43 protein-coding genes, 1 tRNA gene and 2 pseudogenes (1 of these 46 only partly in view) are annotated in these 52071 nt (G+C 71.1%); 32 read left to right on the top strand and 14 right to left on the bottom strand.

What is annotated here, in order from left to right; all coding sequences use genetic code 11:
- From ACZ4N5_RS29840 to ACZ4N5_RS29810, 7 genes and pseudogenes are all read left to right on the top strand, one after another.
- A pseudogene (locus tag ACZ4N5_RS29840) lies at positions 1 to 99 on the top strand (UTP--glucose-1-phosphate uridylyltransferase); the annotation flags it as partial.
- 5 nt (positions 100 to 104) lie between these two features.
- Positions 105 to 1427: a molybdotransferase-like divisome protein Glp gene (gene glp / locus ACZ4N5_RS29835; protein ID WP_467760133.1), complete on the top strand. Its 1323-nt coding sequence runs from the start codon at positions 105 to 107 to the stop codon at positions 1425 to 1427.
- Positions 1428 to 1591: 164 nt separating this feature from the next.
- Positions 1592 to 2104 carry a cyclic pyranopterin monophosphate synthase MoaC gene (moaC, locus tag ACZ4N5_RS29830; RefSeq protein WP_261703887.1) on the top strand — a complete coding sequence of 171 codons (513 nt, stop codon included), beginning with the start codon at positions 1592 to 1594 and terminating at the stop codon, positions 2102 to 2104.
- A complete protein-coding gene (locus tag ACZ4N5_RS29825; RefSeq protein ID WP_467760132.1) occupies positions 2101 to 2640 on the top strand; it encodes a MogA/MoaB family molybdenum cofactor biosynthesis protein in 540 nt (179 codons plus the stop codon). Before moaC ends, ACZ4N5_RS29825 begins: the two co-directional genes overlap by 4 nt.
- A gap of 23 nt (positions 2641 to 2663) precedes the next feature.
- Positions 2664 to 3326, top strand: coding sequence for a GNAT family N-acetyltransferase (locus ACZ4N5_RS29820; protein ID WP_467760150.1), 663 nt, complete (start codon positions 2664 to 2666; stop codon positions 3324 to 3326).
- Between the two features lie 173 nt (positions 3327 to 3499).
- Positions 3500 to 4789, top strand: coding sequence for a divisome protein SepX/GlpR (gene sepX, locus ACZ4N5_RS29815; RefSeq protein ID WP_467760131.1), 1290 nt, complete (start codon positions 3500 to 3502; stop codon positions 4787 to 4789).
- Positions 4790 to 4886: 97 nt separating this feature from the next.
- Positions 4887 to 4960: transfer RNA gene (locus ACZ4N5_RS29810), tRNA-Ala, on the top strand.
- A gap of 108 nt (positions 4961 to 5068) precedes the next feature.
- On the opposite strand, the gene ACZ4N5_RS29805 is transcribed toward ACZ4N5_RS29810, so the two are convergent.
- Together ACZ4N5_RS29805 and ACZ4N5_RS29800 are read right to left on the bottom strand one after the other, a co-directional pair.
- Positions 5069 to 5599 (bottom strand): hypothetical protein, encoded by a 531-nt coding sequence (locus ACZ4N5_RS29805; protein ID WP_467760130.1) that lies wholly within the window; start codon positions 5597 to 5599, stop codon positions 5069 to 5071.
- A 63-nt stretch (positions 5600 to 5662) separates the two neighbouring features.
- Positions 5663 to 6139, bottom strand: coding sequence for a GNAT family N-acetyltransferase (locus ACZ4N5_RS29800; RefSeq protein ID WP_467760129.1), 477 nt, complete (start codon positions 6137 to 6139; stop codon positions 5663 to 5665).
- Between the two features lie 102 nt (positions 6140 to 6241).
- Here ACZ4N5_RS29800 and ACZ4N5_RS29795 point away from each other — a divergent pair, with 102 nt between their 5' ends.
- On the top strand, positions 6242 to 7045 hold the full coding sequence (locus ACZ4N5_RS29795) for an exodeoxyribonuclease III (RefSeq protein ID WP_467760128.1): 804 nt from the start codon (positions 6242 to 6244) through the stop codon (positions 7043 to 7045).
- A 51-nt stretch (positions 7046 to 7096) separates the two neighbouring features.
- Here the strand turns inward: ACZ4N5_RS29795 and ACZ4N5_RS29790 are convergent, their stop codons facing one another.
- Entirely contained in the window at positions 7097 to 7723 is a 627-nt protein-coding gene (locus tag ACZ4N5_RS29790; protein ID WP_467760127.1) for a MerR family transcriptional regulator, read from the bottom strand.
- 305 nt (positions 7724 to 8028) lie between these two features.
- On the opposite strand from ACZ4N5_RS29790, the gene ACZ4N5_RS29785 reads away from it, so the two are divergent.
- From ACZ4N5_RS29785 to ACZ4N5_RS29770, 4 genes are all read left to right on the top strand, one after another.
- The gene (locus ACZ4N5_RS29785; protein ID WP_467760126.1) at positions 8029 to 9597 is read left to right on the top strand and encodes a flavin-containing monooxygenase; all 1569 of its coding nucleotides are present in this window, start codon (positions 8029 to 8031) and stop codon (positions 9595 to 9597) included.
- Positions 9594 to 10625, top strand: a complete 1032-nt coding sequence (locus ACZ4N5_RS29780) for an alpha/beta fold hydrolase (protein WP_467760125.1) — start codon at positions 9594 to 9596, stop codon at positions 10623 to 10625. Before ACZ4N5_RS29785 ends, ACZ4N5_RS29780 begins: the two co-directional genes overlap by 4 nt.
- A complete protein-coding gene (locus ACZ4N5_RS29775) occupies positions 10622 to 11506 on the top strand; it encodes an SDR family oxidoreductase (protein WP_467760124.1) in 885 nt (294 codons plus the stop codon). Before ACZ4N5_RS29780 ends, ACZ4N5_RS29775 begins: the two co-directional genes overlap by 4 nt.
- 186 nt (positions 11507 to 11692) lie before the next feature.
- Entirely contained in the window at positions 11693 to 11884 is a 192-nt protein-coding gene (locus ACZ4N5_RS29770; protein WP_467760123.1) for a hypothetical protein, read from the top strand.
- Positions 11885 to 12206: 322 nt separating this feature from the next.
- Here the strand turns inward: ACZ4N5_RS29770 and ACZ4N5_RS29765 are convergent, their stop codons facing one another.
- A complete protein-coding gene (locus ACZ4N5_RS29765; protein ID WP_467760149.1) occupies positions 12207 to 15647 on the bottom strand; it encodes a S41 family peptidase in 3441 nt (1146 codons plus the stop codon).
- A 284-nt stretch (positions 15648 to 15931) separates the two neighbouring features.
- On the opposite strand from ACZ4N5_RS29765, the gene ACZ4N5_RS29760 reads away from it, so the two are divergent.
- Both ACZ4N5_RS29760 and ACZ4N5_RS29755 read left to right on the top strand, forming a co-directional pair.
- Entirely contained in the window at positions 15932 to 16522 is a 591-nt protein-coding gene (locus ACZ4N5_RS29760) for a TetR/AcrR family transcriptional regulator (RefSeq protein ID WP_467760122.1), read from the top strand.
- 159 nt (positions 16523 to 16681) lie between these two features.
- Entirely contained in the window at positions 16682 to 18898 is a 2217-nt protein-coding gene (locus ACZ4N5_RS29755; protein ID WP_467760121.1) for an MMPL family transporter, read from the top strand.
- A 147-nt stretch (positions 18899 to 19045) separates the two neighbouring features.
- On the opposite strand, the gene ACZ4N5_RS29750 is transcribed toward ACZ4N5_RS29755, so the two are convergent.
- Positions 19046 to 19402 carry an SsgA family sporulation/cell division regulator gene (locus ACZ4N5_RS29750; RefSeq protein ID WP_467760120.1) on the bottom strand — a complete coding sequence of 119 codons (357 nt, stop codon included), beginning with the start codon at positions 19400 to 19402 and terminating at the stop codon, positions 19046 to 19048.
- Positions 19403 to 19750: 348 nt separating this feature from the next.
- On the opposite strand from ACZ4N5_RS29750, the gene ACZ4N5_RS29745 reads away from it, so the two are divergent.
- From ACZ4N5_RS29745 to ACZ4N5_RS29720, 6 genes are all read left to right on the top strand, one after another.
- On the top strand, positions 19751 to 20800 hold the full coding sequence (locus ACZ4N5_RS29745) for an energy-coupling factor ABC transporter permease (protein WP_467760119.1): 1050 nt from the start codon (positions 19751 to 19753) through the stop codon (positions 20798 to 20800).
- 1 nt (position 20801) lies between these two features.
- Positions 20802 to 21563: a cobalt ECF transporter T component CbiQ gene (cbiQ, locus tag ACZ4N5_RS29740; RefSeq protein WP_467760118.1), complete on the top strand. Its 762-nt coding sequence runs from the start codon at positions 20802 to 20804 to the stop codon at positions 21561 to 21563.
- 140 nt (positions 21564 to 21703) lie between these two features.
- The gene (locus tag ACZ4N5_RS29735; protein ID WP_467760117.1) at positions 21704 to 22453 is read left to right on the top strand and encodes an energy-coupling factor ABC transporter ATP-binding protein; all 750 of its coding nucleotides are present in this window, start codon (positions 21704 to 21706) and stop codon (positions 22451 to 22453) included.
- On the top strand, positions 22450 to 22923 hold the full coding sequence (locus ACZ4N5_RS29730) for a MarR family winged helix-turn-helix transcriptional regulator (RefSeq protein WP_467760116.1): 474 nt from the start codon (positions 22450 to 22452) through the stop codon (positions 22921 to 22923). Before ACZ4N5_RS29735 ends, ACZ4N5_RS29730 begins: the two co-directional genes overlap by 4 nt.
- A 348-nt stretch (positions 22924 to 23271) precedes the next feature.
- Entirely contained in the window at positions 23272 to 23676 is a 405-nt protein-coding gene (locus tag ACZ4N5_RS29725; RefSeq protein ID WP_467760148.1) for an organic hydroperoxide resistance protein, read from the top strand.
- An 84-nt stretch (positions 23677 to 23760) separates the two neighbouring features.
- Positions 23761 to 24921 (top strand): serine hydrolase domain-containing protein, encoded by a 1161-nt coding sequence (locus ACZ4N5_RS29720; protein ID WP_467760115.1) that lies wholly within the window; start codon positions 23761 to 23763, stop codon positions 24919 to 24921.
- A gap of 84 nt (positions 24922 to 25005) precedes the next feature.
- Here the strand turns inward: ACZ4N5_RS29720 and ACZ4N5_RS29715 are convergent, their stop codons facing one another.
- The 7 genes from ACZ4N5_RS29715 to ACZ4N5_RS29685 form a co-directional block, all read right to left on the bottom strand.
- Positions 25006 to 25851, bottom strand: a complete 846-nt coding sequence (locus tag ACZ4N5_RS29715; RefSeq protein ID WP_467760114.1) for an EamA family transporter — start codon at positions 25849 to 25851, stop codon at positions 25006 to 25008.
- Complete coding sequence (locus ACZ4N5_RS29710; protein WP_467760113.1) at positions 25848 to 26378, bottom strand: YbaK/EbsC family protein; 531 nt, start codon at positions 26376 to 26378, stop codon at positions 25848 to 25850. Before ACZ4N5_RS29710 ends, ACZ4N5_RS29715 begins: the two co-directional genes overlap by 4 nt.
- Positions 26379 to 26641: 263 nt before the next feature.
- Positions 26642 to 28312 carry a penicillin-binding transpeptidase domain-containing protein gene (locus ACZ4N5_RS29705; protein WP_467760112.1) on the bottom strand — a complete coding sequence of 557 codons (1671 nt, stop codon included), beginning with the start codon at positions 28310 to 28312 and terminating at the stop codon, positions 26642 to 26644.
- Positions 28313 to 28416: 104 nt separating this feature from the next.
- Positions 28417 to 30048 (bottom strand): penicillin-binding transpeptidase domain-containing protein, encoded by a 1632-nt coding sequence (locus ACZ4N5_RS29700; RefSeq protein WP_467760111.1) that lies wholly within the window; start codon positions 30046 to 30048, stop codon positions 28417 to 28419.
- A gap of 176 nt (positions 30049 to 30224) precedes the next feature.
- Positions 30225 to 30839 (bottom strand): hypothetical protein, encoded by a 615-nt coding sequence (locus ACZ4N5_RS29695; RefSeq protein WP_467760110.1) that lies wholly within the window; start codon positions 30837 to 30839, stop codon positions 30225 to 30227.
- Positions 30840 to 31130: 291 nt separating this feature from the next.
- Positions 31131 to 32747 (bottom strand): hypothetical protein, encoded by a 1617-nt coding sequence (locus tag ACZ4N5_RS29690; protein WP_467760109.1) that lies wholly within the window; start codon positions 32745 to 32747, stop codon positions 31131 to 31133.
- A 227-nt stretch (positions 32748 to 32974) separates the two neighbouring features.
- Complete coding sequence (locus ACZ4N5_RS29685) at positions 32975 to 34711, bottom strand: dolichyl-phosphate-mannose--protein mannosyltransferase (protein WP_467760108.1); 1737 nt, start codon at positions 34709 to 34711, stop codon at positions 32975 to 32977.
- 95 nt (positions 34712 to 34806) lie between these two features.
- On the opposite strand from ACZ4N5_RS29685, the gene rsmI reads away from it, so the two are divergent.
- From rsmI to ACZ4N5_RS29635, 10 genes are all read left to right on the top strand, one after another.
- Complete coding sequence (gene rsmI / locus ACZ4N5_RS29680; RefSeq protein ID WP_467760107.1) at positions 34807 to 35664, top strand: 16S rRNA (cytidine(1402)-2'-O)-methyltransferase; 858 nt, start codon at positions 34807 to 34809, stop codon at positions 35662 to 35664.
- 228 nt (positions 35665 to 35892) lie between these two features.
- Complete coding sequence (locus ACZ4N5_RS29675) at positions 35893 to 36372, top strand: hypothetical protein (RefSeq protein ID WP_467760106.1); 480 nt, start codon at positions 35893 to 35895, stop codon at positions 36370 to 36372.
- Between the two features lie 82 nt (positions 36373 to 36454).
- Positions 36455 to 37345, top strand: a complete 891-nt coding sequence (locus tag ACZ4N5_RS29670; protein WP_467760105.1) for a TatD family hydrolase — start codon at positions 36455 to 36457, stop codon at positions 37343 to 37345.
- Positions 37346 to 37492: 147 nt separating this feature from the next.
- Positions 37493 to 39211, top strand: a complete 1719-nt coding sequence (locus ACZ4N5_RS29665; RefSeq protein ID WP_467760104.1) for a ubiquitin-like domain-containing protein — start codon at positions 37493 to 37495, stop codon at positions 39209 to 39211.
- Positions 39212 to 39237: 26 nt separating this feature from the next.
- Positions 39238 to 40191, top strand: a complete 954-nt coding sequence (gene rsmA, locus ACZ4N5_RS29660; protein ID WP_467760103.1) for a 16S rRNA (adenine(1518)-N(6)/adenine(1519)-N(6))-dimethyltransferase RsmA — start codon at positions 39238 to 39240, stop codon at positions 40189 to 40191.
- Complete coding sequence (locus tag ACZ4N5_RS29655; RefSeq protein ID WP_467760102.1) at positions 40188 to 41090, top strand: 4-(cytidine 5'-diphospho)-2-C-methyl-D-erythritol kinase; 903 nt, start codon at positions 40188 to 40190, stop codon at positions 41088 to 41090. The genes rsmA and ACZ4N5_RS29655 overlap by 4 nt, the downstream gene beginning before the upstream one ends.
- Positions 41091 to 41248: 158 nt before the next feature.
- Positions 41249 to 43054, top strand: coding sequence for an ABC-F family ATP-binding cassette domain-containing protein (locus tag ACZ4N5_RS29650; RefSeq protein WP_467760101.1), 1806 nt, complete (start codon positions 41249 to 41251; stop codon positions 43052 to 43054).
- Between the two features lie 413 nt (positions 43055 to 43467).
- Positions 43468 to 45384 carry an outer membrane protein assembly factor BamB family protein gene (locus ACZ4N5_RS29645; protein ID WP_467760100.1) on the top strand — a complete coding sequence of 639 codons (1917 nt, stop codon included), beginning with the start codon at positions 43468 to 43470 and terminating at the stop codon, positions 45382 to 45384.
- A 79-nt stretch (positions 45385 to 45463) separates the two neighbouring features.
- Positions 45464 to 47413, top strand: coding sequence for an outer membrane protein assembly factor BamB family protein (locus ACZ4N5_RS29640; RefSeq protein ID WP_467760099.1), 1950 nt, complete (start codon positions 45464 to 45466; stop codon positions 47411 to 47413).
- A 276-nt stretch (positions 47414 to 47689) separates the two neighbouring features.
- Positions 47690 to 48397, top strand: a complete 708-nt coding sequence (locus tag ACZ4N5_RS29635; RefSeq protein WP_467760098.1) for a helix-turn-helix transcriptional regulator — start codon at positions 47690 to 47692, stop codon at positions 48395 to 48397.
- 46 nt (positions 48398 to 48443) lie between these two features.
- Here ACZ4N5_RS29635 and ACZ4N5_RS29630 read toward each other — a convergent pair whose 3' ends face one another.
- Both ACZ4N5_RS29630 and ACZ4N5_RS29625 read right to left on the bottom strand, forming a co-directional pair.
- Positions 48444 to 49337 (bottom strand): NAD(P)-dependent oxidoreductase, encoded by an 894-nt coding sequence (locus tag ACZ4N5_RS29630; protein WP_467760097.1) that lies wholly within the window; start codon positions 49335 to 49337, stop codon positions 48444 to 48446.
- Between the two features lie 57 nt (positions 49338 to 49394).
- The gene (locus ACZ4N5_RS29625) at positions 49395 to 50672 is read right to left on the bottom strand and encodes an ATP-binding protein (RefSeq protein WP_467760096.1); all 1278 of its coding nucleotides are present in this window, start codon (positions 50670 to 50672) and stop codon (positions 49395 to 49397) included.
- Positions 50673 to 50876: 204 nt separating this feature from the next.
- Between ACZ4N5_RS29625 and ACZ4N5_RS29620 the strand changes: the two are divergent.
- Together ACZ4N5_RS29620 and ACZ4N5_RS29615 are read left to right on the top strand one after the other, a co-directional pair.
- Positions 50877 to 51277 (top strand): annotated as a pseudogene (locus tag ACZ4N5_RS29620) (ATP-binding protein).
- A 33-nt stretch (positions 51278 to 51310) separates the two neighbouring features.
- On the top strand, positions 51311 to 52071 hold the 5' portion of the coding sequence (locus ACZ4N5_RS29615) for a hypothetical protein (protein WP_467760095.1). It continues 121 nt past the right edge of the window; 761 of the gene's 882 nt are visible here — the first part of the coding sequence; it begins with the start codon at positions 51311 to 51313; its stop codon lies beyond the right edge, outside the window.

The raw sequence follows: 52071 nt of genomic DNA, 5'->3' as shown, positions 1-52071 counted from the left end.
GACTACCTGCGTGCCATTGTCAGACTCGCATGCGAACGTGAGGACCTGGGCCCGGACTTCCGGACCTGGCTCCGCAGTTACGTAGCCGAGGAGATGTAGGGACTTTGAGCAGCGCCGCGACCCGCACCACCGGCCAGGATCACCTCTGGTCTGTGGACGACCACCTGGAGGACATCCTCACGACCGTCCGCCCCCTCGAACCCATCGAGCTGCAACTCCTCGACGCCCAGGGCTGCGTCCTGGTCGAGGACGTCACGGTGCCGGTCTCCCTGCCGCCGTTCGACAACAGCTCGATGGACGGGTACGCGGTCCGGGTCGCGGATGTGGCGGGCGCGAGCGAGGAATACCCGGCGGTCCTGACGGTCGTCGGCGATGTCGCGGCCGGCCAGGCCGAGCAGCCCTACGTGGGCCCCGGCCAGGCCGCCCGCATCATGACCGGCGCCCCGCTGCCGCCCGGCGCCGAAGCCGTCGTCCCCGTCGAGTGGACGGACGGAGGCCTCGGCGAGGGCCCGGTCTCCGGGATGCGTGCGCACAGCGCGTCCCCCGAGGGCTCCTACGGACAGGTGCACGTGCACCGCCAGGCCGAGGCACGCGCACACGTACGCGCGAAGGGCAGCGATGTGAAGGCGGGCGACCGCGCTCTCGAAGCGGGCACCGTCCTCGGCCCGCCACAGATCGGCCTGCTCGCCGCGATCGGCCGCGGCACCGTGCGGGTACACCCCCGCCCGCGCGTGGTCGTCCTGTCCACCGGCAGCGAACTCGTCCAGCCCGACGAGGAGTTGAGCACCGGCCAGATCTACGACTCGAACAGCTTCGCCCTCTGCGCGGCCGCCCGCGACGCGGGAGCCATCGCCTACCGGGTCGGCGCGGTCGCGGACGACGCCGAGACACTGCGCTCGACCATCGAGGACCAGCTCGTCCGCGCGGACCTGCTGGTCACGACCGGCGGAGTGAGCGTCGGCGCCTACGACGTCGTCAAGGAGGCTCTGTCGTCGGTCGGCGACGAGGACGAGGCGGGCAGCGGCATCGACTTCCGCACCCTCGCCATGCAGCCCGGCAAGCCCCAGGGCTTCGGCTCCATCGGCCCCGACCACACACCGCTGCTCGCCCTCCCGGGCAACCCCGTGTCGTCGTACGTATCCTTCGAACTCTTCGTGCGCCCCGCGATCCGCACCCTGATGGGACTGCAGGACGTCCACCGGCCCACGACCAGGGCGACCCTTTCCGCGGACAAGCCGCTGACCTCGCCGAAGGGCCGTCGGCAGTTCCTGCGCGGGACGTACGCGGACGGGGCCGTGACGCCCGTCGGCGGAGCCGGATCCCACCTGGTCGCCGCCCTCGCGCACGCCGACGCCCTGATCGTCGTCCCCGAGGGCGACACCTCGGTCGAGCCCGGCGCCGAGGTCGAGGTCGTGCTGCTCGGCTGAGCGGCCGGACGGGGGAGGACGGCCACCGCCGGGCGCCCGGATCACGCATGGGGCGCACTGCTCCTTACGCAGGCGTAGTGGTGGACTGGCGGGCGGTAACGTGTCGCGCACACCAGGCCCACGCGCCGCACCGCGACGGGCCCTGACCGGGAGCGCCGACGCACATGACTGTTCCGTCCCGGGGGGAGACCTCCGGACCCCCTGTGCAGGACCGACTGACGCACATCGACGAGGTCGGCGCCGCCCGCATGGTCGACGTGTCCGGGAAGGACGTGACCGCCCGCACCGCGCGCGCGAGCGGCCGTGTCCTGGTCTCCCCGCGTGTCGTGGAGCTGCTGCGCGGCGAGGGAGTCCCGAAGGGCGACGCCCTCGCCACCGCGCGTATCGCGGGGATCATGGGAGCCAAGCGCACGCCGGATCTGATCCCGCTGTGCCACCCGTTGTCGGTGTCCGGTGTCAAGATTGATCTGTCGGTCGCGGACGACGCCGTCGAGATCCTCGCCACCGTGAAGACGACCGACCGCACGGGCGTCGAGATGGAAGCCCTCACCGCGGTCAGCGTGGCGGCCCTCACCGTGATCGACATGGTCAAGGCTGTCGACAAGGGGGCGGTCATCACGGACGTACGGGTGGAAGAGAAGACAGGCGGGAAGTCGGGCCACTGGAGCCGGACATGAGCGGCGACACCGTCATCGGCGGGGCCCTCCCGGCGCCTTACAGCGCCCTGGTCGTCACGGCCTCCAACCGGGCCGCCGCCGGTGTCTACGAGGACAGGGGCGGGCCCCTGATCGCCGCGGGCCTCGCGGAGTTCGGCTTCGCGGTCGACGGGCCGTGGGTCGTCCCCGACGGGGACCCCGTGGAGGCGGCGCTGCGCACCGGAGTCGAGGCGGGCTATGACGTCGTCCTGACCACCGGCGGTACGGGGATCTCGCCCACCGACCGCACCCCCGAAGCGACCCTGCGGGTGCTCGACCGCGAGATCCCGGGCATTCCGGAGGCCATCAGAGCGTTCGGAAGGGACAAGGTGCCGACGGCTGCGCTCTCCCGGGGGCTCGCCGGAGTCGCCGCAGGGACGCTGATCGTCAACCTGCCGGGCTCCACCGGCGGGGTGAAGGACGGACTGGCCGTTCTGGAACCCCTCCTGATCCACGCCGTCGACCAGATCCGCGGCGGCGACCACCAGAGACCCAGCGGCAGTGGGGGTGCGAGCTGAACAGCCCATCCTGGCCGGTCGAGCTGGTGGACGGCGATGTCGTCCTCCGGCCGATAAGGCTGCGCGACCAGCGGGCCTGGCGTGAGGTGAACCGGCGCAACCGTGACTGGCTGCGCCCCTGGGAGGCGACCATCCCGCCGCCCACCCCGAGCGGCCCGATCGCGCACCGGCCGACGTACCGGCAGATGGTCCGCCACCTGCGCGCCGAGGCCAACGCGGGTCGGATGCTGCCCTTCGTGATCGAGTACCAGGGGCGGCTGGTCGGTCAGTTGACCGTGGCCGGGATCACCTGGGGCTCGATGTGCTCCGGGCACGTCGGCTACTGGGTGGACCAGTCGGTGGCGGGGCGCGGAGTGATGCCGACGGCCGTGGCGCTGGTGAGCGACCACTGTTTCCGTACCGTCGGACTGCACCGCATCGAAGTCTGTATTCGCCCCGAGAACGGGCCCAGCCGCAGGGTCGTGGAAAAACTCGGATTCCGCGAGGAAGGGCTGCGCCCGCGCTATCTCCACATCGACGGTGCCTGGCGGGACCATCTCGTCTTCGCGCTCACCGCGGAGGAAGTGCCCGAGGGTCTGCTCGCGCGCTGGCGCCGGACGCGTTCGGCGCCCAACCGGTCGGGTCAGGTGGGATCGGAGCAGGCCGGCTCGCAGAACTCGAGCAAGCCCGGCAACGCCGGGAAATGAAATAGGTGTTCGAAAATGATCGGCGGACGATCGCCTCAGAGCATTAAATTCGCGCTCGCGGCGGCCCGTTGATCGCATCGATCACAAAAAAAGCTCGAAATATCAGCCGGATCGTGCGACACACCGGCTCAATTGGCAGATGGCCTCACACAAACCCCTCTACCGTGTGAGGCGTGAGCAGCAGCGGCCTCATCTACGCAGTCATCGTCGGGGCCTGGGCCGCCTACTTGGTGCCGATGTGGCTCCGTAGGCAGGACGAGCTGAACGAAGCCCGTCCGACGGAACGCTTCAGCACCGCCATCCGGCTGCTGTCCGGACGGGCGGGCATGGAGCGTCGATACGCCAAGGACCTGCGCGCGCGCTCCGCCGAGGAGGAGGAGCCCAGCGCCGACCCGGACGGCGTCACCGACTCGGTGGACGTCCGGGCCTTCGCCGTGCCTCCGGCCCGGCCCCAGCCGGCGGCCCAGCACCGTCCGCACGCAGAGGAACGGGTTCAGGTGCCGGAGCCGGTCCAGACGGAGCCGAAGCCGGGCGTGCGCGCGGCCGGCAGGGAGAGCGGCACGTACGAGACCTCGGGCGCCGCCCGGTCCGTACCGCACCAGTCGGGCGCATCCGCGTCCGCGCCCAGACCCTCGGCCAAGTCCGCGCCCCAGCAGGCCGTGCCGTCCGCGGCGGACCGCACGCCGGGCGCACGCCGGGCAGTCTCGGCCGAGGCTGCAGCGCGGGCCCGGCGTACGAAGGTCCTCGCGCGCCGTCGGCGTACGACGGTCATGCTCTTCCTCGCCTTCACGCTCGGCGCCATCGTGGCGGCCGTCGGAGGGCTCGCGTTCCTGTGGGCGCCCGGCGTGCCGGCCGTGATGCTGAGCTCGTACATCGTGCACCTGCGCGCCCAGGAGCGACGGCGCTTCACCTACACCATGGACCGCCGCCGGGCCGAGGCCGCGGCGCAGAGGCTCCGGGAGCGACAGCCTCGCCGACGGACGTCCGTCGAACCCGGGGCGGACGAACCGGCGGAGGGCCCCGGGTCCGACACCGATCCCGGCCTCTCCGCACTCGCCGCCGACCGTCGCGCCCTTGTCGAGCAGACCGACCACGCCGAGTGGGTCGACCAGCAGCGCGAGCGTCAGTGCGGTCCCGCCCAGGGGGACAGCTGGGACCCGGTGCCGGTTCCCCTGCCGACCTATGTGACCGCACCGGTCGCGCCCCGGGCGACGTCCAGCGTCGATCTGGGGGCGCCGGACGCGTGGAGTTCGGCGCGGTCCAGCACGGTCGAGCCGAGCGCGCCCGAGGCGGAGCCGGCCGACGAGGACCTCTCCGACGGTTCGGGCGGCGCCGAGGCCGCGGACGACACGCGCAGTGACGCCCGCCGCGCGGCGTCCGCGCGGCGAGCCCGCGAACGCGGTCGTACGCCGTTGTTCGACCAGTACGAGGACGGGGAACGGCCGCGTGCGGCCAACGAGTGACGGGTGCGTCGCGGGGTGCTCGCGAGGGCCTGGCTGACCAGCCCGGAACGGATTTCCAAGCACCTCGATCGGGATGCTAGAGTTTCACTCGTTGCAAGGGCCTGTGGCGCAGTCTGGTAGCGCACCTCGTTCGCATCGAGGGGGTCTGGGGTTCAAATCCCCACAGGTCCACCGCAGCCAAGAGGCCCGTTCCCAGCAGTGGGAGCGGGCCTCTTGCCTTGCCCTGGAGCCGACGGCGGCAACTCCCGTCGGTGGTCCCCGGGTCGGCGGTTCCTTCGGTCAGTGTCCGACGGAGAGGGCCCAGCGAATGCCGGACGGGGCCGTCACGGTCACCGTCGCGTGGCCGTGGTCGTGGTCGTGCGGGAGATCCAGTCGGTTCAGGATGCCGCTGACCTTTCCGGCGGCGCACGTGACCGGGAAGCTCAACCCGGTCGGTTCCACCGAGACGTTCAACGTTCCCCGGCCCCGGCAGTTCACCGCGATCCACAGGGATCCGGGTCCGACCCCGCCGGGCACGTCGATCTCCTCGTTGCCGTGGGCGTTCGTGACCTTCGACAGGAGCGTGCCGTCAGGTATGTCCGGAGCCTTCGTGACGGACTCGCCCGGCAGGTACTGGATGCGGTCGGAGACCGGTGATTCCCTCGGTGAGGAAGCTGGTGAGGAAGCCGGAGCCGACGACCGCTCGGGGTCGGGGTGCGCGGAGCCGCCCGGGCCGCCGGTGCAGCCGGCCAGGGCCAGCGCGGCGGCCAGTCCGCCCGTCGCCGCGCTCGCTCTCAGCCGTACGTTTCGTAAGGGTCGGGTCGTCGACATCGGGTCGGCCTCCAGGCGTGCTCGGTCCGTCGGGGCGCCGCCGGATGAACACCGCCCCGATGGCTAGAGGGCTTTTGCGTAGCAGAGGCTCAGTTCGTGGAAGCGGTAGTAGCCGAATTTGGTGCACGGTTCGTAGCCGCTCGACGCGTAGAGGGCGACCGCCTCGGGCTGCTTGGCGCCGGTCTCCAGGACCATGCGGACGCGGCCGGCCGCGCGGGCGTCGTCCTCCAGGGCGGCCAGGATGCGCCGGGCGAGGCCGAGCCCGCGGGCCTCGGGGATCACGTACATACGCTTGAGCTCGGCGTCTCCGTCCGAGTAGCCCTCGGCGTTCTCGTTCTGGGCGCGCCAGCCGCCCGTGGCCACCGGGCGGTCCCGCTCGTCGTACGCCATCAGATAGAGGCCGAGCGGCGGGGCGAACATCCGCGCGTCCAGATGCGTGGCATCGCCGTCGTCGCCGTATCGCACGGCGTATTCGGCCTGAACCTGATCATTGAGCTTGATGGCGTCGGGGTGGTCGAAGGGGACCGGGCGGAAATTCATGCGTTTTACCGTACATCTATGCGATAGGCGGGGGAGTGGGCGGTCGCGTCGCTCTCGTTGATCGAGTTCTGGCCGACCGTGCCGATTAAGTATCGTGCCCCAGTGCTGACTGTGACCTCTGTGAATGTGAATGGGCTCCGGGCCGCCGCGAAGAAGGGTTTCGTGGAGTGGCTCGCGGAGACCTCCGCGGACGTGTTGTGCCTCCAGGAGGTGCGGGCCGAGCCGGGCCAGCTCACGGCGGAGGTGCGCGCGCCCGAGGGGTGGCATGTCGTGCACGCCCCCGCTGCCGCCAAGGGCCGCGCGGGTGTGTCTCTTTACACACGCCGTGAGCCCGACCGCGTCCGGATCGGCTTCGGGTCCGAGGAGTTCGACTCCTCCGGCCGGTACGTCGAGGCGGACCTGCCCGGTGTCACCGTCGCGAGCCTCTATCTGCCCTCGGGCGAGGTCGGGACCGAGCGGCAGGACGAGAAGGTCCGGTTCATGGGCGAGTTCCTCGCCTACCTGAAGGAGCTGAGGGAGCGGGCCGCCGCCGACGGGCGCGAGGTCGTCGTCTGCGGCGACTGGAACATCGCCCACCGGGAGGCCGACCTCAAGAACTGGCGCGCCAACCGGAAGAACTCCGGCTTCCTGCCCGAGGAGCGGGAGTGGCTGGGGCAGGTCCTCGACGCGGCCGACGGCGGTTACGTCGACGTCGTACGCGCCCTGCATCCGGACGCCGAAGGCCCGTACTCGTGGTGGTCGTACCGTGGGCGGGCTTTCGACAACGATTCGGGATGGAGGATCGACCTCCAGATCAGCACGCCCGGGCTCGCGGGCAAGGCGGTCAAGGGATTCGTGGAGCGCGCGGCGACACACGACGAGCGCTGGTCCGACCATGCGCCGGTCACGGTGGTCTACGACCTCTGAGCGACCTGTCGTCCACCACCTCCGGGCGATCCGGTCGCGGTGACGGGATCCCTATGCCCGGGGGTCCCGGAGCCGTCGGTCCAGGGCCATCGACAGTTCTGCCTCCACCACGCTCTTCGCGAGCGGGCGCAGGCGGTGGAGGTCGTCGGGGGTGCGGTTCTCGGTGAGGACGAGGGTGGTGAAGAGTTCGGCGAGTGCCTCGGTGTGGTCGCGTACGCGGCGGGCCGCGGTCAGGACGTCCGCGAGCGGTATGCCCTCGCGGACCAGGGCGGCCGACACGTCGAGCAGGCGGCGGCTGATGTGCACGATCTCGCCGCCGTCCGTGCCGAGATAGCCGAGGTCGAGCGCCGCGGCGAGGTTCTCCGGGGTCGCCTGGCCGGCGAAGACGTCGGCCAGTTCCTCGGGGGAGAGCCGGACCGGCGTCTCCTCGGTGGGCTCGCCCAGTCCGAGCAGTTCGCCCACGTCACGGCCGTGGTCGAAGGCCTCGGCGAGTTCCGCGATGCCGTTCAGGGTGTGGCCGCGTTCCAGCAGCGCCGAGATGGTGCGCAGGCGGGCCAGGTGGGTGTCGTCGTACCAGGCGATGCGGCCCTCGCGCCGGGGTGGCGGTATGAGCTTGCGCTCCCGGTAGAAGCGCAGGGTGCGTACGGTGATGCCGGCCTCCTCGGCCAGTTCCTCCATGCGGTACTCGCGTCTGCCGGGCTCCGGCGTGGACCGGTGGGCGCTCGTGAGCGGGCCGGAGCCGGGCTCCCTGGCCCCGCGTGTGCGCGCGTCCGGCGGTCGCGTGCCGGTCCTCCGCGACTCGGCGCCTCGTGCTCGCGCCTCCGCGCCTCGCTTTCCTGATCCCTCGGCCACGTCCGCACCCTACGTCGTACCCCCGGTAACTTTCCCGGTCGCGACCCCTACCCATGAGTACGAAGCTGCTCTACCCTCCCGATTGTGCCAGTGTTCACTGGCAGGGTCGTGCGGGCTAGGGAGGCGTCGGGATGACCGAGCACGAGCATGTACGGGTGGCGGTGATCGGGTCCGGGTTCGGCGGGCTGGGGGCCGCCGTGCGGCTGCGCCGCGAAGGGATCACCGACTTCGTGGTCCTGGAGCGGGCCGGCGGCGTGGGCGGCACCTGGCGCGACAACAGCTATCCCGGGTGCGCCTGTGACGTCCCGTCGCACCTGTACTCGTTCTCGTTCGCACCCAATCCCGAATGGCCGCGCACCTTCTCCGGGCAGGAGCACATCCGCGCGTACCTGGAGCGTGTGGCGGACGTCTTCCGGCTGCGGCCGCATCTGCGGTTCGACTCCGAGGTCAAGATGATGACCTGGGACGCGGAGAAGCTGCGCTGGGGGATCGAGACGAGCAGCGGGTTCCTGACGGCGGATGTCGTGGTGTCCGCGACCGGGCCGCTCTCCGACCCCAAGATCCCGCAGATCCCGGGGATCGACACCTTCACGGGAAAGGTGTTCCACTCCGCCCGCTGGGACCACGACTACGACCTGCACGGCAAGCGGGTGGCCATGGTCGGCACCGGAGCCTCCGCCATCCAGATCGTGCCGGCGATCCAGCCGGACGTCGCCCGGCTGACCCTGTTCCAGCGCACCCCGCCGTGGGTGATGCCGCGGGTCGACCGGGCCATCAGCGGCGTGGAGCGGTGGCTGCACCGGCAGCTGCCGTTCACGACGCAGGCCAGGCGCGGGCTCCTGTGGGGCATCCGGGAACTCCAGGTGCAGGCGTTCACCAAGCGGCCCAACGAGCTGGGCATGGTCGAGCGGCTGGCCAAGCGGAACATCACGCGTGCCGTGAAGGATCCGGCGCTGCGGGAGAAGCTGACGCCCGACTACCGGATCGGCTGCAAGCGGATCCTGCTGTCGAACGCCTACTACCCGGCGCTCACCCGGCCGAATGTGGACGTGGTGGCCTCCGGACTCGCCGAGATCGACGGCTCCACGCTGGTCGCCGCCGACGGCACCAGGGCCGAGGCCGACGCGATCGTGTTCGGGACCGGCTTCCACGTCACCGACATGCCGATCGCCGAGCGGGTCGTCGGGGCGGACGGCAGGACGCTCGCGCAGGCGTGGGAGACCGGTATGAAGTCGCTCCGCGGCGCCACCGCGGCCGGCTTCCCCAACTGGATGACGATCATCGGACCGAACACCGGGCTCGGGAACTCCTCGATGATCCTGATGATCGAGTCCCAGCTGAACTACATGGCCGACTTCCTGCGGCAGCTGGACGTCCTAGGGGGCCGTGCGGCGCTCGACGCGCGCCCCGGTGCCGTGGACGCCTGGAACAGCCGGGTCCAGGAGCGCATGAAGCGCACGGTGTGGAACACCGGCGGCTGCACCAGCTGGTACCTCGACGCCAACGGTGTCAACACCACCGTGTGGCCCGGTACGACGAGCGAGTTCCGGGGCGCCACGCGCCGTGTCGACCTGGGGGAGTACGACGTGCTGCGAGCGCCGAAAACCGCACCCGGGGCCGAGCCCGGAGTCGAGCCCGGAGCCGCGCCCGAGCCGGGTACGAAGAGCACCCGCAAGAAGAAGGTGGAGGCAGACGCGTGAGCCGACTGACGCATGAGGCACACAGGGCGTACGCGCCTCCCGTGCCGTCACGGGAACTGATCGCGCACTCCGCCGACGGCGCGCGACTGCACGTCGAGGTGCACGGCCCCGAGGACGCGCCCGCCGTCGTCCTCGCGCACGGCTGGACCTGCTCGACCGCCTTCTGGGCGGCTCAGATCCGGGACCTCGCCGCCGACCACCGGGTCATCGCGTACGACCAGCGCGGGCACGGACGCAGTCCCGCGAGTGACGCCTGCAGCACCAAAGCCCTCGCCGACGACCTGGAGGCGGTGCTCGCGGCCACGCTCGCGCCGGGCGAGAAGGCGGTGCTGGCGGGGCACTCCATGGGCGGTATGACGTTGATGGCGGCGTCGGCGCGGCCGCGGTTCAGGGAGCATGCGGCGGCCGCGCTGTTGTGCAGCACCGGGAGCACGCGGCTGGTCGAGGAGTCGCGCGTGCTGCCGTTGCGCGCGGGGCGGCTCCGGACGCGTCTCACCGGGGCCGTGCTCGGCTCGCGCGCGCCGCTCGGGCCCGTCACACCGGTCGCCAGGCGGATCCTCAAGTACGCGACCATGGGCCCCGGTTCGTCCCCCGTCATGGTGGAGGCGTGCGCGCGGATCGTGCACGCCTGTCCGCGTGCTGTGCGCCACGCCTGGTCGGCCGTGCTCGCCACCCTCGATCTCGAAGAGGGCGTCAGGGAGTTGCGGGTGCCGACGGCGGTGATCGCGGGCACGGTGGACCGGTTGACACCGGTCGTGCACGCGCGTGCTCTGGTGGCGGTGCTGCCGAACTGTGTCGGCAGCACCGAGCTGCCGGGCCTCGGTCACATGACTCCGGTGGAGGCGCCGGAGCTGGTGACCGCCCGGATACGCGAACTCGTCTCCACGTACACGCGGACCGCCGAGACGCAAAAGGCCGTGGAGAGCGCGGAGTTCGTCGTAGAGATCGCCGCAGAGACCGCAGAGACCGCAGAGACCGCAGAGATCGCGGAGATCGCAGAGATCGCAGAGATCAAGGAGGGCGCATGAGCAAGGTGAGCCTGGAAGGGCAGGTCGCCGTCGTCACGGGGGCCGCGCGCGGTGTCGGCGAGCTCCTCGCGCGCAAGCTCTCCGCGCGCGGGGCGAAGGTCGCGCTGGTCGGTCTGGAGGCGGACGAGCTGAAGCGGGTCTCGGAGCGGCTGCGGGGCGAGAGCGACCACTGGTACGCCGATGTCACCGACCACGAGGCGATGGTGCGGGTCGCCCAGGAGGTCAAGCAGCGGTTCGGCAAGGTGGACATCGTCGTCGCGAACGCCGGTGTCGCGAGCGGAGGGCCCTTCGTTGACTCCGACCCCGTCGCCTGGCGGCGGGTGATCGAGGTGAACCTGATCGGATCGGCGGTCACCGCGCGGGCGTTCCTGCCGGCGCTCCTGGAGAGCCGGGGGTACCTGCTGCAGATCGCGTCGCTGGCCGCGATCACTCCCGCTCCCATGATGTCGGCCTACTGCGCCTCCAAGTCCGGCGTGGAGGCGTACGCGCACTGTCTGCGCGCCGAGGTCGGCCACCGGGGCGTACGCGTCGGCGTCGGGTATCTGTCGTGGACCGACACCGACATGGTGCGGGGCGCCGACCAGGACGAGGTGATGCGGGAGTTGCGGCAGAGGCTGCCGTGGCCGTCCAACAAGACGTATCCGCTGGGACCGGCCGTCGACCGGATCGTGGCCGGGATCGAGCGCCGTTCCAGCCATGTGTACGCGCAGTGGTGGCTGCGCGGGATGCAGGGGATGCGGGGGTATCTGCCCGGCGTCATCGGGGCGGTCGGGCAGCGCGAGATGCGGCGGTTCGAACCGCGCCTCGGCGGTGTGCGGACGGGGCTGGTCGGGGCCGGCGGGGCGGCCGACGAGGAGGAGCGGAAGTCGACGGCGTCGTGAGTCACCCGAGTGTCCCCGGGTTGTCCCGGGCGGCTCGCAGGCGGGTCCCACCGGCGGGTCTCACGGTGAGTGACTGATCGAAATGCGTGCTCTGTCCCTGCGTGTAAGTCTGGTCGAGGCCCGAACCCCCTGATCGAACAAGGGGGTCGAGGCCCGAATCCCTCACCCACTACGGGAGTGAATCGCATGAGCATGCAGGACCAGTTCAAGGACAAGGCCGAGCAGCTTAAGCAGCAGGCCAAGAAGCAGAAGAAGACGGGCGAACCGCGGGACAAGGCGAGCGAGCGGTCCCCGATGGGGCGTGACCGCACGATGCCGGACGCGGAGCGTGCTCAGCGGGAGGCTCAGGACCGCTTCGACCAGGACTACGACGCCTGATCGTTGCGCCCGCTCAGCCTGAATGGGGTGTCCTCTTTCGAGAGGGCACCCCATTCGTGTGTCCGCCGCCCGTCCGCCGCCCGCCATCGCCCGTCCGACGCCAGCCAGTCACCGTCCGCTGTCCGTCAGCCGCCCGTCCGACGCCTGCCTCCCCCTGTCAGCCGTCAGCCGTCAGCCGCCCCCGTCCGCCGCCAGCCGCGCGCCCAGCTGGAACCCGGCCGAACCGGGCCCCGGCCGCAGTGAGCCCCCGGCCGAAGCGGCAACGCGGCTGGGACCGGGGGCAGTTCGTTCAGATCAGTTCGTTCAGGTCGGCTCGTTCAGGTCAGTTCGTTCTCGGGGGAAGCTTCGGCCTTGTTCTGTCCGGCACGTTCGAGTGGTCCGGCGGGGAGGCCGCGGGATGGGTGCGGAGCAGGTCCAGGGAGAGCTGGATGGCGTCGTCCAACTGGGCGTGGCGGCCCTCCGCCCAGTCGAGCGGGGTGCGCAGGATCTCCAAGTCGGGGGCGACGCCGTGGTTTTCCACGGACCAGCCGTACGCGTCGAACCACGCGGCGTTCATGGGCACCGTGATGACCGTGCCGTCGCCGAGACGGTGGCGGCCGGTCATGCCGACCACACCGCCCCAGGTGCGCTGCCCCACCACCGGGCCCAGTTTGAGCAGTTTGAAGGCGGCGGTGATCATGTCGCCGTCGGACGACGTCGCCTCGTCGGCCAGGGCCACCACAGGGCCGCGCGGGGCGTTGGAGGCGTACGACACCGGCTGGGCGTCGCGGGTGAGGTCCCAGCCGAGAATCTTGCGGGTCAGCTTCTCGACGACCAGTTCGCTGATGTGCCCGCCCGCGTTGCCCCGTACGTCGACGATGAGGGCCGGGCGCGAGACCTCCATCCGCAGATCGCGGTTGAACTGGGCCCACCCCGAGCCGCCCATGTCGGGGATGTGCAGATAGCCGCAGTGCCCGCCGCTCAACTCCCGTACGACCTGGCGGCGTTTGGCCACCCAGTCCTGGTAGCGCAGCGGGCGTTCGTCGATCAGCGGGACCACGGCCACCCGGCGCGAGCGGCCCTCGCCCTCCGCCGGGGTGAAGGTCAGCTCCACCGTCGTACCGCCCGCGCCCGCGAGCAGCGGATACGGGCCGGCGACCGGGTCCACCGGACGCCCGTCGACATGGGTGAGGACCGCACCCTCGCGGATGCCGGCGCCCGCCAGCGGCGAGCGCGCCTTGGAGTCGGACGACTCGCCGGGCAGAATCCGCTTGAGCATCCAACTGCCGTCGCGGCAGACGAAGTTGGCGCCGAGAAGGCCCTGCCAGCGCTGGTAGTGGGGCGGACCCTCGTTGCGGCGCGCGGCGGTGACGTACGCGTGCGAGGTGCCCAGTTCGCCGAGGACCTCGCGCAGCAGGTCCGCGAACTCGTCCGGGGAGGCGACCCGTTCGACCAGCGGGCGGTACTGCTCCAGGATCGCGTCCCAGTCGAGGCCGCACATGTTCGGGTCCCAGTAGTAGGCGCGGATGATGCGGCCGGCCTCCGCGTACGCCTGGCGCCATTCGGCGGGCGGGTCCACCTCGTGCAGGATGCGGCGCAGGTCGATCCAGACGGTCGAGTCGCTGTCGCCGGACTCGGTGGAGGGCACGGCGCGCAGGTCGCCCTCGTCGACGACGACCAGCCGGGAGCCGTCGCCGCTCACCGCGAACCAGTCGAGATGGTCGACGAGTTCGGACTTCTTCGCCTTGGTGATGTTGAAGAACTCCAGGGTGGGACGGCCGGTCGTGTCGTCCGGGTTGGCGAACGTCTCGCCCAGCGCTCCGGAGATCGGCCAGCGCAGCCAGACCAGGCCGCCGCCCGAGACCGGGCGCAGCGCCGAGTACTTGGAGGCGGTGACCGGGAAGGGCGTCACCCGGCTTTCCAGGCCTTCGAGTTCGACGGTCGTCGCGCTGCCGTCGCCGGGCCCCTCCTCGACCGGGTCGAGGCCCCCGGCGACCGGCCGCCCGTCCGGGTTCAGGGCGAACGGGGAGGGGGTGGCGGAGGACAGCGGAACGAGGTAGGGGCGGCAGCCGAGGGGGAAGGACAGGTCCCCGGTGTGCACGTCGTACACCGGGTCGAAGCCGCGCCAGGACAGGAAGGACAGATAGCGGCCGTCCCGCGTGAACACCGGATTCTCGTCCTCGAAACGGCCGTTGGTGACGTCGACGATCAGGCGGTCCTTTATGCGCGCCATCTTGATCTGCCGCAGGGAGCGTCCGATCCCGGGATGCGACCACGTCAGCCAGGCGCCGTCCGGGGAGAAGGCGAGGTCCGTCACCGGGCCGTTGATGGAACGGATGAGCTCGGTGACCTCAGCTGTCCGGGGCTCCTTTTCGGAGGTGTCCCCGGACTGTGTGCCCGAGGCGCCCCCGGGCTCCGTTTCGGAGGTGTCCTCGGGCTCCGCGCCCGAGGCGTCCCCGGGCTTCGTGCCCGAGGTGTCCCCGGGCTTCGTGCCCGAGGTGTCCCCAGGCTCCGTTTCGGAAGTGTCCTCGGGCTCCGCGCCGGGGATGTCGGCGGACTCCTCCGTCGCGTCGAGCAGAAGCAGCCGTCCGTCGTTCGAGGCGATGGCGAGCCGTTCGCCATGCGGGTCCGACACCAGTTCCTGTACGCGGCCCAGCCAGCCTGAGGCGAGGCGGCGCGGCTCGCGGGCGCCGCTGGCGCGCGGCAGGTAGGCGATCTCGACGGCGTCCTCGCCCTCCGCGTCGGTGACATAGGCGATCTGGCCGCCCGAGCCGAGCATTTCGGGGAGCCGGACCCGTACGCCCGGGGTGTCCGCGATGGTGCGCGCGGGACCGTCGCGGTGGGTGAGCCAGTACAGGCTGCCGCGTACGACGACGGCGCTGGCCCGGCCCGTCTCGTCCACGGAGATGCTGTCCACGTGCTGGGCGGCGGGCACCGGGTACGTACGGCGTCCCGCGCGCGGACCGCCCAGAAGGACGTCGAGACGGCGCGGAACCGACTCGGGGGACAGGTTGTCGACGATCCACAGATCGCCCGCGCACTGGTAGACGACCCGGGTGCCGTCCGACGACGCGTGCCGGGCGTAGAAGGCGTCGTGGTCGGTGTGACGGCGCAGGTCGGAGCCGTCGTACGCGCACGAGTAGAGGTTGCCGACGCCCTCGTGGTCGGAGAGGAACGCGATCCGCCCGCCGACGAACATCGGGCAGGCCAGATGGCCTTCGAGGTCGGCGACCAGTTGTCGGCCGTGCAGCCAGATGCGGCCCGTGGCCCCGCCCCGGTAGCGCTTCCAGGCGGCCGGTTCGTGCGGTGGGGTGCCGGTCAGCAGCAGGGTCCTGCGCTCGCCCTCGATGTCGGCGACGCCGATGTCCGAGACCGGGCCCCAGGGCAGCTTGCGGCCGGGGTCGCCGTCGGTGGCGACGTTGTAGGCCCAGGTGAAGTACGAGAAGGGCTGGCCGTGCGAGGCGACGGCGAGGATGTCGCCGTCGGGGGACCAGCCGCACACCTGGGTGTCGGCGCTGCCCCAGTAGGTGAGCCGGCGGCCGGGTCCGCCGTCCACCGGTGCCAGATGGATCTCCGGGACGAAGCTGCGCCAGCTCGTGTACGCGATGTGCCGGCCGTCGGGGGAGAAACGGGGGTGGCCGACCTTGGTGCGGTCGACGGTGAGCCGCCAGGCGCGCCCGCGCCCGTCGAGCGGGGCCAGCCACAGATCGTCCTCGGTGACGAAGCACAGCCGGTCGCCGCTCAGGTGCGGGAAACGCAGATAGCCGGGGGAGTTCTCGTCCATGGTCGCGTTCTCGTACTCGTCGCTCACCTCCCCATGCTTTTCCGCCGGACGGGCCCCGGCAACTTGTGGAACGGGGGGCGCGTTGTGGGACGTGGGCGCGGGCGGGGACACGGGAGGTGCACGCGGGGCGCGTTCAGGAACGCGGGTGCCCGATCCGTCCCGGCCCTCGACCACCTGCGTGCGTGACCCAACACACGTACGAAACGGTTTCGTTTCGCTGACGTCGGGAGGTATCTTCAGAGGCATACGAATCCGTGTCGTTCGAAGCAGGAGAGGTGAGTGGGATGGCTGACGCCGCAACGGCGCGTCGCAGTCGGATCACGCCCGAGCGTGAGGCCGAGCTGTACACGGCCGTGCTCGACCTGCTTCGGGAAGTCGGCTACGACGCCCTCACGATGGACGCCGTCGCGGCCCGCACCCGTTCCAGCAAGGCCACCCTCTACCGCCAGTGGGGCGGCAAGGCCGAGCTCGTCGTGAAAGCGCTGCGGCACCAGAAGCCGCTGAAGTTCTCCGACCTGGACACCGGGAGCCTGCGGGGCGACTTCCACGCACTCACGCTCCGGCAGGACGACTGCCAGATGGAGCAGGACTCCGCGCTGATGCGGGGCCTGGCCATGGCGGCGCACGGGAATCCGGATCTGCTCAAGGCGTTCCGGGAGTGGCTGATCGAGCCGGAGTTGGAAGAGCTGCGCCGGGTGCTCCAGCGCGGTGTCGACCGAGGTGAGATCCGTGCCGACAACCCGGCGATGCCGTACGTGATGCACATGCTCATCGGCGCCTTCGCGGCCCGCACCATGATCGACGAACTCCCGCCGACGCAGGCCTTCCTGCATTCGTATGTCGACGCCGTGGTCCTCCCCGCTCTCGGCGCCTGACTTTTCATTCCTTCATCCCCCTCACCTCTTTCACCCCCTACAGATCTCTGTAGTCGCACCTGACGCGCCGCTCACGTCGTCGGGCTGATCCCCCCTGCCCCCACTCGGGTGATCACACCAGCCCCTGCCCTTCCACGACCTGACCGGGAGTACGCCCTCGTGGCCACATTCCTCTACAAACTCGGCCGACTCGCCTTCCGGCGACGGCACTTCGCCGCCCTGATCTGGGTGGCGCTGCTGACGCTCGCGGGCGTCGGCGCAGCCTCCGCGCCCGTCGCGGGATCATCCTCGTTCTCGGTCCCCGGCACCGAGGCGCAGAAGGCCTTCGACCTGCTGGAGAACCGCTTCCCCGGTATGAGCGCCGACGGAGCGACCGCACGGGTCGTCTTCAAGGCGCCCGCCGGCGAGAAGATGGCGGACAAGGACAACAAGGCGACGGTCGAGCATGCCGTCAAGGTGCTCGGCACCGGTTCCGAGGTCACCTCCGTCACCGACCCGTTCAAGGCCCACGCCGTGAGCAAGGACGGGTCGATCGCCTACGCCTCGGTGAAGTACAAGGTTTCCGGAATGGAGCTGAAGGACGCCTCGAAGGACGCCCTGAAGGCGGCCGCGCAGGACGCGCGGCACTCCGGACTGACCGTCGAGGTGGGCGGTGACGCGCTCCAGGCGACGCCCGAGACCGGTTCCAGCGAGGTCATCGGCATCGCGATAGCCGCGGTCGTCCTCGTCATCACCTTCGGTTCCCTGATCGCGGCCGGGCTGCCCCTGCTGACCGCGCTGGTCGGCGTGGGCATCGGCGTCTCGACGATCACCGCGCTCGCCAGCGCGTTCGACCTCGGCTCCACCACCTCCACCCTCGCGATGATGATCGGCCTCGCGGTCGGCATCGACTACGCCCTCTTCATCGTCTCCCGCTACCGGGCCGAGCTGGCCGAGGGCCGCGAACGCGAGGAAGCGGCCGGACGGGCCGTCGGCACGGCGGGCTCGGCGGTGGTCTTCGCCGGGCTGACCGTGGTGATCGCGCTGGTCGGACTGTCGGTCGTCAACATCCCGATGCTCACGAAGATGGGTGTCGCTGCGGCGGGCACGGTCGCCATCGCCGTACTCATCGCGCTGACCATGATCCCCGCGCTGCTCGGCTACGCGGGCCGCAGGGTCCAGCCGGCGGGCGAGAAGAGCAGGCTCCTCGGCGGCGGCCGCGCCGCCAAGAAGGCGGGCAAGCCCAACATGGGCACCCGTTGGGCGAGTTTCGTCGTCCGCCGCCCGCTCGCGGTGCTGCTGCTCGGCGTGGTCGGCCTCGGCGCGGCCGCGGTCCCGGCCGCCTCGCTCCAACTGGGCCTGCCCGACGACGGTTCTCAGCCGACGTCCACCACGCAGCGCCGCGCCTACGACCTGCTCTCCGACGGCTTCGGGCCCGGTTTCAACGGACCGCTGATGGTCGTCGTGGACGCGAAGGCGAGCGACGCGCCCAAGGCGGCGTTCAGCAAGGTGCATGACGAGATCAAGGACCTCAAGGGTGTCGTGAGCGTGAGCCCGGCGGCGCCCAACAAGGCCGGTGACACCGCGATGATCACGGTGATCCCCGACTCGAAGCCGTCCTCCGTCACGACCGAGGACCTGGTCCACACCATCCGAGGCGGGGGCGCCGGCATCAAGGCCGAGACGGGCGCGACGGTGCTGGTCACCGGCTCCACGGCCATGAACATCGACTTCTCGCAGAAGCTCAACGACGCGCTGATCCCGTATCTCGCGCTCGTGGTCGGTCTCGCCTTCCTGCTGCTGATCGTGGTGTTCCGCTCGATCCTCGTCCCGCTGAAGGCGGCTCTCGGCTTCCTGCTCAGCGTGATGGCGGCCCTCGGCGCGGTCGTCGCGGTCTTCCAGTGGGGCTGGCTGTCCGGTCTGATGGGCGTCGAGGAGACCGGCCCGATCATGTCGATGATGCCGATCTTCATGGTGGGCGTCGTCTTCGGTCTGGCCATGGACTACGAGGTGTTCCTCGTGACACGTATGCGAGAGGCCTACGTCCACGGGGAGAAGCCCGGCCAGGCGATCGTGACCGGGTTCAAGCACGGCGCACGGGTCGTCACGGCGGCCGCGGTCATCATGATCGCCGTGTTCTCCGGATTCATCGGGTCGAGCGAGTCGATGATCAAGATGATCGGCTTCGGCCTCGCGATCGCCGTCTTCTTCGACGCGTTCGTCGTGCGGATGGCGCTCGTCCCGGCGGTGCTCGCGCTGCTGGGCAAGCGGGCCTGGTGGCTGCCGAAGTGGCTGGACCGCGCGCTGCCGAACGTGGACGTCGAGGGCGAGGGCCTGCGCGCGCTCGACGAGAAGAAGCGCGAAGGGGACCACGACCGGGAACTCGCCGGAGTCTGAGCCCTGACCCGCCCGGAGACCTCCGGGACGTCCACTTCAGGGACCGCTTCGGGGCCTCCGAAACCTCCGAGGCCCCGGAGTCGGAAGGGCCTCTAGGAGGGCATCGGTGAGACCTCGCCGGTCCCGTGGCGCGGTGCCGACGAGCGATCAGTGAGCCACCGGGGTGGCGGCCGTGTACGTACGACGGAGAAAGCGCATGAGCGCCTTCGTGTCGAGCTGCACGACCGCCACCCCGTGCGTGGAGTGGAATTCCAGGACGGCCTGGACGCGGCCGCACGGCCAGATGCGTATGTCGCCGTTGCTGACGGGGACGCGCAGGCCCTGCTCGAGAAGTTCGCGGTCGAAGACCCACTCGTGGGGGCCGGGCAGCGTGATGTGCACCTGGCGGGGGTCGCTCTCCGGGTCGTACCGGAGGGCCACCGGGACGGCCCGGTGTTCGTCGTCTGCGGAGTCGGCGGTGTCGGTCACGATATGAGCGCGTGCGTATTGTTCGACGGCGTGCATGAACCGACTCCTTACGCTGCGTTACCTATGCGGAAGTTGTGAATTCCGTCACCTCTCCAATGTCGCACATCCGACGGAAACCGCTCTCCGGCCGCCCGTGACCGCCCCTCGGGGAACGTCTGCCCCGCCGCGGCGGCTGCATGTGTGCGGCGACGGTCACATCCGTCGCGAACGGCGCGCGGTGTCGCCCGGACACACGCGCACCGGCCCGTCCGCCGCGAAGAGTTCACGCCGCCGCGTCCGCCGGCTCGTCCCCCGTGAACTGCTCCCGCCCTCACGCCCGTCGGAAGCTATTCGTAGGCATATCGCTCCTGCAAGTCGTTCGCAACAAGGCATTATCATCGAACGGTGCATGTGCCTGACGGATTCATCAATGCCCCGGTCTCCGCCGCCGCAGGCGTGGTCGCCGCCGGCGCCATCGCCGTGAGCCTGCGGGGTGCCCGCCGTGAACTCGACGAGCGGACCGCGCCGCTCGCCGGCCTGGTCGCCGCCTTCATCTTCGCCGTGCAGATGCTGAACTTCCCGGTCGCCGCCGGGACCAGCGGACATCTGCTCGGCGGTGCCCTGGCGGCCATCCTCGTCGGCCCCTGTACAGGTGTCCTCTGCGTCTCCGTCGTCCTGCTCATGCAGGGCATCCTCTTCGCGGACGGCGGCCTCACCGCGCTCGGCGTGAACATCACCGACATGGCGATCGTCACCACGGTCGTCTCGTACGTCGTCTTCCGCGGTCTGGTGAAGGTGCTGCCCCGCAAGCGGCGTTCGGTCACCGTCGCGTCCTTCGCCGCCGCGCTGCTGTCCGTTCCGGCCGCCGCCGTCGCCTTCACCCTCATCTACGCGGTGGGCGGCACCACCGACGTCGCGATCGCCAAGGTCGCCACGGCCATGATCGGCGTCCACGTCCTCATCGGCATCGGCGAGGCCGTCATCACCGCGCTCACCGTCGGCGCCGTCATCGCCGTACGGCCCGACCTCGTGTACGGCGCCCGCGGCCTCCAGCAGCGGCTCAAGCTGCGGGTCGGCGGGGAGCTGGTCGACGTCCCCACGGCCGCCGCCCCCGTCGCGGCCCGTTCCTCGCACCGCAAGGTGTGGATCACCGGCCTGGTCACCTCCCTCGTCCTCGCCGGATTCGTCAGCTTCTACGCCTCCGCGAGCCCCGACGGCCTGGAGAAGGTCGCCAAGGACAAGGGCATCGACACACGGACCGGGAAGCACGCCACAGGGGACTCGCCGCTCGCCGGATACGGGGTCAAGGACGTCTCCGACGCCCGTGTCTCCGGCGGTCTGGCGGGGGTGATCGGTGTCGGCGTCACGGTCGTCGCGGGCACCGGCGTCTTCTGGGCGGTCCGCAGACGACGTACGTCCGACACCTCACCCACCTCCGTACCGGAAGGCGTCTGACATGGGGGCGGGCCACGCACACCGGTTGTACCGGCACGGGCACTCGCCCGTCCACGCCCTCCCGCCGCACACCAAGCTCGCCGCGGCCTTCGCCTTCGTGGTCGTCGTCGTCTCCACCCCCCGCGAGGCGATGTGGGCCTTCGCGCTGTACGCCGTACTGCTCGCGGCGGTCGCCCGCCAGGCCCGCGTACCGGCGGGCGTCCTGCTGAAGCGGCTGCTGATCGAGATCCCGTTCGTCGCGTTCGCGGTGCTGATGCCGTTCGTGGCGGAGGGCGAGCGGGTGGACGTCCTGGGGCTGTCGCTGAGCGTCAACGGCCTGTGGGGCGCCTGGAACGTCCTCGCCAAGGGCACTCTCGGCGTCGCCGCCTCCGTCCTGCTCGCCTCCACCACCGAACTGCGGGAACTGCTCCTCGGACTGCAACGGCTGAAGCTCCCGCCGCTCCTCGTGCAGATCGCCTCCTTCATGATCCGCTACGGCGATGTCATCACGGACGAGATGCGGCGCATGCGGATCGCGCGGGAGTCGCGCGGCTTCGAGGCGAGCGGAGTACGGCACTGGGGGGTGCTCGCGAAGTCGGCGGGCGCGCTGTTCATCCGCTCCTACGAGCGCGGGGAACGCGTACATCTGGCCATGGTGAGCCGGGGATACGCCGGTTCCATGCCCGTCATCGACGAGGTGACCGCGTCCCGGGCGCAGTGGTCGTACGCCCTCGCCCTTCCGTTCGCCGCCCTTGTCGTGTGCCTGTTGGGATGGACGCTGTGATGTCTGCTGGAACGACCGGGGAGATGGCTGTGGGGACGCCGGGAGAGAAGTCCGCGGAGATGCCCGGGGGGACACCCGGGGGGATCTCCGCGGGGACGAGCGCGGGGGCGGTTGGGGGGACGACCGGGGGGACGGACGCCGTGCCGGCTTCGCTGGAGGTCTCCGGACTCGCGTTCGCCTACCCCGACGGGCACCAGGCCCTGTTCGGCGTGGACTTCGGCATCGGGCGCGGCGAGCGCGTCGCGCTGCTCGGCCCGAACGGCGCCGGCAAGACCACCCTCGTCCTGCACCTCAACGGCATCCTGACCGGCGGCGCCGGAACGGTGACGGTCGCCGGACTCCCGGTCGGCAAGCGGCACATGGCCGAGATCCGGCGCAAGGTCGGCATCGTCTTCCAGGACCCGGACGACCAGCTGTTCATGCCGACCGTGCGCGAGGACGTCGCCTTCGGTCCCGCCGCCGCGGGCATGAAGGGCGCCGAACTGGAGGAACGCGTCCGTACGGCGCTGGAGCGGGTCGGCATGGAAGCCTTCGCCGACCGTCCGCCGCACCATCTGTCGTTCGGGCAGCGGCGCCGGGTGGCCGTCGCGACGGTGCTGGCGATGGAGCCGGAGATCCTCGTCCTCGACGAGCCCTCCTCCAACCTCGACCCCGCCTCCCGGCGCGAACTCGCCGACATCCTGCGCTCGTTGGACGTCACCGTCCTCATGGTCACCCACGATCTGCCGTACGCCCTCGAACTGTGCCCCCGCTCCCTCGTCCTCAGCGACGGCGTGATCGTCGCCGACGGCGGGACCGGCGCCCTCCTCTCGGACGACGAGCTCATGCGCACCCACCGTCTGGAGCTCCCCTTCGGGTTCGACCCGCGCTCCGTGACAATGGGGGCGTGACGAAACAAGAGGACGTCGGGTCGCCGGCCGGGTCGCTGCTGCTCGACGACCAGCTGTGCTTCGCGCTGTACGCCGCCCAGCGTGCCGTGACCGCCGCGTACCGCCCGCTGCTGGAGGAACTCGGCCTCACCTACCCGCAGTACCTCGTCCTGCTGGTCCTCTGGGAGCGAGGCGAGACCACGGTCAAGGAGCTGGGCACCGCCCTGCACCTCGACTACGGCACGATGTCGCCGCTGCTCAAGCGGCTGGAGTCGGCCGGGCTCGTACGCCGTGAGCGCTCGGCGCACGACGAACGCTCCGTGCGCGTCGCCCTCACCGGGCGCGGCGAAGTGCTCAGGGAGCGCGCGGAGGAGGTGCCGCAGGCGCTGCTGACGGCGACCGGTATGAGCGAGGCCGACGTCACGCGACTGCGCGGGGAACTGCGGCGGCTGACGGAGCGCGCGGAGGACGCGGCGGCGCGGGGCCGCTGACCCGCGCGGGAGATCGCGGCGGCGCGGGACCGCCACTCCTTGCCGAGCCACGGGCAGCCCTGTTCGCCCGGACTTTCCACCCTGTTCGCCCGGGCTTCCCGCTCTGGTCAAGGGGCTTCCCGCCCCTGGTCACCCGGGCTTCCGGCCTCCGGTCACCCGCTCTTCCCGTCCCCGGTCACCGGGCTTCCGGCCTGCGGTCACCCGGGCTTCTCGCCCCTGGGCATTCCGGACTCCCATACCAACCGGTACCTTGTGCACGATGTACTTGTGCACTCCTGTGTTGTCCGCTCTGGGGGAGGTCCTGCCGTGATCGACGGCGCCGTTGTCGACACCCGTCCGACGAAGATCATGTATGTCGCCGAGGCCACCGCTCACGGCGGCCGGAACGGCCATGTGACCAGCCAGGACGGGCAGCTCCAACTGAAGGTCGCGATGCCGCCGGCGCTCGGCGGCGACGGGAACGGGACGAACCCGGAGCAGCTGTTCGCGGCCGGGTACAGCGCCTGCTTCCACAACGCGCTCGTGCTGGTGGGCCGCCGCGCCGGCCTCGACCTCACCGGTTCCACGGTCGCGGCGAAGGTCGGGATCGGCCCGAACAAGCAGCGCGGCTACGGACTCGCGGTCGCCCTGAGTGTCTCGCTCCCCATCGTCGACGAGGACGTGGCGACGAAGCTCGTGGACGCGGCGCACGAGGTCTGTCCGTACTCCAACGCCACCCGCGGCAACATCGAGGTCACGATCCTGCTGGGCTAGGAGCACCAGGAATCGGAGCCCGTGGACGCGTGTTGCACTGACTGCTGGAACTTCGGCAGCGGTGAGGCGACAGGGAGCGCGGGCGTGAACGTGAACGGCACAGTGGCCGAGGGCTTCGAGCCGGTCAGGGAGGCGTTCGCGGGCAACTTCGCGGCGCTGGGGGACCGGGGCGCCGCCGTCACCGTGTACCGCGACGGGCACAAGGTCGTGGACCTGTGGGGCGGCACCCGTGACGTCGACGGCACCGAGCCCTGGCAGCGCGGCACCGCGCAGATCGTGCGCTCCGCGACGAAGGGCGTCGCCGCCGCCGTACTCCTGCTGCTCGCCCAGCGAGGACACCTCGACCTGGACGCGCCGGTCGGCGCCTACTGGCCCGAGTACAAGGCGCACGGCAAGGAGCACACGCGCGTACGGCACCTGCTCGCGCACCGGGCCGGAGTGCCCGTCCTCGACCGTCCGCTCAGCCCCGCCGAGGCCGCGGACCTCGACCTCGCGGCCGCCGCGGTGGCCGCGCAGACGCCGGCGTGGGACCCCGGGACCGAGCACGGGTACCACGCCCAGACGTACAGCTGGCTGACGGGCGAGCTGGTCCGGCGGGTGACCGGGCGCACGATCGGCCGCTGGATCGCGGACGAGATCGCCCGGCCGCTGGACCTGGACCTGTGGGTCGGGCTTCCGGAGTCGGTGGCCGGCCGGGTGGGGCGGGTCGCGCAGGTCGAGGCGCTGTCGACGCCCGGCGGCCTGAAGACCCGTCCGAAGCGGGCGGTCTCCGAGGCGTACGCCGACCCGGACAGCCTCACCCGCCGCGCCTTCGCCGCGATCACCCCGATGCCCGACGAGAACGATCCCGCCTACCGCGCGGCCGCCCTCCCCGCGTCGAACGGCATCGCCACGGCCGACGGCCTCGCCCGCTTCTACGCCGCGCTGATCGGGGAGGTGGACGGCGTACGGCTGTTCACGCCGGAGACGGTGTCGGCCGCGCGGACGGAACAGTCCGCGGGACCCGACCGGGTCCTGGTCGTCAACACCCGGTTCGGCCTCGGCTACATGCTCCACGGCGGAGCGTCGCCGCTGCTCTCCCCGGGCTCCTTCGGCCACCCCGGCCGCGGCGGCGCCCTCGGCTTCGCCGACCCCGAGTCGGGCATCGCCTTCGGGTACGTCACCAACGGTTTCCGTACGAGCGTGACGGCGGACGCGCGGGCGCAGGCGCTGGTCCGGGCGGTGCGGACGGCCACCGAGGCGTAGGCCGCCCACCCGCGCCCGCCCGCCGCCCACCCGCGGACGCCTCGCCCACCCGCCGCCCGGTCCCTGAGCCCCGCGCGAGACCACCTACCCCGTGTGCAGCATCAGTCCGATTCCGACGACCAGGAGTCCTGCCGCCGCGATCCGGGGTGCTCCGAAGCGCTCCTTGAAGAACACCGCCCCGATGGCTGCTCCCACGATGATCGAGGACTCCCGCAGGGCCGCGACCGGTGCCAGTTCGGCTCGTGTCTGGGCCCACAGGACCAGCCCGTAGGCCGCGACGGAGAGTGCCGCGCCGAGGAAGCCGACGGCGGCGACCGGCCTGAGCAGTGCGACGGTCTCACCGCGCCAGCGGTACAGCGCGTACGCCGGGATCGCCACGCCCTCGACCGCCATCAGCCAGGCGATGTACCCGAGGGAGGTGCCGGACGCGCGCACGCCCAGACCGTCGACGACGGTGTACGCGGCGATGGACACGCCGGTCGCGAGCGCGGCGCCGATGGCGGCCCAGTTCGGGCGCCGGCCGCGCAGACCCCACAGCGCGACACCCGTCAGTCCCGCGCAGGACAGCGCGACGCCCGAGGCCGCCCACCCGTCGGGCACCTCGTGCGCGAAGACGGCCGCCAGCACCGTGACGATCAGCGGGGCGGTGCCGCGCGCGATCGGATACGCCTGCCCGAAGTCCCCGAGCCGGAAGGAGCGCATCAGCAGCACGTAGTACGCGATGTGGACGAGGGCGGAGACGATCAGGTACGGCCATGCCCCGGACGCCGGGAACGCCACGAACGGCACCATGACCAGGCCGATGAGCATGCCGCCGCCGGCGATCAGCGTGAAGCCGACGAGCTTGTCCTCGATGCGGTGCGCGAGCGCGTTCCAGCCGGCGTGGGTGACCGCGGCGAGCAGGACGGCCGCGGTGACGAGCGGTGTCACGCGATCGGCTCGCGCACATCCACCACCGTGCCGCCCGCGTGGGCGATCAGGCTCTTCGGGTCCATGGGGAAGACGGTGTGCGGGGTGCCCGCCGAGGTCCACACCGTGTCGTGGCCGAGCAGGGAACGGTCCACCAGGACACGGGTCCTCGTCCGGTGCCCGAAGGGCGGCACGGCGCCGGGCCCGTACCCGGTCGACTCCCGTACGAGGTGGGCTCCGGCCCGGGTGAGCTTCTCGGCACCCAGCTCCCGCCGTACGAGCTCCATGCCGACGTGTGCCGAGCCGTCCAGGAGCACCAGCACCGGGACCCCGTCCGCCGCGAAGAACAGCGACTTGCAGATCTGGCTCGGCTCGCAGCCGATCGCCGCGGCGGCCTCCGCGGTGGTGCGGGCCGTGTCGGGAAAGCGCCGGACCCGTCCGATCACCTCGCCGAGACCCAGCTCCCGCAGGGCCTCGGCGAAACGGGGGTGGATGTCGTTCACGACGGGGGACTGCTCCTCGCCGGAGTTCTCATCGGTGACGTTCATGCACGGCACGCTAGCGGTCGGTGTAATCGCCACGCGACCGGGTACCGCCCGGCCGGCGGGGGCCAGGCCCGGCCACCGGTCGAACGGTGGGCCCGGGTCGTCCTCAAAGGGCTCGATGAACGCCGCGAGGTCGTCGGGGATGTCCGGCGGAGTGGAGACTGGAGGCACCCATCGGCATCGCCCGCCCCCGACCACCGCTCGTCCAGGGGGAGTTGTGCTCCCGGGGCCCGTCCGCTTCCGGGAGCCGGGTGGGTGGCCGGGAGTCAGCTGCCGGCCTTCAGGAGGGCTGCCACTATCGGGCCGGCCGTGGTGCCGCCGTGGCCGCCCTGCTGGACGACGCCCGCTCCCGCCAGGTCGCCCTTCCAGGCCGTGAACCAGCCGTTGGGCTTTTCCTGGTTGTCGACCTCGGCTGAGCCGGTCTTGGCGCCGAAGTCGGGGCCGAGGCCGGCCATGGCCGAGGCGGCGGTGCCGGCGGAGGCCGTGTACTGCATCACCTCGCGCAACTGGGCGAGCGTGGCCGCGGGCAGGGTGCGGGACGCCGTGGCCAGCGTGCGGTGATCGACCGACGGGTCTACCAGGTACGGCTGGTGGAAGCTGCCGGACTGGACCGTGGAGGCGACGGACGCCATGTTCAGCGGGTTCATGCGGACCCCGCCCTGGCCCATCAGCGACGCGGCCATCTGCGCGGCGCTCTGCACCGGCACCGAACCGTCGAACGACGGAACGCCGATGGCCCAGTTGTTCCGGCTCAGCCCGAAGACCTGCTGGGCCTGCTTGGTCAGGTCGTCGTTCTGCAGCTTCTTCGCCTGCGTGATGAAGGCCGTGTTGCAGGACCGCGCGAAGCTCGCCTTGAACGTGCCGTTCTTGATCTCGAAGTCGTCGTCGTTGTGGAACTTCCAGCCGCCGTACGTCGCCGTCTTGGGGCAGGGGTGCGGCTTGTCGGGGGAGGCCAGGCCCTTTTCGAAGAGCATCGACGCCGTGATGACCTTCATCGTGGAGCCGGGCGCGAGGGAGCCCTGGAAGGCGGTGTTGAAGCCGTGGTCCGTGTTCGCGACGGCGATGATCTCGCCCGTCGAGGGGCGCATCAGAACCACCGACGCCTTGGGCTTGGCGGCCACCAGACGCTCGGCCTCCGCCTGGAGGACCGGGCTGATTGTCGTCTTCACGGTGCCCGGCGTGCCCGCGCTGAGCGTCAGCAGGGTTTTGTCGGGGGTCTTCTGGGCCCCCTTCGCCGCGGCCTTGCGGACCACGCGCAGCTCGATGCCCGCCTTGCCGCCGGCCGTCTTGCCGTACTTCTCGCGCAGTCCGTCGAGGACCGTGCCCAGAGACGGGTACTTGGCGGCGGTCAGCTCACCGCCGTGACGGTCGAGGGCGGTGATCGGGGGCGTCCCGGACCCGCCGGTCTCCAGCCGGTCGCCGTCCTGGAGGTCCGGGTGGACGACCGAGGGCTTCCAGCCGACCAGGGCCACGCCGTCCTTGACCCGGCGTACGACCGTCAGCTTCGACGAGTACGCCAGCGGCTTGGTCCTGCCCTTGTAGGTGACGGTGGCCTTGACGGTGAACGGGACGTCGGCGCCCGACGGCTTGCCGCGCGTCAGGGTCACGCCGCTGATGTGGGCGTCCTTGCCGAAGCCGGTCAGTGTCGTCGTGGCGGCGGCCGAGTCGTCGGTCGCCGCGGCCGCCCGGGTGACGTCGCCGCTCTGCCAGGCGGTCAGGAAGGCGGTGGACGCCATGCTGATCTCGGCCGCCGACAGCGGGCCCGTCCTGACGGCCTTGCGGGTGGTGGCCGTGGTCCCCTCCTCGGCCGCCGCGCCACTGCCGTACAGGCTGTAGGCACCGAACACCCCGCCGACGACGGCGACGGCGATCACCCCGCCGAGTACGGCGGGCTGCTTCGTCTTCCGTCGCTCGGCGACGCGTCTTCTCTTCCCCACAGCTTCCCGTCCTCCGCCGTCCCCTGATGCCCCGTGATGCCCTCGCGCCCCTCGCTCCCCAACGAGGAGCACCACCCTAGGCTCCCGTCCTGTGCGGAACGATGTCAGCCGCCTGTTCGTAGCACAGCTGCGACGATCGGGCCGGCCGCCTCTCCGCCGTGACCGCCCTCCTGGGTCATCGCGGCGGCCGCGATGTCGTTCCGGTACCCGGTGAACCAGCTGTTGGACTTGGCCTGGCCGTCCACCTCGGCGGAGCCCGTCTTGGCGCCGATCCTGCCGCCGAGCCCGGCCATCACCCGCGCCGCGGTGCCGCTGACCGCCGTGCGGTTCATCATCGAGCGCAGCTGCGCGACCGTACCGCTGGACAGGCCCTTGGCGGTGGCCAGTTCACGGTCGTCGAGGGCGCGCGGCACGATGACCGGCTGCCGGAAGACGCCCGTCATCGCCGTGGCCGTCACCGACGCCATGTTCAGCGGGCTCATCTGGACCTGGCCCTGGCCGATCAGGTTGGCCGCCGTGTCCGGGCCGCCGGAGGCGGGCACCGAGCCGTCGAAGGACTCGATGCCGGTCTTCCAGTTGTTCTGCCCGAGTCCGAAGCGCTGCTGGGCCTCGTTGGTCAGCGAGTCGACCTTCACCGCGTCCGCGTACTTCACGAAGGCCGTGTTGCACGAGCGCGCGAAGCTGTCGGAGAGCGTGGCGTTCTCCTGCGGCTGCATGCCCGTGAGGTTGTGGAAGGTCTGGCTCTGCCAGACCGCGGTGGCCGTGCAGGGCGCGGGACCGTTCGCCGTCGTGATGCCGTTGTCGATGAGCGTCGCCGCGCTGATGATCTTCATCGTGGAGCCGGGCGCGAGTTTGCCGAGGAAGGCCGCGTTGAAGCCGTCCGCGCGGTGGTTGGCGACGGCCAGCACCTCGCCGGTGCTCGGCTTCACGGCCACCACGGAGGACTCGGCGTAATGCGTGACCGCCTTCTCGGCGGCGGCCTGCGCGCTCGCGCTGAGTGTCGTACGGACCTTGCCCACCCGCCCCTTGGCGAGAGTGACCAGGGTCGTGTCGCCGCTGCCCTCGCCGCCGTGCCGGATCGACAGCTCGATGCCCGGCGAGCCGCCCGCCGTGTCGCCGTACTTCTCGCGGAGCGCGTCGAGGATCGGCCCCAGGGACGGGTACTTCTCCTTCGTCAGGACAACGTTGTTCCGGTCCACGGCCTCGATCGCCGGGCTCGCCGACTCGCCCGTGACCAGGGTGTCCCCGTCCTTCAGGTCCGGGTGGACTACGGACGGCTTCCAGTCCACCAGCGCCTTCCCGGTGGTCTCCCCGCGTACGACGGTCAGTTCCGAGTCGTACGCGAAGGGCTTGCTCTTCCCGTCGTAGGACACCGTCGCCTTGACGGAGAACGGCACGGTCGCCCCGGAAACCGCTCCCGGCGTGATCCTCACCCCGGTCAGGTGCGCGTCGTCGCGGTAGCCGGCGAGCAGCACCTCGGCGTTCGACGCGTAGTTCGTGTACGCGGCCGCCTTGGCCGCGTCGCCCTTCTCCCAGGCCGCGAAGAACGCGCGGCTGGCCTCCTCGACCTCGGCGCCGCTCGGCGGCCCGGTCTTCACCGGAGCGGGACCGGCGCCGGCCCCGCCCGCGCCGTCCCCGCTGATCGAGGTCACCACGTTGTAGGCGCCGTACCCGGCACCGCCCACCATCACCGCGAACACGCTGCCGATGACGGCAGCTCTTGCCCCCTTGCGCATCGCGCGAATCCCTCCCCGTGAACCCTCCTCCGAACTTCTGAACGCGTTCAGAAAAGCCGGTTCACCTCGCACTCTAGGCGCGGGTGGGGCTCATGGTGCAGACCTTCGCCGAATTGTTAGCCCCAGGCGACGAGCCGCGTCCATGAATAGCGTTCATGGACGCGGACTTCGCAGCTCTACCAGCCGGTCAGGTCGACGAGGAGATCACAGTGCGGGTCGTCCGGGGCCGACCGGTGGTACTGCTCCTCCCCGAGGAGGGAGGGCACCGAAGCGATCAGCGCGGTGCGGGGCGTCTCGCTCGTGCGGATGTCGACGCCGACGACGCCCGGCCGGTCGGGACGCCGCACATACAGCCGCAACAGGCCCTCGCCGTGCATCAGGAAGCCGATCAGGAAGGGGTTCTCGTCGTCGCCGGGGCCGGACAGGGCGCGCACGACGGTGAGCGCCCGGCCCTGTTCGGGCTCCGGATCCGCAGTGATCTCCTCCGGGCGCAGGCGGATGAGCGTCATCCCCATGACCTCGTCGACATCACTGCTGCTGTAGAGCTGGAGCCCGGTCAGGACCGTTCGCAGCAGGCCGGGGATGCGGTACGGGGTCACCGTGTCGTTGGGAATCTCGTAGAGCAAGTCCATGACGTGCTCGCCCTCTCCGGCACGGATGGCGATCCGTACGGCGCCCGGCGCGGGCAGGACGCCGCGCAGGACGCTGTACGCGGCAATGGGCGCGTTCAGGTAGTCGAGCAGCCGACGGGTGACATCCGCCTGCTGCTCCCGGTCTTCGGGGTCCGTCACGGATTCATTCACGCGGGCACTCGCCTCCGGACTGTCGGAAGGCGGCCGACGACGGCCGCCGGGCAACCGCCATGAACAGCGATGACCATGGTGGCGCGGCCGATTGCCGCGCCACCCCAGGTTTCCGTCGGCTGGACCCACGTATCCAGCCACATCCGCGACCGCCGCAGTCGATCGGGATCGCTGTTTTGGGGCCGGAAGGAGAAACAGGGCCCGCCATGCCACCGTCGGCAGCGTGCCGCCCGCATCGGAACCCCAGGTCGGCTCGCTGCTTACCCGGGGTTCCTCGTTTCAGCGGACGCGTCGCCGTACGAGGGCGAACATGCCGGCGCCGACGGCCAGTGCCGCTCCCGCGGCGGCCGTGTACCAGGGCAGTGCGCCCGCGCCCGTGCTGGCCATGGAGCCGCCCTGCGTGGTGCTGCCCGAGGCGGCGCCGCCGGAGCCGCCCGCCGAACCGCCTGTCGAGCCCGAACCGCCCGTGGATGCGGTGCCGGCCGACGACGAGCCGGACCCGCCGGAGCCGCCTGCCGACTTGCCGTCGACGGTCACCGTGATCGCCGCGGTGTTGTTCTTGTTGTTGCTGTCATGGGCGGGCTGCGACACCCTGACCGAACCGGGGGCGAGCTTATTGGGGTTGTCGATGCGCAGTTCGAAGACGAACGGCGTGAACTGCTTCGCGTCGAAGTAGTAGTCGTCGCTGTCCTGGAAGCAGGAGTAGCTTCTGGCGCCCGGCTCGCTCGATCTGAGGCGGCCCTCGAACGAGTAGCAGCCTTCGGGGACCTTCACCACCGTGGTGCCGGGCGGGACCGCCACCGCGGTGACGACGGCGGGGTCGTCTCCGGGTTCTTCGCCCCACTGCTCCATGGTGGCGGGCCCGTTGTTGCGGATGCCCAACTCCGCCTTCACCACCTGTCCGGCCTTGCCGTCGAGGGTGGCGCCAACAGCCTCGAAGTCGAAGCCGTTGGCAACGTCGACCCGGCCGTACGCGGGCCCGAACTCGAAGATCCCGGCGCCGCCGGCCCGGGGGAGGATTCTCATCGCGCGTCCGGTACCGCGGTGGACGTCGGTGAGGTGCAGCCAACCGTAGCCCTCGGCCGTCTCGTACACACTCAGGTTCCAGGTCTCGTTCAACGCTGTGCCGCCGACCTTCAGCGTGAATCCGTCGAGGTCGTAGGAGCCACCCGGTTCGACCGCGGCCTCGATGTGGCAGCGTGCTCCCTGCCGACCGACCTCGCAGTTGCTGGGCACGTCGGCGAGGGAGAGGCCCTGGGAGAACCAGGCGGCCACGTAGACACCCTGCAGGGGCCGGGAACTGTACTGCGTGAAGCCGACCGCGGGGCGCAGTGTCGCGCCGGGTCTGGTCTCGGCAGCGTTGGTATGGCCCCGGTCGATGAGCGGGCCCATGTCCGGCGCGGCGGTCTGGATCGTGATCTCTCCGAGTGCTGTGTCACCGGCCTGTCCGAAGACCCGGACCCCGCCCGTGAAACCGGGCCGCGCGGTCGCCGGCGTCTTGAAGTGCAGGGAGGGGGCACGCAGGATGTCGCCGGGCTTGAGCGGTTTTCCCCCGTTCAAGGTTTTGCCGTCACAGACGAGGAGCAGTTCCTGCTTCTTGGCGCAGGACTGGTCCACCGACAGGCTCATCTGGCCCTTGAGCGCGGTGGCGTCGATGGTCACCGTGAAGTCGGTCAGCTCCTTGGAGCCGATGTTGCGCGCGTTCAGGTAGGCGTAAGCGGTGGAGTCCACGTACGGCTTCACGGTGACCGGATCGTCGAGCTGGGTGGAGGTGAACTTCAGCGACGCGTCGGCCTCGGCGGCCTGGCCGGGAGTTGGCGCACCAAGGGCCATCAGGCCCACCGCGACGGCGGTGGCGCCGGCCCGCAGGGCGTGGCGGGGCAAGAGTCGCGGCACGATGCTCCTTCGGCTTGTCGGGGACCGGAAGCGATCCGGCCGCGGACGTAGATCGCCGACGGGGGCCGATGGTTGTACGAGCCCACGTGGGTTGTTCTCGGCCAGGAGCCGGACCGGGTTCCGGACTTCGACGGGCCTTCAGGGGGTGGCCGGCGTCAGCCGCGACGGACCGGCAACGACGACGAGGGCACGGCGGAAAGCCGTGCCCTCGTCGTGCGTCCGCCCAGCTAGACCCACGTATCCAGCCACATCCGCGATCTCCACTGGTCGATCGGGATCGCCGTGCCCGTGTACAGGGGCCAGAAGTAGATGAAGTTCCAGACGATCAGGAGGACCAGGACGCCCGCTCCCGCCGCGCCGATGACGCGGCGGCGTTCTCCGGCGCCGGGTGGGCCGAGGATCGCGCCGATCATCATCGCGACGGCGAGGCAGAGGAACGGGACGAAGACGACGGCGTAGAAGAAGAAGATCGTGCGCTCCTGGTACATGAACCAGGGGAGGTAGCCGGCCGCGACGCCGCAGGCGATGGCGCCCGCCCGCCAGTCGCGGCGGAAGGCCCAGCGCCACAGCACGTAGGCGATCGCGAAGCAGGCGGCCCACCACAGCAGGGGCGTGCCGAGCGCCAGCACCTCACGGGCGCACTTGTCGCCGGCGTCGGAGGGGCAGCCGTCCTTGCCGGGCAGCGGGGACTCGTAGAAGTACGAGACCGGGCGGCCGAGGACGAGCCAGCTCCACGGGTTGGACTGGTAGGTGTGCGGCGACACCAGCCCGACGTGGAACTTGTAGACCTCGTGCTCGTAGTGCCACAGGCTGCGCAGCCAGTCCGGGAGGAAGGTCCAGTTGCCCCCCTTGCCGTCCGTCACGGCCCAGTTGCGGAAGTAGCCGCCCTTGCCGTTGTCCGGCGACAGGATCCAGCCGGTCCAGGAGACCAGGTACACGGCCAGGGCGACCGGGACCGTCGCCAGGAACGTGATGCCCGTGTCGTGCTTGAGCGCCGCCACGTAGGGCTGCCGGGCGCCCGCGACCCGGCGCGAGGCCGCGTCCCACAGAACCGCCATGACGCAGAACGCGGCGAGGACGTACAGCCCGTTCCACTTGGTGCCGATGGCCAGGCCCAGCATCAGGCCCGCCGTCCAGCGCCAGGGCCGCCACCCCAGACGGGTGGTCTCGGCGGTCTGCGCGTCGGGGTGGGCGACGCCGTCCGCGTCGATGGGCAGCGCCGCCGCCAGCCTGGCCCGTGCCTTGTCGCGGTCGACGACCAGACAGCCGAAGGCCGCCAGGACGAAGAACATCAGCACACCGTCGAGCAGCGAGGTGCGGCTCATCACGAAGTGCAGACCGTCCACGGCCATCAGCGTGCCCGCGAGGCAGCCGAGGAACGTCGAGCGGAACAGCCGCCGCCCGATCCGGCACAGCAGCAGCACCGACAGCGTGCCGAGCAGCGCCGTCATGAAGCGCCAGCCGAAGGGGTTGAACCCGAACATCCACTCGCCGAGCCCGATGACGTACTTGCCGATCGGCGGGTGCACGACATAGGCGGCGTCGCTCGGGACCCGCACATGCCCGTTGCTCCGGAGGATCAGGTCGTTGGCGTCCTTGGCCCAGTTGACCTCGTAGCCGCGGTGGAAGAGTGCCCAGGCGTCCTTCGCGTAATACGTCTCATCGAATATCACCGCCTTCGGGCTGCCCAGGTTCCAGAACCGCAGCAGCCCGGCGAGCAGGGTCACCAGGAGCGGGCCCACCCACCCCGACCAGCGGTTGAAACGGTCGGCGACCTCCTGACGCAGCCCGAGAGCGGCCCAGATCCCGGGGCCGGGCTCGGCGTACGGCGGTACGAGCCGGTCGCGCACATCACTTCTGGGCGGCGCCGTGTAGCCGAATCGGCGCAGCCGCTGCTGCCACGACGGCTGCTGCGCTGCGGCCTGGCCCTGCCGGGTGTCCGTGGAGGACGCGGTACTGGTCACCGCGCCATCGTAGGGAACAGGTCTGTGGGAGTCCCGTGCATGGGCCCTTCCGGTCGGATGAGCTTGTCGGGCCGCGCCCCTGCGAGGATGGAACCGTGACAGGAATCCTTGTGTTGGCAGGCACCCCCATCGGCGACATCTCCGACGCGCCGCCACGGCTCGCGGCGGAACTGACCGGGGCCGATGTCGTCGCCGCCGAGGACACCCGCAGGCTGCGCAGGCTCACCCAGGCACTCGGTGTCCAGACGACGGGGCGTGTCGTGTCGTACTTCGAGGGGAACGAGGCCGCCCGGACCCCGGAACTCGTCGAGGCGCTGGTCGGCGGGGCGCGGGTCCTGCTCGTGACGGACGCCGGGATGCCGTCCGTGTCGGACCCCGGCTACCGGCTGGTCGCGGCCGCGGTCGAGAAGGACATCAAGGTCACCGCGGTACCCGGCCCGTCCGCCGTGCTCACCGCGCTCGCGCTGTCCGGCCTGCCCGTCGACCGCTTCTGCTTCGAGGGCTTCCTGCCCAGGAAGGCCGGCGAGCGGCTGTCCCGGCTGCGCGAGGTCGCCGAGGAGCGCCGGACGCTCGTCTACTTCGAAGCGCCCCACCGGCTCGACGACACCCTCGCCGCCATGGCGGAGGTCTTCGGCGCCCAGCGGCGCGCCGCCGTCTGCCGCGAACTGACCAAGACGTACGAGGAGGTCAAGCGCGGTCCGCTGGGCGAGCTGGCCGCCTGGGCCGCCGAGGGTGTCCGCGGCGAGATCACCGTCGTCGTCGAGGGCGCTCCCGAAAAGGGCGCCGAGGAACTGGACGCCGCCGAGCTGGTGCGCAGGGTCCAGGTGCGCGAGGAGGCGGGGGAGCGGCGCAAGGAGGCCATCGCCGCCGTCGCCGCGGAGGCCGGAATTCCCAAGCGGGACGTCTTCGATGCGGTCGTCGCGGCAAAGAACGCCGCACGAAGCGGCCCATAGAAGGGCAAAGGACTATCGTGAAAAGCAAAGATCAGGCCGCGTAACAGGAGCCTTCCGACAAGGAAAGGCCAAAACGCCTCCAACACTCGGCAGGCCGGATGCGTTCGTGCCGGGAGAAGCGTCCACTGGACGCAGGGACGTACCCGTCCCTCGCCTTCGGCGAATCGATGGAATTCAGGGGGAATTCCGTCGACGGAGGTGCTTGTCCAGCGGACAAGAGGAGCTGGCATGAGTGAGATGACAGGACGGACCGGCGGTATCGCCGCTGGTCAGGTCACCGAACAGACCGGGCATCGCGGCACGGCGACGGCCGTGGTTCACGAATCGTATTCTTTCGCCTGCATGCGCTGCGGGCACGGCTGGGAACAGTCGTACGAGATCGAGCACCACCGCGACGCAGAAGGCGGCGAGTACGTGGTGTACGTGGCGAACGGCCATGTCGTGCCGTCGCCCCTCAGCCGGCCCACCTGCCTGAACTGCGACAGCCACGTGGTGCGCATCATGCGTGCCGGTCAGGTGTCCTCCGTTCTCGACTCCATGCACTCCATGACGCACCGCCCGCACCGCCCGCACCGTCCGGTGCCGCGACAGCCCGAGGACGGCCCGGAGGGGGAGACGCCGACCGAGTCCTCCGACGCCCCGAAGGAGCCGCACCACTGGCACCTGTCGGATCTGCTGCACCCGTTCCAGCACCGCCGGGCGGGCTGACCGGGCCGGGCGGGACCCACGGGAGGGACTCCCGGCTCCCCGCGAGGTGAGGCCGGGCGTGCCCCCTTCGTAGGATCGGGGCATGCCTTCCTCCGCTTCCGACGCCCCCGACAAGAACGCCGCGCCTCCGCTCCCCGAGCCCCTGCGCGTTCCCGTGGCCGACTCGCACACCCATCTCGACATGCAGTCCGGCACGGTCGAGGAGGGCCTCGCCAAGGCCGCGGCGGTCGGTGTGACGACGGTCGTCCAGGTCGGCTGCGACGTGAACGGCTCCCGCTGGGCGGCCGAGACGGCGGCCGCGTACGACGCCGTCCACGCCACCGTCGCCCTGCACCCCAACGAAGCGCCCCGCATCGTGCACGGCGATCCCGACGGCTGGTCCCGGCAGGGGGCCCGGCGGCCGGGCGGCGATGTCGCGCTGGACGAGGCGCTCGCGGAGATCGACCGTCTCGCCGCCCTCCCGCACGTCAAGGGCGTCGGCGAGACCGGCCTGGACCACTTCCGCACCGGGCCCGAGGGCAAGGAGGCGCAGGAGCGCTCCTTCCGTGCCCACATCGAGATCGCCAAGCGGCACGGCAAGGCCCTGGTCATCCACGACCGCGACGCGCACGCCGACGTCCTGCGCATCCTCAAGGAGGAGGGCGCCCCGGAGCGGACCGTCTTCCACTGCTACTCCGGCGACGCCGACATGGCCGCGATCTGCGCCCGCGCCGGCTACTTCATGTCCTTCGCCGGCAACATGACCTTCAAGAACGCCCAGCCGCTGCGCGACGCGCTGGCCGTGGCCCCGCTCGAACTCGTCCTCGTCGAGACCGACGCGCCCTTCCTGACCCCCGTGCCGTACCGCGGACGGCCCAACGCGCCGTATCTCATTCCGGTCACGGTGCGCGCCATGGCCGCGGTGCGGGGGATCGACGAAGACACGCTGGCGACCTCGATCTCCGCCAACACAGCGCGCGCGTTCGATTACTGATCTGTAACGCTCCCCGGGGTTTTCCCTGGCCGGACAGGGGTCTTTCGCGAGGGAGTGTCGCGACACAACGTAGCCGCGTTGCTTGGGAGAGTGACGACCGCTCCGCTAGGTTCTGGTCGCCCGATCCGGACCCTGGAGCGTGTCGTCGTGAGCAGCTCGCGGTACGAGCAGTACGAGACGTATGGACCGACCGGTGGCGCCGAAGCCACCACCGTCGTCGTCGGTGTCACCGGCGGCGCCGCCGCGGCCGGTGCGCCCGCCGCGGCGGACCCGCTGGGTGTGCTTGGTGTGCCTGGTGTGCCTGGTACGTCCGACGCGCCTGGCGCGTTCGATGCGCGTGACGCCTCCGACGGGCCCGGAGGGGTCCGCGCGGCCGTCGCGCCCTACCCCGGCTACCAGGAGTACCCGGGCTACGAGGCGGGCTACACGGAGTACCCGCGCTACGGGCCGTACGGCACGGGCTACCCGGACCCCTACCGTCCGGCGTACCGGACGCCCACGCCCGAGCCCGCGGTACCGAACACGCCCCGTGCACCCGGGACGCCCGGTGTGTTCGGAGCGTCCGGCGTACGGGGTGTGCCCGGCGCGTCCGACGCGCCGACCGAGCCCCGCCTGCCGCGTCAGCAGGCGGACACCGTGGCCTTCACGACTCCTGCGGGCGGTGTGGACGGCACGGACGGCGCCGGCGGGCGGGACGGGCGGGCCGGGGCGCGCGCGACGGGTGGGCGGGCCGAGGCGCGCCGCGCGGCCCGGCGCAAGCGCATCCCCGAGCGCCCCGAATCCCTGCGCCGGCTGCTCCCGCAGGCCTTGGTCGTGGCCTTCCTGGCCGGCGGCACCTCCGCGTTCGTCGCCAACGACAAGGCGATCGAGCTCAGCGTCGACGGCCGACCGCGCACGCTGCACACGTTCGCGGACGACGTGACGGAACTGCTCGCCGACGAAGGCGTGAAGGTGGGCGCGCACGACGTGGTCGCGCCCGCCCCCGGCACCGCCCTCACCAACGGGGACGAGGTCGCGGTGCGCTACGGGCGCCCGGTGCACCTCACCCTCGACGGGGAGCGACGCAGGGTGTGGACGACGGAGCACACCGTGGAAGGGGCGCTCAGCCAACTGGGGGTGCGTGCCGAGGGTGCGCACCTGTCGACCTCGCGCTCGCAGCCCATCGGGCGCGAGGGCCTGGCGCTCGACGTGCGGACCGAACGCGCGGTCACGATCATGGCCGACGGCCGGGCGCGGACGATCCGCACGAACGCCGCGAGCGTCCGGGAGGCCGTCCAGGAGGCCGGGATCACCCTGCACGGACAGGACATGACCTCCGTGCCGGCCGGGAGCTTCCCGCGGGACGGGCAGACCGTCACCGTTCTGCGGGTCACCGGGGCCAGGGAGGTCCGTGAGGAACCGATTCCGTTCGAGGTGCGGCGGGCGGACGACTCCTCGCTGTTCAAGGGCATGGAGGTCGTCGAACGCCCCGGCCAGTACGGAGCGCTGCGCATCACCTACACCCTGCGCACCGTCAACGGCGTCAAGCAGCGGCCGCGGCTCGTCCGGTCCGAGGTGGTGCGGCAGCCGCAGAACCAGCTGGTCAGGGTCGGTACGAAGCCGCATCCCCCGTCCACCGGCGGCGCCGACCACCTGAACTGGTCCGGTCTCGCCGCCTGCGAGTCCGGCGGCCGACCCGGCGCCGTGGACCCGTCCGGCACCTACGGCGGCCTCTACCAGTTCGACACCCACACCTGGCACAACCTCGGCGGCAGCGGGCGCCCCCAGGACGCCTCGGCCGCCGAACAGACCTTCCGGGCGAAGAAGCTGTACGTGCGCCGCGGGGCGAGTCCCTGGCCGCACTGCGGGCCACGGCTGCACGGCTGAGGCCGGACCCCCCGTACCCTTGGCTCGTGACCAGCCCCACCTCCGACGCCCTCCTGGGCCCCGCCGAGATCCGCGAACTCGCGGCAGCCCTCGGCGTACGGCCCACCAAGCAGCGCGGCCAGAACTTCGTGATCGACGCCAACACGGTGCGCCGCATCGTGCGGACCGCGCAAGTGCGGCCCGACGACGTGGTCGTGGAGGTGGGTCCCGGCCTCGGCTCGCTGACGCTCGGCCTGCTGGAGACGGCGGACCGGGTCGTCGCCGTCGAGATCGACGACGTCCTCGCGAGCGCGCTCCCCGCGACGGTCGCGGCCCGGATGCCGAAGAGGGCCGACCGGTTCGCGCTGGTGCACTCGGACGCCATGCAGGTCCGGGAACTGCCGGGCCCGCCCCCGACCGCGCTGGTCGCGAACCTCCCGTACAACGTCGCCGTGCCCGTCCTGCTGCACATGCTCGACACCTTCCCGACCATCGAGCGCACCCTCGTGATGGTCCAGGCGGAGGTCGCGGACCGGCTCGCCGCCCCGCCCGGCTCGAAGGTGTACGGCGTGCCGTCCGTGAAGGCGAACTGGTACGCCGACGTGAAGCGGGCCGGCTCCATCGGACGCAATGTCTTCTGGCCGGCGCCCAACGTCGACAGCGGACTCGTGGCGCTCACCCGGCGCGCCGAGCCGATCAGGACGACCGCCACGAAGAGCGAGGTGTTCGCCGCGGTGGACGCCGCCTTCGCCCAGCGGCGCAAGACGCTGCGCGCCGCCCTCGCCGGCTGGGCCGGTTCGGCGCCCGCCGCGGAGGCCGCGCTCGTCGCCGCCGGGGTCTCGCCGCAGGCCCGTGGGGAGTCCCTGACGGTCGAGGAGTTCGTCCGGATCGCGGAGAACCGCGGCAGGGCGAACGGCGGGGACACCAAGGGCGCCCGCCAGTACCCCGCCGAGAACGCCGGTGACAACGGCGCCGAGAACGAGGAGTCGACCCAGCCGTGACGGAGACGGTGACGGTACGCGTCCCTGCCAAGGTCAACGTCCAGCTCGCGGTCGGCGGCGCCCGCCCCGACGGCTTCCACGGCCTGGCCAACGTGTTCCTCGCGGTCGGCCTCTACGACGAGGTGACGGTCACCGCGGCGGACGAACTGCGCGTCACCTGCGCGGGCCCGGACGCCGGACAGGTGCCCCTGGACCGCACGAACCTCGCGGCCCGCGCGGCCGTCGAACTCGGCCGCCGGTACGGCATCGACCCGGCCGTCCATCTCCACATCGCCAAGGACATCCCCGTCGCCGGCGGCATGGCCGGCGGCAGCGCGGACGGAGCCGGCGCGCTGCTCGCCTGCGACACGCTGTGGGGCACGAACGCCTCGCGCGACGAACTCCTCGAGATCTGCGCCGAGTTGGGCAGCGATGTGCCGTTCTCCCTGGTGGGCGGGGCGGCGCTCGGCATCGGGCGGGGCGAGCAGCTGCGCGCCCTGGAGGTCGGCGGGACCTTCCACTGGGTCTTCGCGATGGCCGAGCGCGGGCTGTCGACCCCGGCGGTCTTCCGCGAGTTCGACCGGATGAACGAGGGCCTACGCGTTCCGGAGCCGGTCGCCTCGCAGGACCTGCTGGACGCGCTGGCGAAGGGGGACGCGGACGCTCTCGCGCGCACCGTCTCCAACGACCTCCAGCCCGCGGCCCTCTCCCTCTTCCCGGCCCTCGCCGACACGCTCGCGGCGGGGAGCGCGGCCGGCGCCCTGGCCGCGCTCGTCTCAGGCTCGGGCCCGACCACGGCGTTCCTCGCCCCCGACGCGGAGTCCGCGCGGACGATCGGCGAGCTGCTGCTCGCCTCGGGCACCTGCCGGGCGGTCCGCGTCACGGAGTCCCCGGCGCCGGGCGCGATCGTGCTCGGCTGAGAATTCGGCCCCTCCGGCGACGGAGGAGCAGGCCTGCGGGAGCAGCGCCCCCGGGTACGGGCCGGGCAGGGGCGGAGGGGGCGAAGAACTCGCGGCGGGGGACGCTCACCGCGCGGACTACCCTTGAGGGTCGATCGTCCCCCTTGTTCAGGAGAGAAATGGCCGTCAACCTGGTCAATGTCGAGTCCGTCAGCAAGGTGTACGGCACCCGTGCACTGCTCGACGGAGTCTCCCTCGGCGTCAGCGAGGGCGACCGGATCGGCGTGGTCGGCCGGAACGGGGACGGCAAGACCACCCTGATCCGCATGCTCGCCAAGCTGGAGGACCCCGACACCGGCCGTGTCACGCACTCCGGCGGCCTGCACGTCGGCGTGCTCACCCAGCACGACTCGCTCGACCCCACGGCCACCGTCCGCCACGAGGTCATCCGCGACATGGCCGACCACGAGTGGGCCGGCAACGCCAAGATCAGGGACGTACTGACGGGTCTCTTCGGCGGTCTCGACCTGCCCGGGTTCCCGCAGGGGCTCGACACCGTGATCGCCCCGCTCTCCGGCGGTGAGCGGCGCCGTATCGCGCTGGCGAAGCTGCTCATCGAGGAGCAGGACCTGATCATCCTCGACGAGCCCACCAACCACCTCGACGTCGAGGGCATCGCCTGGCTCGCCAAGCACCTGCGCGAGCGCCGTTCCGCGCTGGTCTGCGTGACGCACGACCGGTGGTTCCTCGACCAGGTCTGCACCCAGATGTGGGACGTGCAGAAGGGCGCGGTGTACGAGTACGAGGGCGGTTACACCGACTACGTGTTCGCCCGGGCCGAGCGCGAGCGCATCGCCGCGACCGAAGAGGTCAAGCGGCAGAACCTGGTCCGCAAGGAGCTGGCGTGGCTGCGGCGCGGAGCGCCCGCCCGTACCTCCAAGCCGCGCTTCCGCGTCGAGGCCGCCAACGAACTGATCGCCGATGTGCCGCCGCCCCGCGACAAGAGCGAGCTCATGAAGTTCGCCGGTACGCGGCTCGGCAGGACCGTCTTCGAACTGGAGGACGTGACCGTGCAGGCCGGGCCCAAGGTGCTGCTCAAGCACCTGACCTGGCAGCTCGGCCCCGGCGACCGGGTCGGTCTGGTGGGCGTGAACGGCGCGGGCAAGACCTCCCTGCTCCGGGCCCTGGCCGAGGCCGCCCGCAGCGATGGCGACCAGCAGCCCGCGGCCGGCCGGATCGTCACCGGCAAGACCGTCAAGCTGGCCTACCTCTCCCAGGAGGTCGCCGAACTCGACCCCACCTGGCGGGTCCTGCAGGCCGTCCAGTCGGTCCGCGACCGCGTCGACCTGGGCAAGGGGCGCGAGATGACCGCGGGGCAGCTGTGCGAGACGTTCGGCTTCAACAAGGAGAAGCAGTGGACGCCGGTCGGGGACCTCAGCGGCGGTGAGCGCCGGAGGCTTCAGCTGCTGCGCCTGCTGATGGACGAGCCCAACGTCCTTTTCCTCGACGAGCCGACGAACGACCTCGACATCGAGACCCTCACCCAGCTGGAGGACCTCCTCGACGGCTGGCCCGGCTCCATGATCGTGATCTCCCACGACCGCTTCTTCATCGAGCGCACCACGGACAACGTGTTCGCGCTCCTCGGCGACGCCACCCTGCGGATGCTCCCGCGCGGTATCGACGAGTACCTGGAGCGGCGCAAGAAGATCGAGGAGGTGGCCGCGGCCGCCGTGCTCGCCGCGGCCCCCGCCCCGGTCAAGTCCGCTTCCGCTGCCGACAGTCGCGCGGCCAAGAAGGAACTCCAGAAGATCGAGCGCCAGTTGGACAAGATCTCCGAGAAGGAGACCAAGCTGCACGCGCAAATCGCCGACAACGCCACCGACTTCGGGAAGGTCGCCCAACTCGACTCGGAGTTGCGCGATTTGGCAGGCGAGCGCGAGGAGCTGGAAATGCGCTGGCTGGAGCTGGCGGAAGACGCCTGACGCGGAGGGCCGCACGCCCCTCGTCGAGCTCGCGGTGCCTCATGGTGCGCACAGGCGCCGCGAGCGGGCGCGCCCACACGGCGTGCGCAGCCCGTCAAAGGGCGCGTAATTCCCTTAGGGCGCCCCCGAGTTGCCGTATGCGCCCCTCACCGCGGCGCCCCGCGCCCCGCGCCCCGGCACCCCTCGCGGCGCTGAGCTCGCCTTGCGTGCCCGGCGTGAAGGGCACGTGAAGGCGCGTAACGACGGCATCACAGCCCGGTCCTCCCTTGGGAACAGGGCGCGCACCGGCCCCCTGCCCGCGCCCCCCAAAGTGATAGAAAGAGCGGTCTGAGAACAGTCTGAGAACCACCGGACGAGGCGTGAATCCAGCGCCGCCGGTGGGGCGCCACATCAGTGAAGAGGGGGAAGCGCTGATGAGTCAGCCGCCGAGTCAGCCGCCGCAGGGTGGTTTCGGAGCACCGCAGGACAAGCCGCCGACGGGTGGCGCCGACGCGCAGCCGGACCCGCGGTCGCAGGGTGGATTCGGTGCGCCCCAGGGCGAACCGCAGGGTCCGCCGCAGGGCACTCCGCAGGACCCGCGTTCGCAGGGCGCGCCCCCCAACACGCCCCCCGCACCTCAGGGTGCGCCCCCTTCTCCGGCGCAGCCGCCGCAGGCGCCCGCGCCTCAGTACGCTCCGCCCGCCGGGGCTCCGCAGCCCGGCTACGGATACCCCCAGCAGCCCGGCCCCTACGCCCAGCCCGGCCCGTACGGCCAGCCCCAGCAGCCGGGTCCGTACGGCCGGCCAGGACCTTACGGATACGGGCAGCAGCCGCAGCCGGGGTACGGGTATCCGCCCCAGGCGCCGTACCCGGGCGCGCCCGGCACCCCGCCGCCCGGCGGTCCGGGCGGCGGCTCGAAGAACCCGTTCAAGGGCAGGCCCGCGCTCGTCGTCGCCGCGGCGGTGGCCGGGCTGCTCGTCGTCGGCGGCACCGTATGGGCCGTCACCGGCGGTGGCGACGACGGGAAGAAGCCCGTCGCGAAGCAGAGCGCGAGCCACAGCCCGACCGCGTCCGCGTCGGACGATCCGGTCAACCCCGGTGACGGCAGCGGTGACGGCGGCCAGGACGACGAGAACCTCAACGCGGACCGCAAGGCCGGCGAGGCGAAGGTGCTCTGGTACAAGTCGGCGCCCGACGCGCCCGGTTCGGGCGCCGACGCCCCCGGGATGTGGATCACCGGCAAGGCGGCGGTGAAGGCCGCGTACAAGCAGCTCTTCGCATTCGATGTCGGAGACGGCAAGCCCGCTTGGCCCGCGCTGACGTTCCCGCAGAAGATCTGCGCGGTCACCCCGCAGAAGACGGCCGACGACAAGATCGTCATCGCCTACATGAGCGGCTCCGCCAGCAGTGCCAAGTGCAACCAGCTCCAGCAGATCGACCTGAACACCGGCGCCAAGGGCTGGAGCGGGAAGGTCGCGGACGGCACCCTCTTCGACAGCACGCTCTCGGTCGAAATGTCCATCACCGGCCACACGTTGACGGTCGGCCGCTCGATGTCGGGAACGGCGTACGACGTCTCCAGCGGCAAGAAGCTGTGGGACAAGGAGAAGTACGGCGCCGGCTGCTACCCGGCGGGATTCGCGGGCGGCTCCAAGCTGCTCGCCGTCTCGTCCTGCGGGGTCGGCAGCGACACCGAGCACGACGAGGTGCAGGAGCTGGACCCGGCCACCGGCAAGGCCAGGTGGACGACGAAGATCCCCAAGGGCTGGCGGGTCGAGCGTGCCTATTCCGTGGACCCTGTCGTGCTCTACATGACCAACGACGCCAAGAAGACGGTGAACATCACCGTGCTGAAGGACAACGGCGACCTGCGCTCGCAGCTCAAGAGCGACGACGGCTTCGCGCCCGAGTGCGGCTTCGCGATCCTCAACCGCGACCTGACGGGCTGCTTCGGCGCCGTCGCCGACGCCGACACGCTCTATCTGCCGACCGAGGCGAAGAGCGGCCCCAACGAGGTCGTCGCGTTCAGCCTGGCCACCGGCAAGGAGAAGTGGCGCGTCAAGTCCCCGGCGGACGCGGCGATGATGCCGATGAAGACGGACGGCACCCGTCTCATCGCCTACGTCGAGGCGTCGTACGACGGCGGCGGCCGCATCGTGTCGGTTCCGACGACGGGCGGCAGCCACACCCTCACCAAGCTGCTCCAGAACCCGCAGGGCACCGCGAACATCGAGACCGGCTTCTACTCGAAGGCCGTCGACTACGTGGACGGACGCTTCTACATCTCCACCACCCGGCTCACGGGCAATGACCAGGCGAAGGAGAAGCTGATGCTGGCCTACGGCAAGTGACCGACGCCCACCCCCAGTTCCGTCGTGCTCCGCACGCGCACAGGCCCGCCGTCCCTTCGTCCTCAGAGGTACTCACGTCATGAGCCAGCCGCCCCCGCCACCGCCGAACGAGCCCCCGCCGGGCTTCGGCGCACCGCAGGACCCCCCGAGCTCTCAACAGAGTTCGAGCAGGGGAGACCCCAACCCGGGCGGTTTCGGCGCCCCGCAGGATCCTTCCCCGAGCTCTCAACAGAGTTCGAGCAGGGGAGACCCCAACCCGGGCGGTTTCGGCGCGCCGACGCCTCCGCCGCCCGCTCCGGGCCCCGGCTACGGCTATCCGCAGGCGCCCCCGCAGTCGGCTCCGCCCGCGGCCCCGCCGCAGCAGCCGTACGGCTACCCGCAGACGCCGCCCCCGGCCCAGCCGGGCTACGGCTACCCGGGCCAGCCGCAGCCGGCCCAGCCCGGCTACGGCTACCCGGGCCAGCCCCAGCCTCCGTACGGCGCCCCGGGCCAGCCGAGCCCCTACGGCTACCCGCAGCCGCAGACCATGCCGATGCAGCCGCAGGCTCCGCAAGGAGGCGTCGGCGGGCGGAAGTTCAACAGCCAGGTGCTCATCATCGTCGCGGCCGTGGTGGCCGTCGCGCTGATCGTCGGCGGCGGCGTCCTGTACTCCCAGCACTCCAAAGGCAAGGGCGACAAGAACAACTCCCAGGGATCGAGCGGCGGCACCGGCGGCAAGGGCGGTGACAGCAAGGGCGGTGGCACCACCGGTTCCAACGGCAAGGAGAAGGTGCCGGCCGACACCGGCTCCACGTTGCTGTTCCAGATCCCCGCGCCGGCCGTGGCCAAGGACATCACGAGCGTGACCACGGTCGGCTCCTGGCTCACCGACAAGGTGTACGCCAAGACCGGCAACGCCGAGGTGAGCGGCTACGACCCGGATTCGGGCGCCAAGACCTGGACGATCAAGCTCCCCGGCCCGGTCTGCCAGGCCAGCCGGCACAGCACGGACGCCGACCGTACGGCGATCATCTACGAGCCGGCCATGCCCACCAAGGCGAACCCCTCGCACGGGTGCAGCCAGCTCGCCGCGATCGACCTCGGCGCAGGCAAGAAGCTGTGGACCCGGACGATCAAGTCCGCCGACGAACCGATCAACCTCGACAACGTGACGGTCAGCGGGAACACGGTCGCCGCGGGCAGCACCAGCGGTGGCGGCGCGTTCGACATCTCCACCGGCAAGGCGCTGTGGGCGCCGAAGTCGGGCGACAGCTGCTACGACTCCGGCTACGGCGGCGGCGACAAGCTCGTCGCGGTCCGCAAGTGCGGCGAGTACGGCAGTACGCGCCAGCTGCACATCCAGACCATCGACCCGACGTCCGGGAAGGTGATCTCCGAGTACAAAATGTCGCCCGGCATCGAGTACGCCAGCGTCGTCTCCACCGACCCGCTGGTGGTGGCCGCCGACGTCGGCGACTCCGCCGGTGACGGCAGCGGCATCTCGGACTTCTTCTCCATCGACAACAAGACCGGCAAGCTGCGGTCGAAGATCTCGGCGCCCGGCAAGACGTACGCGGCCCGCTGCGACGGCATCACCAGGATCGAGTACTGCTCCGGGATCGCCGTCGGCAACGACAAGCTGTACATCCCGACCGAGGAGCACGACGGCACCGGCGACTACAGCCGGACCAACGAGATCGTGGCCTTCGACCTGGCCACCGGGAAGCAGACCGGCCAGCGCGCGGACGCGGGTGACGGCTACACCATCACCCCGCTGCGCATGGACGGCACCAACGTCCTCGCGTACAAGCGGCCGCCGTACGACAAGGGCGGACAGATCGTCACGATCGACGGGACCTCCTTCAAGGAGACCGTGCTCATGGAGAACCCGGCGACCCAGGCGACGCGCGACGCGGAGGCCGGGATGCTCCCGGAGTACGCGGAGATCCTCTACAGCAACGGCAGGCTGTACATGTCCCAGGTCTACGCGGACAAGCCGACCTCCGCGGACGACAAGGCATACCTGGCGATCGCCTTCGGAACGAAGTAGGGCGATCATCTTCGAAAGAACGCGGTGATCGTTCCCCGAACGGATTCGTTCGGACAGGAACATCGCGTGCGGCCCCGTCCCTGCTCAGGGGCGGGGCCGCACGCGTACCCCTCATCACTCCCTATTGGGAGGGATTTCGATATTCCTGGGCACTTCTCTCCAGTAGGGGAAGCGCAACGTCGAACAAGCGTGTAGCTTCCGGGGGATGGAGAGCCGGGGGGCTCCGAATCCACGGGGAACCAGTGGGGATGCTTGGGGGGACTGGGGGGTTGCCTGATGGGAGTGCGGCTCATGGTGGTCGACGACCACCGACTGCTCGCCGAGGCGTTGGCCTCGGCATTGAAGCTGCGCGGGCACCGGGTGCTCGCCGCGGCCGCGCCCGCCGCGGGGGCGGCGGAGCTGGTGATCACACGGGCACCAGAGGTGTGCCTGATCGGTACGGCGACACCCGCGGAGCCGGGGATCTTCGACCCGGTGGTGCGGATCAAGCGGGAGCGCCCCCAGGTGGCGGTCCTGGTGCTCGGCCCGGTACCGAACCCGCGCGGGATCGCCGCCGCGTTCGCCGCCGGCGCCTCCGGATACGTACGCCATGACGAACGCATAGAGGGCGTCGAGCGCGCGATCATGAAGGCGAGGGCGGGCGAGGCGGCCGTGGCCCCGCAACTGCTCCAGGGTGCCTTCAGCGAACTGCTCAACCCCGCCGCCCAGCCGGACGACGAGGGCCAGCGGCTGCTCCAGATGCTCACACCCCGCGAGGTGGAGGTCCTGGTGCGGGTCGCCGACGGGGAGGACACCCGGCTCATCGCGGCCGGCATGGGCATCGCCCCGTCCACCGCCCGCACCCATGTCCAGCGGGTCCTGATGAAACTGGGCGTGGGCTCCCGCCTCGAAGCGGCGGCACTCGCGGCCCGCACGGGACTGCTGGACCGCGCGGGCCCGGTCCCGACCCCGATATCGCTCGGGGACACGGACAACTCCCGCTGAGGCGTACGGGGTCCCACGGGGGCAGGGGGAAGCAGGATCCACGGGTCTACGAGGGGGGCTTGCCCTCCTCAAAGCTCGCGAAGTACGCGGCGGCCATGTCCTCGTCCCCGTGGCCGAGGGCGTTGGCGCGGCCGAGGCGGTCGGCGGTGGCCTCGGTGACGTCGAGACGGACGCCGTGCCGCCGCCCCGCCTGCACGATCAGCCGGGCGTCCTTCTCGGCGGTGGCGACGGCGAAACTCGCGGGGGACAGCCGGTCCTCCAGGACGAGGGCGGCCTTGGCGTGCAGATAACCCATGTCGAGCGGGCCGTCGGCGATGAGGCCGAAGAAGTCCTGCGGGTCCACGCCGAGGCCTTTGGCCAGGGCGAGTACCTCGCCGGTCGCGGCGGTCGCGGCGAGGAGCCACGTGTTGGCGACGAGCTTGAGCCGGGTGGCGCTGCCCGTCGAGCCGTCCTCGCCGGTCCACACGGTACGGGTGCCGACGGCGTCGAAGACGGGCGTCACGGTGTCCCGGGCCGCGCTCGGGCCGGCGGCGAGCACGGTCAACTGCCCGGCCTCGGCGGGTGCGCGCGTTCCGAGGACGGGAGCGTCGAAGAAGACGAGCCCGTGCGCGCGGGCGAACTCGGCGAGCTCGCCGAGTGCCTCGATTCCGGCGGTCGTGCACTGCGCCCAGACGGCCCCGGCGCGCAGCCCGGGTGCCGCTCGGCGCATGACGTCGAGGACGGCGGGGCCGTCGTACAGCATGGTCAGGACGACATCGGCGCCCCGCACGGCCTCCTCGGGGGTGTCCGCGATGTGCGCACCGTCGCCGGCCAGCGGCTCGGCCTTGGCGCGGCTGCGGTTCCAGGCGCGGACGTCGTGGCCGGCACGGGCGAGGTTGCGGGCCATCGCGGCCCCCATGATTCCGGTGCCCAGGATGCTGACGGTGAGTGTGTCGGTCATGAGGTCAGCTTCCCCCTTCCCGGTGAGGAGAAGCCGCATCACATGCGGGAAGCCGCCTCACATGCGGACGTGGCGCTCGATGTCCTCCCTGAACTCGGTGAGCGCCTGGGCGGTGAGAGAGGGGCGGGTGTCGGCGATGGCGGTGAGGTAGTCCTCGGTGTCGGCCGGTGCGCCCCGGCGGTCGGTGACTTCGCGTTCGAAGGCGGCCTGGGAGCCCTTGAGCGCGGCGAACTCGATGTCGGCGGGGGTGAACATCTCGCTGGCCGCCACCAGCCGGCGCAGCTCGACCCCGTCGGCGGCGGGGCCGAGATAGCGCCGCCAGATCGCTTCCCTGGCGGCTGGATCGGGAGGACCGACCGGGATGACGTAGTCGAACCGGCCGGGGCGCAGGAACGCCGGATCGAGGGAGCGGACGGAGTTGGTGGCGCAGATCAGCAGACGGTCGTCGTGATCGCGGAAGCCGGGGATCAGCTTGAGCAGTTCGTTGGTGACTCCGTGGCCGGGGTCGACGGCCGTGCCGGACCGTACGCCGGCGATCTCCTCGACTTCGTCGATGAACAGGAGAACGGTCTCCAGTGCGGCCAGATCGGTGAACGTCTCCCGCAGTGAGGCGGCCAGATTCCCGTCTCCCGCCGCGAGCCTCGACGGGAAGAGCTCCACGAACGGCCACTCCAGCCGGGAGGCGACGGCCCTGGCGAAGCTTGTCTTGCCGGTGCCCGGCGGGCCGAAGAGGATGACCGCCTTCGGTGGCCTCACCCCGTACCGGTCGGCCAGCGCGGGCTCTGCGAGCGGCAGCACGATCCGCCGCTCGATCGCTTCCTTCTCCCGCTCCATCCCGGCGAGGGAACCCCAGAGTCCCTGGGGCTGGACCCGCCCGCCGAGCTCCGCGAGGAGACCGGCGTCGCCCGCGCCGAGATGCTCGACCTTCTCGTAGAAGAGCAGACCCTCGCGGGTCCGGTAGCCGGAGTTCTCCAGGGCCGCGGTGCCGGTGGCCTCGGGGGCGAGCAGCGCGCCGATCCGGCGTATCCCCTGCGCGCGCAGACGCTGCTCGAGCTCGGCTATCAGGGCGCTCCCGATCCCACGGCTCCGCCAGTTCCCCGCGAGCGCCACCAGCGTGATCCAGGCCCGGTCGCCCTGGGCCTGCGCCACGGCCATGCCCACCAGGTCGTCGCCGACGACCGCGACCACCGCGGACCCGCCCGCCCGGGCCGTGGCCATGACCTCGGACACGGTGAACACGGGAGGAGCATCGTCCGGGTGCCGGTCCTGGTCCCAGATCTGGATGGCACGGTCGAGATCGTCGTCGCGGAATTCCCGCAGTCGCCACGTCGGCATCATCGCCACCTCGCCGAGTACCCATTCTCCGCGAGCCTCGGATCGTCGGCATCCGCACGACGCCCTCCGGGGGACGGGGAAGCTAGCCAGACAGAGCGGTGTCCTCGTAAGGCCCGGTTTTTATGTGGTGCAGGAAGTGGGCGAGGGAGCCGGGGGCCGCCCCGGCGAAGTCTCGACTCCCCACACTTGAACCGGAGTTCACGCATGTCCACGACCGAACCCTGGACCTACGCCCTGCACATCCCCACGACACCCGCGCCGTCACCGTCTGCCGCCGAACCGTCCGCCTGATCCTCACCCTGCACGGCCTGATCGGTCGCACGGACGTCGCCGAGCTGCTGGCGGCGGAGCTGGTCTCCAACGCCGTACGGCATACGAAGGGCCCCGCCGCTCTGCGGCCGGCCTGGCGGGGCGGGGTGCTGCGGATCGGAGCCCGGGACGCGAGCCCGCTGCCGCCGCCGTACGACCTGCCGGTCACCTCCGACGCCGAGGCGGGCCGGGGCCTCGCCCTGGTCCGGGCCTGCGCCGACGACTGGGGCCGGCATCCACTCCGCCAGGGCGGCGACACCGGCAAGTACGTGTGGCGTGACCTGGCGGCGGCGTAGCTCGTTGATCACGTCGGATCGAAAGGAGGTCGGATGGTCAGCTCGTCGCATGAAGCGATGCACCACTTCGGCCAGAAGGACACGGCCGCGCTGATCCGCAACTTCCAGAGGCTGTTCCACGTGCGATTTCCAGAGCCGTGCGGCTTCGCGGTGGTCAACACGGACCTGACCGAGATCGAGCCGGTCGAACGGCGTGTGGACAGTCTGGTCCGGGTGCACACCGAGAGCGGGGACTTCTTGTTGGTGCTGGAGTCGCAGGGCAAGAAGGACGAGAGGAAGCGGGGAAGCTGGCCGTACTACCTCTCGTATCTCTACGAGAAGTACCGCTGTGAGCCGGTGCTGATCGTCATGATCCAGAGCAGTTCGACCGCACGCTGGGCGGCCCAGCCCATCCGGTTCGGTCTGCCCGGCTGGTCCTCGCTCGTCGTGAGGCCGATGGTTCTTGGGCCGGACCAGGTTCCTGTGATCACCGATGAGAAGGAGGCGGCGCAGGATGTGTCGCTCGCGGTGCTCTCGGCGATTACGCATGGTAGAGGGCCCCATGTCGCTGCGATACTGAGACCACTCGCGGCGGCCCTGGAGACCACTGACCCTGCAAGCGCGGCTCTTTTGGCGCAGCTTGTGACGTCTGGCCTGGTGGATTCCCAGGCGAAGGAGATTTGGAGGGACCTGATGGCTCCGGTGAACTACTTCTTCCAGAATCCGGTCGCGGATCAGCTGAGGGACGAAGGGCGCATCGAGGATCGCATCGAGATGATCCTGAGGATCCTGGAGTTGCGCGGTATCCAGGTATC

This window comes from Streptomyces sp. NPDC026500 (assembly GCF_055567635.1).
The sequence above is the reverse complement of the archived record's forward strand: the minus strand, read 5'-3'. Positions and strand labels throughout refer to the sequence as shown.

Excerpts from the sequence above, each read along its gene's own strand:
- moaC (WP_261703887.1), top strand. The coding sequence starts at position 1,592 with ATGACTGTTCCGTCCCGGGGGGAGACCTCCGGACCCCCTGTGCAGGAC.
- ACZ4N5_RS29825 (WP_467760132.1), top strand. The coding sequence starts at position 2,101 with ATGAGCGGCGACACCGTCATCGGCGGGGCCCTCCCGGCGCCTTACAGC.
- ACZ4N5_RS29805 (WP_467760130.1), bottom strand. The coding sequence starts at position 5,599 with ATGTCGACGACCCGACCCTTACGAAACGTACGGCTGAGAGCGAGCGCG.
- ACZ4N5_RS29800 (WP_467760129.1), bottom strand. The coding sequence starts at position 6,139 with ATGAATTTCCGCCCGGTCCCCTTCGACCACCCCGACGCCATCAAGCTC.
- ACZ4N5_RS29790 (WP_467760127.1), bottom strand. The coding sequence starts at position 7,723 with ATGGAGGAACTGGCCGAGGAGGCCGGCATCACCGTACGCACCCTGCGC.
- ACZ4N5_RS29785 (WP_467760126.1), top strand. The coding sequence starts at position 8,029 with ATGACCGAGCACGAGCATGTACGGGTGGCGGTGATCGGGTCCGGGTTC.
- ACZ4N5_RS29775 (WP_467760124.1), top strand. The coding sequence starts at position 10,622 with ATGAGCAAGGTGAGCCTGGAAGGGCAGGTCGCCGTCGTCACGGGGGCC.
- ACZ4N5_RS29770 (WP_467760123.1), top strand. The coding sequence starts at position 11,693 with ATGAGCATGCAGGACCAGTTCAAGGACAAGGCCGAGCAGCTTAAGCAG.
- ACZ4N5_RS29765 (WP_467760149.1), bottom strand. The coding sequence starts at position 15,647 with ATGGACGAGAACTCCCCCGGCTATCTGCGTTTCCCGCACCTGAGCGGC.
- ACZ4N5_RS29760 (WP_467760122.1), top strand. The coding sequence starts at position 15,932 with ATGGCTGACGCCGCAACGGCGCGTCGCAGTCGGATCACGCCCGAGCGT.
- ACZ4N5_RS29750 (WP_467760120.1), bottom strand. The coding sequence starts at position 19,402 with ATGCACGCCGTCGAACAATACGCACGCGCTCATATCGTGACCGACACC.
- cbiQ (WP_467760118.1), top strand. The coding sequence starts at position 20,802 with ATGGGGGCGGGCCACGCACACCGGTTGTACCGGCACGGGCACTCGCCC.
- ACZ4N5_RS29725 (WP_467760148.1), top strand. The coding sequence starts at position 23,272 with ATGTATGTCGCCGAGGCCACCGCTCACGGCGGCCGGAACGGCCATGTG.
- ACZ4N5_RS29710 (WP_467760113.1), bottom strand. The coding sequence starts at position 26,378 with ATGAACGTCACCGATGAGAACTCCGGCGAGGAGCAGTCCCCCGTCGTG.
- ACZ4N5_RS29700 (WP_467760111.1), bottom strand. The coding sequence starts at position 30,048 with ATGCGCAAGGGGGCAAGAGCTGCCGTCATCGGCAGCGTGTTCGCGGTG.
- ACZ4N5_RS29675 (WP_467760106.1), top strand. The coding sequence starts at position 35,893 with ATGAGTGAGATGACAGGACGGACCGGCGGTATCGCCGCTGGTCAGGTC.
- ACZ4N5_RS29670 (WP_467760105.1), top strand. The coding sequence starts at position 36,455 with ATGCCTTCCTCCGCTTCCGACGCCCCCGACAAGAACGCCGCGCCTCCG.
- ACZ4N5_RS29650 (WP_467760101.1), top strand. The coding sequence starts at position 41,249 with ATGGCCGTCAACCTGGTCAATGTCGAGTCCGTCAGCAAGGTGTACGGC.
- ACZ4N5_RS29645 (WP_467760100.1), top strand. The coding sequence starts at position 43,468 with ATGAGTCAGCCGCCGAGTCAGCCGCCGCAGGGTGGTTTCGGAGCACCG.
- ACZ4N5_RS29640 (WP_467760099.1), top strand. The coding sequence starts at position 45,464 with ATGAGCCAGCCGCCCCCGCCACCGCCGAACGAGCCCCCGCCGGGCTTC.
- ACZ4N5_RS29635 (WP_467760098.1), top strand. The coding sequence starts at position 47,690 with ATGGGAGTGCGGCTCATGGTGGTCGACGACCACCGACTGCTCGCCGAG.
- ACZ4N5_RS29630 (WP_467760097.1), bottom strand. The coding sequence starts at position 49,337 with ATGACCGACACACTCACCGTCAGCATCCTGGGCACCGGAATCATGGGG.
- ACZ4N5_RS29625 (WP_467760096.1), bottom strand. The coding sequence starts at position 50,672 with ATGCCGACGTGGCGACTGCGGGAATTCCGCGACGACGATCTCGACCGT.